Raw genomic sequence first — 41,290 nt, 5'->3', positions numbered from 1 at the left:
AAGCCGACCGACGTCGGCCGCCCGTGGACATGCCGTGCGTCCTCCGCGGCATCAATCGCGGCCAGGTGCTCGTTCAGCTCAACGCATGCGTATGTCCACGGATGCTCGGCGTCACGGATGCTCAGGGGAACAGCGTGCGTCACAGCCTGAATCCCAATAGCTCCGTGTTGCGGTCACGGGCACGGCCCGCCCAGCCCTCCTGGACGCCGGCCGCCATGCCCTCGGCCAGGCCGGGCGCGTTGTACGCCAGCTCCCGGTACAGGGAGGCGAGACCCACCGCCGACAGGTCGTCGAAGTCGGGGGCGGTGCGGTGCGGGGCGGCCGACTCGATGAGGGTGGTGAAGAGGGAGAGCGTGCCGTCCCCGTTGTCGGCGAGTTCGAACAGGCGGGCGTGGTGCGGATAGTCCACGTGGGAGGCGGTGTTGACCTCCCAGAAGGAGCGGGCGGGCGTCGCGTGCGCGTGCGGGGTGATCCGGTTGACGTGGCTGTGGCCGTTGATCCACGCGACCACGTTCGGGAACCGGCTCAGCAGGGCGATGATCTCCGCTCCGTCGTGACGCGGCTCGTCCGTGCGGGCCGCGTCGGGACGTCGGGTCATGCTCGGACTGTGGTGGTGGCTGAACACCAGGAGATGGGCGTCGTGGGCACCGGGATTGCGCACGAGGCGGCCGTCCGCGTCGTAGGACCGGGAACTGTGCGCGGCCAGCGTCCGTTCCAGCCAGCGGAGTTGGTCGGTGTCGAGCGAACCCTCGTAGTGGCCGCTGCGGTACGTCGTGTCGATGCTGATGCCGATGACGTTCTCGGCGACCTGGAAGGTGTAGTACATCCGCTCGCCGTCCAGATGATTCTGCGTGTAGCCGTGTCCGACCGGGCCGGCCCCGGCATGGGCGGGGTCGAGATGCGCGGCCAGATAGTCGTGCGGGGTGCACAGCCGGCGTCGCTCGTCGGCCGTCACGGTCCGGGCCGAGGCGGCGTGCCTGCTCAGGATCGCCTTGAGCACCTCGCTCTTGGGGTCGTCGCCCGTGCGCATCGCGTTCGCGTAGGCGGCGGCGTCCGCGCCCGGGACCGACAGCAGCTTGCGGGAGCCGGCGGCGACGTCGTTCAGCGCGGGTGAGAGACAACCGCCGGGCAGCGCGTCGTGGTTGCCGACCGTGGAGTACCACGGGATGCCGAGCCCCGGGCTGGTCACCGGCCGGGTCGCGGCGTCGAGGAAGCCGGGGATCAGGGGCAGCCCGCGCCGCTTGTCCAGGTCGCGCAGGGCCGCGTCGTCCGGGTGCCAGTACAGGGGCAGCCCGGAGTTCTGGACCCCCTCGTACGCCGTTGGGTCACCGGTGTCGGGTGTGATCCGGCCGCCGCTCATCAGCGTGAGGAACCACTCCAGCTCGATCACGGAGTTGTTGTCGAAGTTGTCGCCCGTCGTCATCACGAACGCGGGCGGCAGACCGGTGTGCGGGCCCCCGCCGAGCGCGTTCACCTGCTCCACCAGCGCGACCGCGCCCGCCACGGTCAGCGCCTCCTGCGGACGCCACGCGGTGGCCGTGCGCGACCGCAGGAACTCCGTACGCAGCGGGTTCTGTACGTCGGTGAGGTGCAGGTCGGTGAACTGGACGAAGCAGGCCAGCGGGGTACGCCGGTCGTCGCGGCCGCTGCGAGGAGGGGCGAGTTCTCCCCGTACGGTCAGGGGCCAGCCGGGCCCCGAGACCAGTCGCCGGAAGGCGCCGGGGTGCGCGGCACCGCCGAGGCGGGCGGTCGTCTCCAGGGTGGTCGTCGCGTACGGTGCCGGCCGCCTGATGGTGCGGGCCGGCTGTCGGGCGACATCCCGTACGGCGGGGGACCGGCGCTGACGCGGCAGGAACGCCCCCGCCGTCCCGGATGCCCCGGCTGCCACGGCGGCGCCGGAGGTCAGCAGAAATCGACGGCGGTTGATGGTGGACGCTGGTTCGGTCCCGGCCATGGGGCAGCCCTCCGGTGCCTCCGAGTGACTCACTGAGCGGAACCACTCATTCAGGGCTCGGGGGCCCATGCGTGGCGCTGCCATGAACGCCGCGTGATGGCTTGCCGAAGCCAGTCGAACCCATGTACGTGGCCCCCTCTGTGAGGCCATGGACGCGGGTCAGGGAATCCGGTGCGAATCCGGAGCTGACGCGCAGCGGTGAGGGTGACGGGCGGGCATCGGCCACTGGACCCATGGAGTCCGGGAAGGCGCTTCGTCCGGGTGACCCCGAGTCCGAGACCTGCCGGCGGCTTCCATGGTCGTACGACGGCGGGGAAGCACCGTACGACCGGGCTCCGCGCTTGAGCCCTCGACGACTGGGGAACTCTCCGTGCCGTTCGCACCCCTGGCCCGCCATGCCGCCCTGCTCACCTCGGGCGCGCTGCTCCTGACCGGCTGCGGATCCGGCCCGTCCGCCGCGAGGTGCTCACCGAGGAGCTGATCGCGAAGGTGTACGGGGTATGGGCCGCCCTCACGCCTTCCGGGCCCGAAGACGGCCCGTACGTACGGTACTTGGGGACGGTGGGCTGAGCCTGCCGTAGGCAGATCCGCGCGGTCGCCGTGTCCTCCCCGGGTGCGGGTCCAGGGACCGATCCGCAGATCTTGAAACACGTACACATGTCCGGAATGGGCCCCACCTCCCTGCGCCCGGCCTCCGGCCCGCCTACGCTCACCTCGTGCTCCGTATCATCGACGCCCGAACGGGCGAGCCCACCGACGTCGCCCGCGCCCGCCGCAGCCTGGTCCGCGTCCACGCACGCGCGTCCGGGTTCGACACCACGAGCCTGCGGGTGCTCCTCGTCGCCGACCTCCTCGTACGGGCCCTGGAACTCGGCGGCACACCCGTCTGGGCGACCTTGAGTGCCGCGGCGGACCCGGCGGAACTCCGGGCGGGTGCCGCGGCGCTCGGAATCCGGCCGTTCGAGGACCACCGCGACGCCGCGACGGGCCCGGGCGAGGCGCAGACCATCGACGTACTCACCCAGGAGGCGGAGGGTGCGGCGACGGGCGGAGTGTGCGTCGCGGTCGCGCCGGTGGAACCCGCAAGCGGTCCCGTGGACGCCATCGTCCTGCGGCTGGCCCTGCTGGCGCACCGCAGGGACGAGCCGCTGCGGCTCGACGCGGGCACCCTGGGGGACGCCGACGACACACTCACGCGCTGGCGCGCCGCGGTCGCGGCCTGGGCGACCCAGCCGTCCCGGCCCGTCCCCGAGGACGTACGCCAACGGCTGCGCGCCGCCTGGGAGGACGACCTGGACGTACCTGGCGTCCTGCGCGTCCTGCGCTGGGTGGAGACCTCCGACGTGCCGGACGGCGCCCGCTTCGAGACGTACGCCTACGCGGACCGTCTCCTCGGGCTCGAACTCACCCGAGAGATCGGGGCGTCGCTGTGATGGCGCGCGCCGGAGCCGGCCCGCTGCGCAGACTGGTCGTCCTGAGGCACGCCAAGTCCGCCTGGCCCGACGGCGTGGCCGACCACGAGCGGCCCCTCGCGCCGCGCGGCCGCCGCGACGCCCCGGCGGCCGGGCGCGCGCTCGCCGGGGCCGACTGCCTGCCCGACCTGGCGCTGTGCTCCACCGCGGTACGCGCCCGGCAGACCTGGGAGCTGGCCGCGGCCCAGTGGGGCACCCCGCCGCCCGTACGGCTCGACCGGCGGCTGTACGGCGCGGACGTACCGGAGTTGCTGGAGGCGGTGCGCGAAGTCCCGGACCAGGTACGGACGTTGCTGCTGATCGGGCACAATCCGGGCCTGGAGGAGCTGGTCCTCGAACTGGCCGGGGACGGCCTGGACGACGCGCTGGAGGACGTACGGACGAAGTTCCCGACCTCGGCCGTCGCGATCCTCGCCTGGCACGGCACCAGCTGGCGGGAACTCGCCCCCGGCACGGCCCTGTTGACGGACATGATCGTGCCGAGGGGCAAGAAGTCCTGACCTACCGAGCCGAGCGGAAGGAAGCCCCGGCCCTCAGCCGACGTGGACCCGGGGCCTGCGCTCCGGGTCGGGCTCGGCGCGGCGGAGCACCTCGCGGGTGACCGGGGCGACCTCGCCGTCACCGAAGACGAGGAAGCGGACGAGGTGGCTCAGCGGGTTGCCCTCGGTCCAGTTGAAGTAGGCGTTCGGGACCTGGCCGGTGCGCTCGCGCAGCTGCATGAGCACGGCGGCGATGGTGTTGGGCACGGTCGCGCCCTGCACCCGCAGCCTGCGCACCCCGTGTTTCTCGTCGCCGTGCACCGCCAGGTCGGCCGTGAAGTCCGAGGAGTCGGTCACGAAGACCTCCAGGAACAGCACGGGACGGCCGTCGGGGATGTGGGTGCGCTCGCGCTGGCTGTACTCCTTGGCGCGGTACTCTCGGGTGCTGTGCTCCTGCGGCTCGTTGGCGATCAGCTGCAGGGGCCCGCTCGCCGCGGCTTCGTCGATGAACCGTGCCGCCGCCTCGTCGAACGTGACCTCGGCGGCGCGCAGTTCGAAGGCGCGGCGCACCCGCGACGCGAACGAGGTGCACAGGATGGCGACGATGAAGATCAATGCGATCTTGAGACCGTCGGGTCGCTCGATGACATTCGTGACCAGCGTGTACGCGAACACCGCGCTGATCGTGCCGAAGCCGATCGCGGCGCCCCGCCGGCCCCGCTGGTGCACGGCGACCGTCGAGGCGAAGGACGCGGAGAGCATCAGGACCAGCACACCGGTCGCGTACGCGCCGCTCTGGTCGTCGACGTTCGCGTTGAACCACAGCGTGATGAAGACCGCGGCCGCCATGAAGACCAGGACCAGCGGGCGCACGGCGCGGGTCCACTCCGGGGCCATGCCGTAGCGCGGCAGATAGCGCGGTACGAGGTTGAGCAGCCCGGCGAGCGCGGAGGCGCCCGCGAACCAGAGGATCGCGATGGTCGAGAGGTCGTAGACCGTGCCGAAGGCCTCGCCCAGGTGCTCGTGCGCGAGAAACGCGAGAGCGCGCCCGTTCGCCGAGCCGCCGCTCTTGAACTCGTCCTGGGGGATCAGGATCGTCGTCGCCAGGCTGGACAGCAGCAGGAAGCCGCTCATGATCACGGCGGCCGTGGTGAGCAGCTTGCGGGTGTCACGGATCCGGCCCGTCGGCTTCGCGTACGTGTCCGTCGGATCGCCCTTGACCTGCGGCATCACCGCCACACCCGTCTCGAAGCCGGACATGCCGAGCGCCAGCTTGGGGAAGACGAGGAGCGCCACACCGATCATCGCGAGCGGCGAGGAGTGCTCGGCCGTCATCGCGTCGGTCCAGTCGCCGATCTTGACCGGATGGCTCAGCACCTCCCAGGCGGAGACGGCCAGAACGACGACATTGAGGGTGAGATAGGTCGCCACGAGCGCCACGGCGATGCCGATGGCCTCCTTGAAGCCCTTCAGGAAGACCGCACCCAGGGCGGCGACCAGCAGGAGGGTGATCCAGACGTTCCCGCCGTGCATCCAGTGCGGAGCGAAAGGATTCTCCACCACGTGCGCGGAGGCGTCCGCAGCCGACAGGGTGATCGTGATCAGGAAGTCGGTGGCGGCGAAGCCGAGCAGTACGAGAACGAAGATCTTCCCCGCCCACCAGGGCAGCAGCCGCTCCAGCATCGCGATCGAGCCCTCGCCGTGCGGGCTCTCGTGCGCGACCCGGCGGTAGACCGGCAGCGCGCCGAGCAGGGTCAGCGCGATCAGCACGAGCGTCGCGAGAGGGGACAGCAGTCCTGCCGCGAGTGCGGCGATGCCCGGCTGATAGCCGAGCGTGGAGAAGTAGTCCACGCCGGTGAGGCACATGACCCGCCACCACTTGTGGCCCTGGTGTTCGGCGTCCGGGGTGGCGTGCGGACCCGGGTGACGGGCCGACCGCTCGTTCAGGCCCTCCAGGAGCCACGCCCGCCAGCGGGACGTGGATACGGAGGGCCCCGGTTCGTCGGGCTCCGCGGCGTCCTTACTCTCCACCTGGGTGCCGGTCATGCTGCGATCTCCCTGCGATCGGTAGGGCCCCACAGGGCCGGTCGTCTGATCCGGCCTGGGGCCTTTGGGCAACGAGGAGCGAGTATCCACCACACCCTCACCGGCACCCTCGCCGGGGCGACCGCTTGATCGTCACGCGCACCCTTCGCCGGGGGCGACCGCGCGATCGGCACACCCACCATCGCGCGGGGCGACCGCGTGACCGTCATCCGCATCGCCGTCTGCGCGACCGCGTGATCCGCCCGCCCACGCTCGCCGGGGCGGCTGCCCGACCCCTGCCGCACCCTCGCCCGGGCCACCGCATGGGGATCCGCCGTCCTCCACGCGCGCGTGGAGCACATAGGCTGACGTGATGCAGGACGAGTACCGCACAGTGGCCCGCGAGGGCGTGCACGAGACCGAGGTCAACCGCTCCCGCTTCCTGTGCGCCCTCGCCCCGGCCGCCACCGAGCAGGAGGCGCAGGACTTCATCGCCGGCGTCCGCAAGAAGCACGCGGACGCCACGCACAACTGCTACGCGTACGTCATCGGCGCCGACGCCGCCGTCCAGAAGGCGAGCGACGACGGCGAACCGGGCGGCACCGCGGGCGTCCCCATGCTCCAGATGCTGCTGCGCCGCGACATGCGCTACGTCGTCGCCGTCGTCACCCGCTACTACGGCGGGGTCAAACTGGGCGCGGGCGGACTGATCAGGGCGTACGGCGGCTCAGTGGGCGAGGCGCTCGACGCGCTCGGCACGATCACGCGTAAACGCTTTCGCCTGGCCACGGTGACGGTGGACCACCAGCGGGCCGGCAAGGTGCAGAACGACCTGCGGTCCACCGGGCGCGAGGTGCGTGACGTTCGTTACGACGAGGCGGTCACCATCGAGATCGGGCTGCCCGACGCCGACGTCGACGGCTTCCGGGCGTGGCTCGCCGATGCCACCGCAGGGACGGCCGGGTTCGAACTGGGTGGAGAGGCATACGGGGACGCGTAGGCGGGGCAGCACGGGCCGATACGGGAGTAGCCGCCCGTGATGTCCGACCCGCCCGTTAGTCTCGGGGATCATGAGGCTTCTGCACACTTCCGACTGGCATCTCGGCCGGGCGTTCCACCGGGTGAACATGCTCGGCGCCCAGGCCGAGTTCATCGGCCACCTCGTCACGACCGCGCGCGAGCGCGCGGTGGACGCGGTGGTCGTGTCGGGGGACGTGTACGACCGGGCGGTGCCCCCGCTCGCCGCCGTCGAGCTCTTCGACGACGCCCTGCACCGGCTGGCCGACCTCGGTGTGCCCACGGTGATGATCTCCGGGAACCACGACTCGGCCCGCCGTCTCGGTGTCGGTGCGGGCCTCATCGGGCGCGCGGGCATCCACCTGCGCACCGCGGCCTCGGCGTGCGGCACACCCGTGGTGCTCCCCGACACCCACGGCGACGTGGCCTTCTACGGCCTGCCGTATCTCGAACCGGCCCTGGTGAAGGACGAGTTCGGGGTGGAGAAGGCCGGACACGAAGCCGTGCTCGCCGCCGCCATGGACCGGGTCCGCGCCGACCTCGCCACGCGCGCGCCGGGCACGCGTTCCGTCGTGCTCGCCCACGCCTTCGTCACCGGCGGCGCGGCCAGCGACAGCGAGCGGGACATCACCGTCGGCGGAGTCGCCTCCGTGCCCGCCGGGGTCTTCGACGGCGTCGACTACACCGCGCTCGGGCATCTGCACGGCAGCCAGACCATCACCGAGCGCGTGCGCTACTCGGGCTCCCCGCTGCCGTACTCCTTCTCGGAGGCCGACCACCGCAAGAGCATGTGGCTCGTGGACCTGGGCCCCGACGGTTCCGTGAGCGCGGAGCGGATCGACTGCCCCGTCCCCCGGGCGCTCGCCCGTATCCGGGGGCACCTGGAAGACCTGCTCGCCGATCCGCTGCTGGAGCGCCACGAGGAGGCGTGGGTCGAGGCGACGCTCACCGACCCGGTGCGCCCCGCCGACCCGATGGCGCGGCTGAGCGAGCGCTTCCCGCACACGCTCAGCCTGGTCTTCGACCCGGAGCGGGCTCCCGAGGACCCGGACATCTCCTACGCCCGGCGTCTGGCGGGCCGCAGCGAACAGCAGATCGCGGAGGACTTCGTGGCCCATGTGCGCGGTGCGGGCCCCGACGCACACGAACAGGCCGTGCTGCGGGACGCGTTCGACACCGTCCGCGCCGACGAGGCGGTACGGGAGGTCGCCCGGTGACGCGACAGCTGCCGAACGGTGCGGTGGCGGCTGCCGGGCACGGAGGTCGCCCGGTGACATCACGCGCACTGGACTCCAAGAAGCCCCGATGCCTTCCGCACTCGCAGAAGGCCCGACCTCTGCTGGACTTCGAGGGGATCCGATGAGACTGCACCGCCTGGACATCACCGCCTTCGGGCCCTTCGGCGGCGCCCAGAAGGTCGACTTCGACGACCTGTCCGCCGCCGGGCTCTTCCTGCTGCACGGGCCGACGGGAGCGGGCAAGACCTCCGTCCTGGACGCCGTCTGCTACGCGCTGTACGGGGCGGTCCCCGGCGCCCGCCAGAGCGGCCAGGGCCTGGGCCTGCGCAGCGACCACGCCGCACCTGCCAAGCGCACCGAGATCCGCCTCGAACTCACCGTTGCCGGACGCCGGTTGGAGATCACCCGGCAGCCGCCCTGGGAGCGTCCCAAGAAACGCGGTGCCGGCACGACGACCGAGAAGGCGCAGAGCTGGCTGCGCGAGTACGAGGCGTCGGCGGGCTCCTGGAAGGACCTCAGCCGCTCCCACCAGGAGATCGGCGAGGAGATCACCCAGCTGCTCGGCATGAGCCGGGAGCAGTTCTGCCAGGTCGTGCTGTTGCCCCAGGGCGACTTCGCGCGCTTCCTGCGGGCCGACGCCGAGGCGCGCGGGAAGCTCCTGGGCCGCCTCTTCGACACGCACCGGTTCGCCGAGGTCGAGAAGCGCCTCGCCGAGCGACGCCGGGCGGCCGAGGCCGAAGTGCGCGCCGGGGACGCGGCGTTGCTGGCCGACGCGCACCGGATGCAGCAGGAGGCCGGGACCAGCGTCGAGGTGCCGCTGCCCGACCTGGCACCCGGCGATCCGGGCCTCGCCGAGTCCGTCCTGACCTGGGCCGCCGTCGCCCGCAGCACTGCCCGTGAACGGCTCACGATCGCCCACTGCGCCCGTATGGCCGCCGAATCCGCGCAGGCCGCCGCGGACCGCGTACTCGACGACGTACGCGAAGTGGCCCGGCTGCAGCGCCGGTTCGCGGAGGCGCGGGAGAGCGCCGCGCGCCTGGAGGAGCGGGCCGACGCCCATCGGGAAGCCCAGGCGCGGATGGAGCGTGCCCGCAAGGCCGAGGCGGTGGCCCCCGCGCTCGACCTTCGTGAATCCGCCGAGGCCGAGCACCTGCGCGCGGCGGACGGCGAGGCACACGCGCGTGCTGCCCTCCCGGAGACCTTCGACGACTCCGGCGCGCCCGGACTCGCGGCGGCGGCGCGCAAGGCGGCCGAGGAGCTGGGCGGCCTGGAGTCGGCGCGCCGCGCCGAGCGGCGGCTGGCCGAACTCTCCAAGGAACGCGCCGACTTGGACCGCCAGGAGCGCGCCGACGACGACGTCCTCCAGGAGGCCGAGAGCTGGCTGGCCACCTGGGAAGCGAACCGCGCCGGTATCGAGGCGCGGATCGAGTCCGCGCAGGAGGCCGCGACGCGGGCCGAGCAGCTTTCCGTCCAGCGCGAACCGGCGCTCAAGCGGCTCAACGCGGCCCGCCAGCGTGACCAGTTCGCCCAGGACACGGACGACGCCCACGCGCGGGCCCTCGCCTCGCGCGAACGCGCCACGGAGGCGCGCGCCCACTGGCTCGACCTGAAGGAACAGCGCCTCAAGGGCATCGCCGCCGAACTCGCCGAGGGCCTCGTCGACGGCGCGCCCTGCGCCGTCTGCGGCGCCACCGAACACCCCGTGCCCGCGCGGAAGGTCGCCGGACACGTCGACCAGGAGGCGGAGGAGCGGGCCCTCGACGCGTATCAGCGCGCCGACGAGCGGCGCACCGAGGACGAGCGGCGGCTCGGCGTCGTACGCGAGGCGCTGGCCGCCGCGACCGCTGAGGCGGGCGACACGCCCACCGCACAACTTGCCGAGCAGGTCGAGGAGTTGGAGCGGGCACACGCCGAGGCCCGCGCCACCGCTTCCGGGCTGCACGCCGCGCGTGAGGCGCGCGAACAGGCCGAGCGCGAGCACGAGCGACGGCTCGCCGCCCAACAGGAGGCCGCCCGCCGCGTCGCGTCGCGGGCCTCGCTCAGGGAGGCGCTGGACCGCGAGAAGGCGGGCCTGGAAGGGGAGTTGGAGCAGGCGCGGGGCGCCGCCGGAAGCGTATCCGCGCGGGCCGCGCAGCTGGAGCGGCAGGCCGCGCTGCTCACCGAGGCCGCCGAAGCCGTCCGCGCGGCCGAGGACACCGCCCAGCGCCTCAAGGACGCCGACGCGCGACTCGCCGACGCGGCCTTCCGCGCCGGGTTCGACACGCCGCAGGCGGCGGCCGCAGCGCTGCTCGACGGCGCGGCTCATCGGGAGCTCCAACGGCGGCTCGACGCCTGGCAGTCGGAGGAGGCGGCGGTGCGGGCGGTACTCGCCGAAGCCGACACGGCGGCCGCGGCCCAGCAGCCGCCCGCCGACCTGCGGGCCGCGGAACAGACTGCCGAGTCCGCCGCCCGGCGTCTGCGGGCCGCCGCCTCCGCGCAGGACGCGGCCGCCCGCCGCTGCGCCGAACTCGACGGGCTGTCCGCGCGCGCGACCAGGGGAGTACGCCGTCTGGCGCCGCTGCGCGAGGAGTACGACCGCGTGGCCCGCCTGGCCGGGCTCGCCGCGGGCACGTCGGCGGACAACGAGCGCAAGATGCGCCTGGAGTCGTACGTCCTCGCCGCCCGCCTGGAGCAGGTCGCCGCCGCCGCGACCGTACGGCTGCAGCGCATGTCCTCCGGGCGCTACACCCTCGTGCACTCCGACGACCGCGCGGGCCGTGGTCGCAGCGGGCTCGGACTGCATGTCGTCGACGCCTGGACCGGCCGGGAGCGCGACACGGCGACGCTCTCCGGGGGCGAGACGTTCTTCGCCTCCCTCGCGCTGGCCCTCGGCCTCGCCGACGTCGTCACGGACGAGGCCGGTGGCGTACGGCTCGACACGCTCTTCATCGACGAAGGTTTCGGCAGCCTCGACGACCAGACGCTCGACGAGGTCCTCGACGTCCTCGACTCACTGCGGGAGCGCGACCGCAGCGTCGGCATCGTCAGCCATGTCGCGGACCTGCGCCGGCGCATCCACGCCCAGCTGGAGGTGGTGAAGGGGAGAACGGGGTCGGTCGTACGACAGCGGGGCGTCTCGGACTGAACCGGCCATGAGCAGTCCGTGACCAGGTCGATTACCAGGCCCTGACCAGGCCCTGACCAGGCTCGACTCAGTGGCCCAGCGGGCGTCGGGGCAGCGGCGAGGAGTAGACGACGCTCGTCGTCACCGAGCCCAGGGCGCCGATCCTGCCCGAGACCTCCTCCAGGTGGCTCATCGAGCGCGCCGCGACCTTGATGACGAAGCAGTCGTCGCCCGTGACGTGGTGCGCCTCCAGGATCTCGGGCGTCGCCTCGACGAGATCGTGGAACGGCTTGTAGTTGCCGTTGGGGTACCTGAGCCGGACGAACGCGAGGATCGGCAGGCCCACGCTCTCCGGGGCGACGACGGCCGCGTACCCCTGGATGACGCCCGCCTCCTCCAGACGGCGCACCCGCTCGGTGACCGCACTCGCGGACATGGAGACAGCCCGGGCCAGCTCGGCGAAGCTGGACCGGCCCTCCCGCTGGAGGACATCGAGGATGCGCCAGTCGGTGGCGTCCGGGGAATACGCGGTCATGTGCGATGGATAGCAGGGAAATCCCCGGCCGATCAAGAGCGATGCCGTGGATCGTCACTTCAGGAAGGGGATCACCAGACGTAGATTTCTGGCCAGGACACCCCGTGCGGCCGGTGCGCAGAAGGCGTCGGTTCGGCGGGGCAGGGAGGGAAGGCCAGACCATGACTGTGACCGCTGACACCACTGTGACCAGCGACTCGGCCCGCGCCGCGACCGTGACGAACCCGGTGCTGCGCGTCGCCCCGGCATCCCCGGCCGCAGCCGCCGCCTACTTCGGCGCGAGCCTCGCCTTCCACGCCGACGTGTCCGATGTCGCCGCCGCCCTCGCCGCCGACGGCGACCCCGGCTTCGTCGTCCTCGACTCCCGCTCCACCGAGTCGTGGGACCAGGGGCACATCCCGGGCGCGATCCACCTGCCCACCGCGCTCATCCCCGAGCAGGCCGAGCAGCTCCTCGACAAGTCGGTGCCGGTCGTCACGTACTGCTGGGGCCCCGGCTGCAACGGCGCGACCCGCGCCGCCCTCGCCCTCGCCGAACTCGGCTTCCAGGTCAAGGAGATGCTCGGCGGCTTCGAGTACTGGGCGCGCGAGGGCTTCGCGTACGAGACCTGGGAGGGGCGTGAGCGGCGCGACGCGGACCCGCTGACGGCGCCGGTCGACGCGGAGGACTGCGGCTGCTGAGCCCGGCAGGCGGGCCCGGTCTCAGCCGCGTACGACCTCGGGTCTCGGATCCAGTCCCGGAGGTCCCGGAGATCCCGGAGGTCCTGGAGGTCCTGGAGGTCCTGGAGGTCCTGGAGGTCCTGGAAGTTCCGTGCGGCCTGGGTCTCGGATTCAGTCGCGTAAGTCCCGTACGGCCTGGAGCCTCGGATCCGCTCGCGTACGACCCCGTCCTCCGATTCAGTCGCGTACGACCTCGGACACCGAGCGCAGGAAGGCGCGGTCCGCCTCGGTGAACTCGGCGACCGGGCGGGCAGCGCGCAGCACCACGTCGAGGGCGGCGTCGGGATCGCAGGCGTAATGCCCGCTCGCCCAGGCGGCGTTGGCCTCGACGACGGCCCAGCGCGCGGTGTCGCCGGCCGGCAGGCCCACGTCCACCACGACGGCACTCGGCAGGCCCACCTCGGCGAGGCGCGCGGCGAAGGCCAGCACCTCGTCCCTGCGGGGGTCGTCGTCGAGCGGTGCGACGTCCAGCGCGCCCCGCTCGAAGTACCGGCTCCCGGTGCGGACTTCGCCGTCCAGGAGGAAGAGCCGGTACTCGACCGTGAACGTCACGATGTCGCTCACGAGGACGGGCGTGTCGTCGTCCACCGCGTCCGGTCCCGGCAACCGGCTGCCGTCCGGGTAGACCCGCGCCGGGAAGCTCTTGTCGTTGGGCGGCTTCACGAACGCCGGACGCCGCAGCTGCCGGGCCTCGGCGACGGTGCTGAACTCGATGTCCCTGCCGGTGAGTTCGTACGGCAGCCGGGCCAGCCAGTCCGGCGGCGCCTCAAGGAGACCGAGCCCCAGCTCCCCGGCGACGGCGTCCGCGAACAGCGGCCCGGCGTACAGCGTCGCTCCCCGCGTCCCCCGCCACTCGTCCGGCACCCGCCAGTCGCGCAGCGTCTCGACATGGATGCCACGTCGCCGCGCGGCGTCGGCCAGCGCGTGACCGGTCGCGGTGACGCGCGGGGAGAGGAAAAGGGTTCGGGTGCTCATGGGTGTCGAGGGTCGCGTATCGGACAGGGGTGGGGACACCGAATTTCCCGCGGATCCCCGCCGTGTAGCTTCTGCGCATGGCCAGATACGCGGACCCAGGTGCGGTCGAGTGGGTGGAGTCGGGCGGCGGTCCGCTCATAGCGATCCCGGAAGTCGTGCTGCCGTTCTGGGCGGGGGCGGACGGCGACGACCTGTCCTCCGACTATGACCGGGCCTGTGACGTGGACGGGTTCATCGGCCTCGTGCCCGTCGGCGACACCAGAGCCCTGGTTCTCGGGGACGAACCCGCCTCGACCTCCTACCTCCCCGAGCACGGCACCTTCGTACGGTGGTGTGCCGCCGAGTCAGAGGACGAACTGCTCTCCGGCGTCCCGGCGGCGCTCGAAGCCGCGGTGTGGGAGCCGGAGGTGCAGTGGAACGTGCCCGGTCCCGTGGTCCTCTTCGACGCGGCCTGGCTGGGCACTGATTTGGAGCGCACGGACCACCTGAGGGTCGACCTGGAGCCGGGGCGGTACGCGGTGCGCGCGGCCTACGTGGAGCCGGGGCCCGAGACGTGGATGGGCCTCGTACAGCTGCGCCGGCTGACGCGGTAAGCCGTAGCTGACGCGGTAAGCCACGGTTCAGCGACCCGAAGGGCGGCCGCCGCCGTCAGTGACGGCGGCGAGGGCCTCGACCAGCGGGCGGACGTCCGCACCGCGCGGCACGCCGCTCACCTGCCCATCACCCACCTCCACCACACGCCACTCCCCGTCCTCGCGCAGCGCGAGATCGGTCGTCACGAAGCGGCAGTCCAGCGCGGCGACGCACGCCCGCACGGCGTCGAGGCCCGGCACGGGACGGTCGTCCGGGGTGTCGGGGTGTGCGGTGACCAGGACCGCCGCACCGTCCACCCACCACACGCGCGCCTCACCGCCCCGTACGAACCGCTCGTACGCGCGCACCACCAGACCGCCCGCGAGCGAGTCCCCTTGGAGCGCGAAGAGCCGCTCGACCACGGCCGACAGGTGCCGGAGGTCGCTCAGGCGGGGCACGAAGCAGGCGTCGTCCCACTCGTACTTGCGGGACTTCACATAGTCCTTGACGATTCCGGCCACGGCGTCGAGGTCCGCCGTGAGCTCGGACAGCTCCATCCAGGTGGGCGGTTTGCCGGGTTCCGCGGCCCTCCACACGCTCGGCGGTGTCAGCGTCTCGAACACCCCGTACCAGCCGGGGAGTTCATGTGCGCGGCGATAGCGCGCGGCCGATGTGAACAGCGAGCAGCCACGCCGCCGGAGCGCGCGCTCCAACTCCTCGTAACGCTCTACGGGGATCATCCAGCCCCGGTACCAGTACGCACCCGACTCCCGGGGTACCCGCCGTACGGCCTCAACGGCGTCCCCGGCGAGCAGCGCGTCGTGATCGAGCAGCGCGAGGTCCGCGCCCACCGAGCGCAGGGCCGCGACGTCGTCGGCGAACGCCGGGTCGGGGCGAGTGGTGTGCAGCGGATCGCCACAGACGAGGAAACGTGTGGTCATGAGGGCATCAGCTCAGCGGGTGAGGGCAACTCAGGGGTGAGGGCATCGGCTCAAGGGCGAAGGCATCGGCCCAAGGGTGAGCGCATCGGCTCAAGCGTGAGCGCTTGGCGGGCCGGCGCAGGCCGCGCCGGGCCGTGTGTCGTTCGGCGGCCGGGCTCGGACGTGGACGCGCGTCGTGCGTCCGAGCCCGGCCGCCATCGCTGGTCGTCAGAGCTGGGACAGCTCGTCCACCAGGTCGTCCAGGCCCAGCGAGCCCTGTGAGAGGGCCGCCATGTGCCAGGCCTTCGCGTCGAAAGCGTCGCCGTGGCGCTTCTTCGCGTTCTCGCGGCCCAGCAGCCAGGCACGCTCGCCGAGCTTGTAGCCGATGGCCTGGCCGGGGATGGTGAGGTAGCGGGTCAGCTCGCTCTCCACGAAGTCGGCCGGACGGCTGCTGTGCGCGCCGAAGAACTCCTGTGCCAGCTCAGGGGTCCACCGCTCGCCCGGGTGGAAGGGCGAATCGGCCGGAATCTCCAGTTCCAGGTGCATGCCGATGTCGACGATGACCCGGGCGGCGCGCATCATCTGCGCGTCGAGGTAACCGAGCCGCTGCTCGGCGTCCGTGAGGAAGCCCAACTCGTCCATCAGGCGCTCCGCGTAGAGCGCCCAGCCCTCGCAGTTGGCGCTGACCCGGCCGACTGTGGCCTGGTAGCGGGAGAGGTCGTCGACGATGTACACCCACTGCGCGAGCTGCAGATGATGCCCGGGGACGCCCTCGTGATACCAGGTCGAGACGAGGTCGTAGACGGGGAAGCGGGTCTGCCCCATCGTGGGCAGCCACGTGCGGCCGGGCCGCGAGAAGTCCGCCGACGGCGCGGTGTAGTAGGGGGCCGCCGCGCCGCCCGGGGGCGCGATGCGGGACTCCACCTTCCGTACCGGTTCGGCGAGTTCGAAGTGTGTGCCGTCCAGGGCCTCGATCGCCTCGTCCATCAGGCCCTGGAGCCAGGCCTGGACCTCGTCGACGCCCTCGATGTGTTTGCCGTGCTCGTCGAGGTGGGCGAGGGCCACCCAGGGGGTCTCGGCACCGGGCAGGATCTTCTCGGCCTCGGTCTTCATCTCGGCGAGCAGCCGGTGGTACTCGGCCCAGCCGTACGCGTACGCCTCGTCGAGGTCCAGATCCGTACCGTTGAAGTACCGCGCCAATCGCGCGTACCGCTCGCGGCCCACCGTGTTCGGCGCGCCCTCGACGGTGGGCGCGTACACGGCGGTCATCCAGTCCCGCAGGGCCACGAGGGCCTCGGTGGCGGCGCGGGCGGCCGTGTCCAGCTCGTCGCGCAGCGCGTCGGGACCCGCCGACGCGAAGTCCTCGAACCAGCCGCGGCCCTGCCCGTCCGTGTCCGACCACTCGGTGAGCTGCTCGATGAAGGTCGCGGTCGGACGCGGGCCCGCGTACAGCTTGCGCTCCAGGCCGAGGGCGAGGGATGCGCGGTACCCCTCCAGCGCGGCCGGCACCGCGCGCAGCCGCTCGGCGATCGCGGCCCAGTCCTCGTCCGTCTCGGTCGGCGTGAGGGTGAAGACCTGGCGCACGCCGTGCGCCGCCGTGTGCAGGTTGCCGACCGAACGCAGTCCCTCACCGGCCTCGTGGACGGCGAGTTCGGCGGTGAGTCGCTCGCGCAGCAGCCGGGCGCAGCGGCGCTCTATGTCACGGTCCGCGCCGGGCTGCCGCTCCGCCTCGTCCAGCCGCGCGAGCGTCGCCCGCGCCAGCTCCGCGACGGCCTCCTGGCCGGCGGGCGAGGTGTCGGGGAGCTTGCTGTAACTCTCCTTCACACCGAGGTACGTACCGAGGACCGGGTCGAGGGCGATGAGGTCGTCGACATAGGCGTCGGCGACCTCGCGGGGCAGCGGGCTCTTCGTCTCTGACATGCACACATCCTCATACGGGGATGTGGTCGGCGTCAGCAGGATTCCGCTGAGGGCTTCGCCGGGAGCGGCTTGGCCGGGTGGGGGTCCCGTTGGGGCGGCAGCAGCGGGCCGCAGTCCCACTGCTGGAAGATCAACCGCGTCTCGACCCGCGCCACCTCACGCTGCGAGGTGAACTCGTCGAGCACCAGCCGCTGCAGATCCGCCATATCCGCGACCGCGACATGCACGAGGTAGTCGTCGGGTCCGGTGAGATGGAAGACGGTACGGGACTCCGGCAGCGCCCGGATCCGCTCCACAAAAGGCCCCACCAGCTCCCGCCGATGCGGCCTGACCTGCACGGACAGCAACGCCTCAAGACCCCGCCCCAGCTTCGCCGGGTCCAGCCGCAGCTGATGGCCGAGAATCACTCCCGCCCGCCGCAGCCTCGTCACCCGGTCCAGGCAGGTCGACGGCGCGACCCCGACCTGGGCCGCGAGATCGCGGTACGTCGTCCGTGCGTCGTTCTGCAACAGCCGCAACAGATGGAGATCCACCGGATCGAGTACGACGGAATCGGCCATGGCGCGAACGTAACACGGGATTCCGTCCTCCGGCCCCGGCCGGTGTTCAGGATCCTGGCCATGGAATCCGTGGTGTACGACTCATACGACGCACAGGACGACCTGAACGGAACCGGCCAGGTCCGCGCCGCGCTCGCGGCCCGGGCGCTCGCCACCGAGGCCGTGCACGCCGGGCGGGAGGATCTCGCCGCGCAGGGGCTGCACGCGGCACCGATCGATCTGTCCACGACCTATCCCTCGTACGACAGCCGTGGTGAGGCCGCCCGGATCGACGCGTTCGCGTCCGACGGCGCCGAACCGGAGGGTCCGCCCGTCTACGCGCGGCTCGGCAACCCGACCGTCGCCCGCTTCGAGACCGCCCTCGCGCGCCTCGAAGGCACCGAGAGCGCGGTCGCGTTCGCGAGCGGCATGGCCGCGCTGAGCGCCGTACTGCTGGTACGGAACGCCATGGGCCTGCGCCACGTCGTCGCTGTACGCCCCCTGTACGGCTGCAGCGACCACCTGCTCACGGCCGGGCTGCTCGGCTCGGAGGTGACCTGGGTCGACCCGGCGGGCATCGCGGACGCCATCCGCCCCGACACGGGCCTGGTGATGGTCGAGTCCCCGGCCAACCCGACGCTCGCCGAACTCGACCTGCGGGCCGTCGCGCACGCCTGCGGTTCCGTCCCGCTCCTCGCCGACAACACCTTCGCCACACCTGTGCTGCAACGCCCGGCCGAACACGGCGCCCGCCTGATCCTGCACAGTGCGACCAAGTACCTGGGCGGGCACGGCGACGTGATGGCCGGAGTGGTGGCCTGCGACGAGGAATTCGCCCGGCGGCTGCGCCAGGTGCGGTTCGCGACGGGGGGTGTCCTGCATCCGCTGGCCGGCTATCTGCTGCTGCGCGGCCTGTCGACCCTGCCCATACGGGTCCGGGCGGCGTCCTCTAACGCCGCGGAACTGGCCCGCCGTCTCACCGCCGACCCGCGCGTCGCCCGCGTCCACTATCCGCGCATCGGCGGCGCCATGATCGCCTTCGAGGTCCACGGCGACCCGCACGACGTCATCACCCGGGTCCGTCTGATCACCCCCGCCGTGAGCCTCGGCAGCGTCGACACCCTCATCCAGCACCCGGCCTCCATCAGCCACCGCATCGTGCCCGCACAGGACCGCCACGACGCGGGCGTCAGCGACCGGCTGCTCAGGCTCTCGGTGGGGCTGGAGGACGTGGAGGACCTTTGGGGCGACCTGGATGGGGCCTTGGGAGGTGTGGGGTAGCAAGCGGAGCGGGACCTGCTTGGGGGCGTGGGGTGGCGAGCGGAGCGGGACCTGCTTGGGGGCGTGGGGTGGCGAGCGGAGCGGGACCTGTCGGTGGTCGAGAGGGTGGGCCCCAGGCGGCGCGAGACCGACCGGGGCCCAGCCCCCTCCGAACTAGTCCCGCACCACGTGCTCTCCCCGCTGCCCGTCGTCATACGGCAGTCGCGAAGCCACCGGAGTCGCCTCCAGGCGGGCGGTGATGACCAGGGTGCCCTCCTCGATCTGGTAGTCGAGCGGGAGGCCGAGGCCCCTCATGGCGGCGACCATGCCGGTGTTGGAGGCCTGCGTGACGGCGTACACGCTGGCGCAGCCGGCCTCGACGGCCATCGTCACGAGGCGGCCGAGCAGTTCGCTGCCGATGCCGTGCCGCTGCCAGTCGTCCTCGACGAGGAGCGCGATCTCCGTCTCGTCGCCGTCCCAGAGAAGGTGGCCGAGCCCGACGATGCGCCCGGATGCCGTCTGCACGGCGAGGGTCCGGCCGAAACGGGGGCTGAGCAGGTGGTTGAGGTAGCGGTCCGCGTCGCCGACCGGGCCGTGGTAGCGCATGCTCAGCGTGCGGGACGAGCAGCGCTCGTGCATCGCCTTGGCGGCCTCGACGTCGGAGACATCGGCGCGCCGCACGGTGATGGCCTTGCCCTGAGGCAACGTCAACACATCCTGGCTGCGCGGGATCCGCGGACCGAGCCGCGCGTCCAGCTCCACCAGCGCCCGCGCCCGCGCGAACTCGGTCGGCGTGAACGGCAGATACGGCCGCTCCACCGTGATCACCCCACCCTCCGGCGCCCGCAGCCGCATCACCGTGTCCTCCAGCGCCCCCTCCACGGGAGCACCCTCCTCCGCCCGCCCGGAACCCGGGGACTTGGCGGGCAGCGAGCGGATGGTGCAGCGGCCGAGCAACTGCCGCAGCGCGAGCGGCAGTTCCGCGGCGTCCAGGGCGGTACGGGTGGCCAGGCCGAGCACCCGTGTCGGCGCGTCCACCAGGTCGTGGGCATCGGCCCGCTCGATCCAGGTCTCGGCGCCGCCCGCCTGCGACACCGCGCGGGTGACCTCGGAGGCGGCCAGCTCCGCGGGGGCGCGCAGCAGGAACTCGTCCACCGTGCCCTCCGCCAGCGGGTGCGTCTGCAGGCTCAGGATGTCGACCTGCCGCTGCGCCAGCGCCGTGCACAGCGCTGCCAGCGAACCCGGCGTGTCCTTCACCGTCGTCCGCATCCGCCACAGCACGGTCGACCCGTCGACGCTCTCCGGCGTCGCACCGGATTCCCCGGATCGCTCGGACTGCCCGGCCGATCGCCCGTCGGCGAGCGGCCGGGTGCCGGTATCGTCCGCCGGCGGTGCGTGACCGTGGCGTCGTGCCCACCATGTGTGGAAGCCGGCCGTGGCGATCAGGGTCACCGCCGAGATCACCAGCAGGGCGGGCCCGTCCGGGCCGTGCCCGATCAGGTTGGCGACGGCGTCCGCGACCGCAACGGCCGTGAACAGCGCGGCGAGTTCGACGACGTCCCGCCGCCAGTGGTGGACGGGGCGACCGTGCTTCGCACGCGTCACATCAGACATGTCTGGAGTCATGCAACCACTGTGAAGGAAGGGTGTTGCGTGATCACGAACGCTTTGTGACTGATCGGTTAAGTGTCATTCTGCCCCTTTTGTAGTTCTTTTTACGAGTCTTTTGCTTGGGTTGGACGGGTGGGGTGACGCCCCTGGTCAGGCCGCCGCCCCCTGCGTCAGCGCGGTCCGCAGCCGACGAGCCTGAGTCACCACCTTGGACGAGCCGCGCCGCCCAGCCGCCTGCGCGAGATGAGCGAGATCACCGCGCGCCCCGGACCGCTCGGCGCAGTCGGCCGCGACGGCCAGCAGATCCCCGAGCCCGCGCGCGGGCGTACCGGTCGCCGCGTCGGTCGCGAGGTCGGCCAGCAGGATCGGCAGCGCCTCGCGGAGCACCGACCAGACCGTCGCGTTCGCGCCCGTGGCCGCCGCCGTCCGTATGGAGTCGGCCAGCCGCAGCGGCTTCACGGCCCCTCGGCGCACCAACTGCCCGAGGTCGTCGCCGAGCCGCCCCGCGTCGAGTTGCCCGCGCGCGGCCAGGACCAGCAGGGCGTCCACGGCGCAGAGCCGGTCCTCCGTGTGCCGCGCGCCGAGCCCGTACGCCACGCACAGGTGCAGGGCCTCGCCCGCCGTACCGTCGGCTTCGGCGAGCACCGGCAGAATCGCGGCTCCCCGCCGGCTGTCGTCCACGGCGACCGAGGAGAGGTCGCCCAGCACGCGTGCCGCCACCAACTCCCGCCGTCCGGGCACCACGGCCGACCAGTGCTGCCGTTCCGCCGCGTCCCAGTGCGGGCAGTACCAGCGGTCCTTGAAGACGGACAGTGGACGCCCCAACCGGCGGAACTCCGGCGGGAACTGTCCCTGTATCTCTTCGAGTTCACCGAGTTCCAGCAGGATGCGGACGCCGGAGGTCCGCCGTCGGCTCATGGGGAGTTCCGGCCCCTCGGCGGTGAGCCACTGGGCCAGCCGGTACCCCTCAGGTGTGCCGAGGGCGCGGGCCCGCACCGCCGCTTCCGCCGCCGTCGCACGGTCGTCCCGCCGCACTCTCAGCAACGCCTGCGCGAAGTCGGCCGCCCCCGGCCGGGCATCGAGCCGCCGGTACGCCGTGAGGCGGGCGACCAGTTCCTCCGCCTCCAACAACCCCGTGTCCCAAGTGGGTGTGGCCAGCAGGAACGGAAGTGGTTCGGTACGGACCCGGTAGGCCGCCTCCCACAGGCGCGCGTCGAAGGCGCGCGACAGAGCGGTGTGCTGGCAGCCGCCTCTCGTCGTCCCCTGTTGGACCGCCGCGTGAAGGATGTCCGTACGCACATGGCCGAGCAGGGTCGCGAGGACGACCTCCAAGCCGTACGGCGCCTCGCGGAAGTAATCGTCCACGTTCTGGTAGTGCGGGTCGGCATTGATCCACCAGCGTCGGGTGACCACCGGGCGCAGGGCCTCGACCAGGCCGTCGCGATCGTCGTGCGCATGCCGGACCAGACCGTCCAAGGTGCGCTCGAAGGCCGCCACGTCGCCGCCCGACGCCAGCAGGGCGCCGACCTCCTCGGCCAGTTCGGCCGCCGACACCGGTGCCGGAGCCAGCCGTGTCCGCTCCGGCGCGGGCGGCAGTACCTCTTCGTGGGCCACCGGCGCGGAGCCCAGTGCCCCGGCGCCCAGCAACCGCTCCGCGTGGATCCGCACTCCGGGGCTCAACTGGGCGGCTGCCTCGGCGAGTTGATCGCGGTCTCCGCCCGAGACGTCGAGCCTGGCGAGGTAGCGCTCCACGAGCTTGAGCGCACGCTCCTGGACCTCCGTTTCCTCGTGCCCGAAGGCCTGTGCCACGGCGGGCAGCAGTTCGCCCGCTGTGGACGGATCGCGCTTGAGTACCTTGCCCAGGAGGATGAGCTGCGCCCGTACGAGCTTCTTCTCGGTGCGGAAGAGCACGCCGGACGACATCTCGGCGAGCTGTCGGGGCGTCAACTCGCCGTCCAGCGCGAGGGAGGCGAGGACCGACTGGGCGTGCCACGCCACCGTCGACATCGCCTCGGAGGCGAGCGCGATCCAGTCGGCGGAGCGCTCCCGCTCCTCGTCCCGTGTCAGCTCGAAGCAGGTCAGCAGCTTCAGGAACACCCGCTGGTCCGCAGGGGCACCGCCGCGCAGCAGCCGGGCGACACAGGCGTCGACCATCACCTTGCGGTCGAGGGTGCCCTCCCTGGTCAGCTGCGCGAGGGCGTTGTACCAACTGCCCGGCCCGTCGCCGAACAGCCAGGCCACCCGGCCGGTCACTTCCAGGGACTCGAAGAGCGCGGCGATCATCTGGGTCAAGTGCGGCTCCTGGCGCAGCCGCTTCACCACGGTGCCCCCGTGGTGCCACGTACCACCGATGTGTTCGAACCAGCCCTCCACATAGGCGTCGGTGGTGGGTACCTCACATCCGGCCAGCTGCACGAGCCCGGCCAGCAGTGCATACGGGATCCGGGACGTGGCCGGCCGCTCGGCGAGCCGGTGTGCCACATCGCCGAGCCATGCGGACTCGCGGTCGCCCAGCACATGGAGTAACACGCCCGGGGAGGCCGGGGACCAGCGCAAGTCGGCTGCCGCGATCCAGGTCGCCGCGCCCGCGGCGCCCGTGTGGCAGGCGGCTCCTGCCGCGTGCAGCGCGGGATAGGCCTTGCGGGACGATTCGCTCCACTGCGCGGTGCGCAACTCCTTTCGGAGTTCCTTCAACGCGGGCAGACAGGCCCGGCGTTCGGAGTCCGTCATCCCGTCCAGGAGACCAGCGGCCTCCACCGTCTGTCCTGCCCGTACCGCCTTCAACAGCGCTTCGCCGCTCATCGCACATCGCCCCCGTCGACCAGAACCTCTTCGTGTCTTGCCCGCGCTCCGCGCCGCACCATCCGCACCGCCAGCGCGTGCTTGCAGGGCCCACGCCCTCCGCGGTACTTCGCCCACCACAGGCAGGAGCAGCTCAGCGTGCCCGCCTCGTCGCGGACCCGGTGCACATGTCCGTCGTCCGCGGTCACCGTGCCGAGCGCGCCGTCCAGGGCGACCGCTCCCGCGGCGACCAGTGCGCGGGCCGAACGCAGCCGCGGGTTGTGGCGCTCCACGCGCTCGGCGTCGTAGGGCAGTTCGCGGTGGAAGTACGCCGCCTCCGCCGTGTCGTACCCCACGCGCCCCGACGTGCCCAGCCGGACCAGGGCGGCCCGCACCCGCTCGGCCGGCAGGCCGGATGCGGCGGCCAGCTCGCCGACGTCGATGCGCGGCTCCCACGCCAGGAGCACGGCGATCAACTCCGCGTCCTCGGCGGCCTCGTCGGTGGCGAGGGCGTCCAGTACGCCGCCCTCCCCGGAGAACCCGCGTGAGGCGTCCGGCGACAAGGTGAGCGTGAGCCGCATGCCGGGCAGGACGGCCTCCCAGGCGCCTGCCATGGTGGCTTCACCGGCGACCGGAGGTCCGTACACCCGCAGGGCCGTCGCATGGCGCAGCACCCGCTGCAGGGCGATCAGCCGCTCCGGACCGGGCAGGCACACCGCCCCGGGCACCGGCCGGGTCGTCGGTCGCAGGCCGCGCCCGGCGGGCACCACCCACTGCGCGCCCCGCGAGGCCCCCCGCGCGGTGCCGCGCGGAAGCGAGCGCAGGAACCGCACGGCCTCGGTCGCCGGCAGCTCGGCCCGCAGGTCGAACCCGGCCGCTATCACCTGCGCCTCGGCGAAACCGCGCAGCCAGCGGTCGGGCAAAGGCACCTTCTTCTCCACCACAGGGCCATCCACCGTGGTCACGGCCATCTCGTCGGGGCCGACCCGAAGGTGCAGCGGATCGTCCGTGCCGATGCGCGAAAGCGCCTCGCGCAGTGGGTTGTTGACGTCGACGTTGGTCGTCCCGTGCCCCACCTCGCCGCCGTCGAGGCCCGCCGTCAGCACGTCCAGGCGCGCGTACACCCCGCCGCAGCCGGAGAAGGACTCGAAGCGGAGCCGGTCGCCGTTGCCCGTGACCACCGGGTCCAGTGAGGCGCGCAGCTGCCGCTGGTAGTAGCGGGCCGCCGCGGCGTCGGCGACGGCGAGCAGCCCGGCGGCGGCCACCTGAGGTGACGTCAAAAAGCCCGCGAAAAACCGCGGATGGTCCTCGAACCCCGTGGGTGTGGCACCCCGCGAGGTCTCAAGTCCCAGGCGCCGTCCGCCCGGTGCGGATTCCAGCGCGGAGGATCGGGTGTAGGCCACGGCCTGCAGAGATCGCGTCATGGAAAAACCGTAGAGGCGGCCACTGACAATCGGCTCTGACCTGCGGGAACCAGCTTGCGAGCAGATTTTCGAGACAAGCGAACGGGACCGCGCACCGGGGGATGACTCCGGTGCGCGGCCCAACGGTTCGAGGGTACGGGAGCCGGACCGGGTTACTGTCCCACGCGCCCCGGCTGCAGCACCTGCGTGAACAGAACGGTCCCGTCCTGCTCGCGCAGCCGCACCGTCAGCTCGCCGCTGTCGCCATCGATGTCGACCTCGCCGAAGAACTGGTAGCCGCCGGCGGGCGAGACGTTCGCGACGGTCGGCGCCTTCACGAACACCCGCTCCGGACCGAACGTGTTGTCCAGCGCGTTCGCCGGGAAGGCACCTGCGTTGAGCGGGCCGGAGACGAACTCCCAGAACGGCTCGAAGTCGGTGAAGGCGGCCCGCGACGGCTGGTAGTGCTGCGCCGAGGTGTGGTGCACGTCGGCGGTCAGCCAGACGGTGCCGGTGATCTTCCGGTACTTGATGAACCGCAGCAGCTCGGCGATCTGCAGCTCGCGCCCGAGCGGCGCGCCCGGGTCGCCCTGCGCCACGGCCTCGATGTTCGGCTTCCCCTCGGTCGTGTCGGGCACGACCAGGCCGAGCGGCATGTCCGCGGCGATCACCTTCCACACCGCACGCGACCGCGCCAGTTCCCGCTTGAGCCACTCCAGCTGCTCGGCGCCGAGGATGCCCTGCGGGTCGGTGGTCTGGTTGTCGGGCGAGTTGGCGTTGCGGTACGTCCGCATGTCGAGCACGAAGACGTCCAGCAGCGGGCCGTGGCGCATGACCCGGTACACGCGGCCGTCCTCGTCACCCGGCCGCAGCGTCGAGATGGGGAAGTACTCGCTGAACGCGCGACGGGCCCGGGAGGCCAGCACGTCGACGCTCTTCTCGGTGTACCGCGTGTCCGTGGCCGCGATCACCTCGCCCGGGTACCAGTTGTTGCGCACCTCGTGGTCGTCCCACTGGATGATCGACGGCACCTGGGCGTTGAAGCGCTTCAGGTTCTCGTCCAGCAGGTTGTAACGGAAGTTGCCGCGGAACTCGGCCAGCGTCTCGGCGACCTTGGACTTCTCCTCGGTCGTGATGTTCCGCCAGGTGCTGCCGTCGGGGAGCGCGGCGGTCGCCGCGATCGGTCCGTCGGCGTAGACGTTGTCACCGCTGCACAGGAAGAAGTCCGGGTCGAGCTTGGCCATGGCGTCGTAGATCCGGTAGCCGCCGATGTCCGGGTTGATGCCCCAGCCCTGCCCCGCCAGGTCGCCCGACCACAGGAAGCGCACCCCGCCGCGTCGCCCCTCCGGCGTCGTACGGAAAGTGCCGGTCACCGGTTCGCCGGTGCGCCGGGGATCGTCGGGGTCGGCGAGCAGCACGCGGTAGTGGATCTGCTCGCCCGCGGGCAGCCCCCGCAGCCGTGTCGTCCCCGTGAAGTCCGTGTCCGCGCCGAGCAGCGGGCCGTGCCATCTGCGGGGGTTGCGGAAGGACTCGGTCGCCGACGTCTCGACGATCATCCGGGCCGGGCGGTCGGAACGGACCCACACCAGGCCGGAGTCGGCGGTCACGTCTCCTGCCTGGACGCCCCACCCCGCCTTCGGCCGCCCGGAGAGGGCGAGCGCCGGCGCCGCGCCGAGGGCGGTGGGCAGGGCCAGCGCCGCGGATGCGACGAGGGGGCCGCGCAGAATGCTGCGGCGACCGGGGAAGGGGCTTTGCGGACGATGTGACATGAATGCGCCTCCGGGGACGGATTCGGCCAGTGTGCAATGCCACAACTACTGGTGCGCCGCAGCGCACGCGGAAACCACAAGTGAACAACTGACCGCAGGGACAAGGGAACCGGTGTACGACTGGTGTGCGGCCGCGGGACGGCTCAGCCGCGGACCGCGTCCGCCCTCGGCTCCTGGATGGTTCAGCCGCGGACCGCGTCCGTCCTCGACACCTGGGTCGGGTGGTTCAGTCGCGCACCGCTTCCCGTCGTCGGTGTGGGCGCCGTCCCTCGATTCCCGGGCGATTCAGTCGCGCACCGCGTCCGCCATCAGCCGCACCCCCTCGCGGATCCGCGCGGGAGACAGGTGCGCGTACCCCAGCACCAGCCGTATCCCCTCCCCGACCGCCTCCCCGTAGTGGGCCAGCGGACGCACCGCCACCCCGGCCGCGGCGGCCCGTTCCAGGAAGTGGTCCGGTGGCCCGTACCGGTCGGGCAACGCGGCGATGACGTGCAGACCCGCCGCGATTCCGGACACCTCCGTCCCCGGAAAGTGCTCCTCCAGGGCGGACACGAGAGAGTCGCGCCGTTCCCGGTAGTGGCGCTGGCAGCGGCGCAGCTTCCGGTCGTAGTCGCCCTGTTCCACGAAGCGGGCGAGGAGCGCCTGGTCGACGACCGGGTTCCCGAGGTCCATCGTGCGCTTGCGCTCGACGACCTCCTCGGACAGAGCCGCGGGCACGAGCAGCCAACCGAGCCGCAACCCCGGCGCGAGCGACTTGCTGACCGACCCCGTGTAGGCGACATGTTCGGGGTCGAGCCCCTGAAGGGCGCCCACCGGGGCTCGGTCGTAGCGGAAGTCCCCGTCGTAGTCGTCCTCGATCACCAGACCGTCCACCGAGCGGGCCCAGTCGAGGAGTTCCGCGCGGCGCCGCGCCGAGTACGCGATCCCGGACGGGAACTGGTGGGCCGGCGTCGTCACCACCGCGCGGACGCCCGACGCCTCCAGCGGACCGGTGGCCAGCCCTTCCTCGTCCAGGGGCAGCGGTACGGTGCCGATGCCGGCCGAGGCGTACAGCGCACCGTGCTCGGGACTCCCCGGATCCTCGACGCCGACATCGCGCACCCCGCGCGCGTGGAGCACGAATCCGAGCAGTGCCATCGCCTGCGCGACGCCGGAGACCACGAGGATCCGCTCCGGGTCAGCGACCACGCCCCGGCGCCGGGCGAGCAGTTCGGCGAGGGCGGTACGCAGCCGCGGCAGCCCGCGCGGATCCGGGTAGCCCAGCGCGTGGTGCGGAAGTTCGGCCAGCACACCGCGCTGTGCGGCGGCCCACGCGGCGCGCGGGAACAGCGACAGGTCCGGCGTCCCGGGAACGAAGTCGGCCCGTGCTCCGGCAGGGCGTGGGGCGAGGTCTCGTGCGCGGGGGCGAGCTGCCCGGACGGCGCCGCCGACCCAGGTCCCGGCACCCCGGTCACTGCGCAGGTACCCCTCGGCCGTCAACTGCTCGTACGCCTCGGTGATCAGCCCCCGCGACACCCCGAGATCGGCGGCGAGCTCACGGCTGGACGGCAGCCGGGTGCCCGGAGCGAGCCGGCCGGAACGGACCGCCTCGCGCAGCGCCGCCTGCAGCGTGCGGCCACGCGCGCGTGCCGGTGCCGAAGCCGCCGGCAGGAGCAGCTCCCAGGCGGCGGCCCAGGGCGAGGGCTCCGATGACGGGCCGAGCGGATTGGTCCCCGATGACGTCATGGAAGTGGACCTTAAACCGGACCACGCCCGTTCATAGCGTCACCGTCATGAACGCCACCACCACCCGCGGCGCGCTGCTCGCCGCCCTCGCCTGCGTCCTCGTCGGAGGCTCCTTCACCGCCAACAGTCTCCTGGGCCACTACCCGTACGCGGGCGGCCAGTTCCTGCGCTACGGCCTCGCCTGTGTGCTGCTTCTGCCCCTGGTCGGCCGCGGTGGTGCGGCGCCGCTGCGGCGGCTCGCGGCGCGCCAGTGGGGCCGCCTCGCGCTGCTCGCGGCCGTCGGCATGGTCGGCTTCAACCTCGCGGTGATCGCTGCCGAACGCACGGCGGAACCGGCGGTTCCTGGCGTTTTCGTGGGCTGCGCCCCGGTGGTCGTGGCCGTTGTCGTGCCCCTTCAGGACGGCCGTCGTCCACAACGCCGCGTCCTGTACGGGGCGTTGCTCGTCGCGCTGGGCGCTTTCACCGTCCAGGGGTGGGGTCGTACGGACGCCGCCGGGCTCGCGTACTCCGTGTGCGCGCTGGCCGGAGAGGTCGGCTTCGCGGTCCTGGCCGTGCCCGTCCTGCGGCCGCTCGGGCCGCGGCTGCTGTCGGCCACGGTCTGTGGGATCGCCGCGGTCGAGTCGGCGGTGACCGGGGTGCTCACCGGTGGTGCGGCATGGCTGCGGATGCCGGACGCCACCGAGGCCGCCGCGCTGCTCTGGCAGGCGGCGGTCGTCACGGTCGTCGGCTTCGTGTGCTGGTACATGGGCATGCAGCGCATCGGCGCGGAGCGCGCCACGCTCTTCTCCGGGCTCATCCCCGTCGCGGCCGCCTGCACCGCGCCGCTCGTCGGCACGGGCGCGTACGGCGCCGCGCAGGCCGTGGGGAGTGCCCTGGTCGGCACGGGAGTCGCCCTTGGATCCGGTGCGTTGGGCCTCGTGGCGCGCCGCTCAGCGGCTGCCGTCGAGGATGACGCGGGCGACGAGCGCCGGATCGTCGTTCATCGGGACGTGCCCACAGCCGGGCAGCCGCACCAGCCGCGCCTGGGGAATGATGTGCTTGGCGCGGATCCCCTGGCGGCGCACCAGCAGCCGGTCGCGGGTGCCCCAGGCCACGGTGACGGGAAGCCCGGGGAGGTCGTCCGTGAACTGGACGGTGGTGCCCGCCCGGAGGGTCTCGGTGAATGCCTCGGCGTGGGCCAGCGCAAGGGTCTCGGCGACGACGGCCTCGGGTGAACGGCGGGCCGGGCGTGCGTAGATGGTGCTCGTCAGCACTGTCCGCCCGGCTGCCGAGCGCGAGAGCCGCTCGACCACCGGGAGTGGCAGTTGCCGCGCGGCCTGCCGCATGGCGATCAGCACTCCGAAGGCGTACCGCCGCTCGACCGGCGACCAGAAACCGGCCGGGGAGAGCGCCGTGACGGACCGTACGAGCTTCTCGCGGCCCAGCTCCAGGGCGAGCAGCCCGCCCAGGGAGTTGCCCGCCACGTGCGGCCGTTCGATCTCCAGCGCCTCGCACAGCGCGCCGAGCGCGGGCACCACCGTTGACAGGTCGTGCCGGAGTCCGTCGGGCAGCGCCGGTGACTCGCCGAACCCGGGGAGGTCGACGGCGATGACGTCGCGCTCGGCCGCCAGGATGTGGATGACCGGGTCCCAGGCCTGCCGATGGTGACCGATGCCGTGCAGCAGGAGCAGCGGTTCACCGGTGCCCACGCGCGCGTAGGACATGGTCACGGTCCTCGGGCCGCGCGAAGAGGGGAGGCTGAAGGAGACCGTGGCGGACATGGGGCTGCTCCTCGTCTGGGACACGCTGACGGACAGTCTTGTAGACAGCTTGTCAGCAACTGCTACCGACGGGTAGCCCCCGGCGGAAGACGGGGGCTTTCGGCTTCGGGATCCACGCGCGCGTGCGGGTTACATGCCGCCGTGCTCCACGCGCGTGTGCGTCCCTCAACGCGCCCTGCGCACCTCCACATTGAATTCCGGGTGCCCGATGCCCTGGAACAGAGTCAGCCACAGGGGCAGATACATCTCCGTGGCCCGCGCCGTCCGGATGCCGCCCAGATCGATCACGCGGTGCGGAGGCCAGCCGAACTCGCCGAGGAGCGCCGTCACCTGTTCCTTGGCGCTCTGGTCCTCCCCGGAGACGAAGATCTGGTGCTCGCCCGGCACCAACGAGGGGTCGACCATCAGATGGCAGTTGACGGTGTTGAGGCTCTTCACCACGCGCGCGTGCGGGAAGGAGCGCTGAATCTGCTCGCCCACGCTGTCCGACTCGACGGGGGACAGGCGCACCTGACCCTCCTCGAACGCGATGGGATTGGAGACGTCGAGGACGACCTTGCCGTTCAGATTGTCCTCCCCAGCCGTCTGCAGCACGGTGAGGGCCACCCGCCCGCCCACCGCGTTCACGACCACCTCACCGAACGCGGCCGCCTCCGCGAACGTGCCATGGCCCGCCCCCGGCCCCGCGCTGTCGGCCCACTCCACAGCGGCCGGGTTGTCCTTCGTGCGCGAACCCAACGACACCTCGTGACCCAGTTCGACCAGCTTGCCGCCGAGGGTGCGCCCCACTTCGCCCGTGCCCAGAACCGCGTACCGCATCGTCACTCCTCCAGTGTCGAGGCCGCGGGCCACCGGTGGCCCGCGGTCATTCTGCTCCGGTGGGCACCGATTCCGCCTGGACACGACGAGATGTGTCGGGTGGGATGGAACGGTGGCAATCGACACCGCGACCGATGTCTTCCAAGAACACCGGCCCGTCCTGATGGGCGTCGCCTACCGCATGCTGGGTCGGGTGGCCGACGCGGAGGACGTGGTTCAGGAGGCGTGGCTGCGCTGGTCCGGCGCCGACCGGACCGAGGTGCGCGAGCCGCGTGGCTACCTGGTCCGCGTCACCACCCGCCTCGCCATCGACCGGCTCCGCCAGGTGCAGTCGCGCAACGAGGCGTACGTCGGACCGTGGCTCCCCGAGCCTTATGTCACTGACTTCGGAGACACCGTCCCCGACACGGCGGAGCGGGCCGTGCTGGCCGACTCCGTCTCGCTCGCCGTCCTCGTCGTCCTGGAGTCGCTGTCGCCCCTGGAGCGCGCGGTGTTCGTCCTCAGGGAGGCGTTCGGCTACCCGTACGCGGACATCGCCGCCATCCTCGACCGCGGCGAGTCCGCGGTGCGCCAACTCGCCGGACGGGCGCGCAAGCACGTCGACGAACGGCGGCCGCGCTACGAGGTCGACCTGGTCGAACGCCGGGATCTGACCGAGCGGTTCCTCGCCGCGGCGGCCGGGGGCGATCTGGAAGGGCTCATGGCCATGCTGGCCCCGGACGTCCGTCTGGTGGGCGACAGCGGAGGACTCTCCCAGGCTCCTCTGCGGGTCATCGAGTCCGCCGAGAAGGTGGGGCGCTTCCTCCAGGGGGCGGCCCGCAAGGGTGTCCCGGATCTGTCGTTCCGCTTCCTGGAGATCAACGGCGGCGCCGCACTCCTGCTGCTGTCCGGCGACAAGCCCGACAGCGTCTTCCAACTGGACGTCGTGGACGGCCGGATCCAGTGCATCTACATCGTGCGCAACCCGGAGAAATTGCTGTCCCTCGCCACCGAATAGCCGCGTCGACCCGCAGCGACCACGCCGGCCGCTCCGGTCCCCGTACGACGCCGAAAGCCCCCGTCTTCTGGACGGGGGCTTTCGGCGTCGTGACACGAACATCGCCCAGCACGAACGCCCTGTGAACGCTCTGCGGCAACGCGCCTGTGCAATCCGTAAGGGATCGAGGATTGGTCTTGACCAAGGGTAGGGGCGGCCCTATGGTCGCAGGGATAGTGCAAGAACCTTTAATAAACAAGGGCGCTAAAACGCCGTTGGGCCACGGCGATTGCGGAGGACAGGGTGGGGACCACGCAGCTGGAATCGGTGCCGGAGCCTAAGTACTGGCATCTCAAGACCGTGCTCAGTGAGGCACTGGACTCCGAGTTCTCCGTGGGCGAGATCCTGCCCAACGAGCGCGACCTGGCGGCCCGGTTCGGCGTCGCCCGAGCCACGCTGCGCCAGGCTCTCGAACAGCTCGAACTGGAAGGACGGCTGCAGCGCCGCCGTGGAGTGGGCACCACCGTCGCTCCGCCGCGCGTGGGCGTGGCCGTCGGATCCGAGCAGCACGTGTGGCCGGGCGCGGTCGGCGACGCCTGGCAGCCCACGGACTGCACGGCGGCGGTCCCGCCCGCGTCGGTGGCCGACATCCTGGACAGCGTCCACGGCGAGCAGGTGCACACCGTGCGCCGCTCCCGCGTGACCCATGGCCAGCCGGTCGCCGCCGAGCTGCTCTACATCCCGGCGTCCTCGGTGCCCGACCTCTCCGCGATCGACGCGCCTTCGGGTGCGGCACGCGCGCGTGCCGTGCTGCGCGAGCTGCAGCGCCTGGAGCTGGAGGGCCAGGACCGTGCCGTGGAGCTCGGCTCGGCCCGCGCGGACGACGCCAAGGAACTCGACCGGCTTCCCGGAGCGCCCGTCCTCGTCGTCACGACCCGCTTCTTCGCCGAGGGGCGCACCGCGGCGGTCTCCGTGGCCACGTACCGAGCCGACACCTGCCGGCTGACCTTCGGCGACTCCGGCGGCGTGGAGATCCACCACGACCCAGAGCGTCGCGCTTCCTGAGCCGTACGCTCGCTGAAGCCGTACAGGAGACGCTCGCTGACGTCGTACGCGAGACGCCTGCTGAAGCTGCACGCGTGACGCCCGCTGACGTCGTACGCGACGCGCTCGCCGAGGCCGTACGTGAGACGCTCGCGAAGCTGTGGGCCACGCCTTCCGTCGAACCGCATCCGTCGCGCCCCGGCAAGCTCCGGGGCGCGACGTTTCTTCTCGTCGCGGTCCGTCCCGCTCAGCGGCGCGCCGTGACGGTCCCCTCCACCGCGAACAGCTGCCCCTCCACGTGATCGAGAGCCAGCCGCAGCGCTCCGGTCGCCACCGCCGCCTCGCCCAGAAGCGAGAGGGTCACCTTGGGCGGCCGCAGACAGTAGCGCGCCAACTCGCGCCGCAGCGGCTCCAGTACGCCGTCCAGGCCGGCCGCCCAGCCGCCGATGACGACCAGCTCGGGGTCGAGGGCGAGGACGAGCGCCGCGACATCGTGCACGAGGCGCTGGATGAAGCGGTCGACCGCCGCACGAGCCCGTTGGTCGCCGTTCCGGGCGAGCGCGAACACCTCGGCGACCGCCTGCTCGTCCAGCGGGTGCAGCGGCTCGTCCGTGGTGGAGAGCAGCGTCTCGGGAGTGACCTCGCGGCCCAGCAGATGCAGCGCGCCGATCTCCCCGGCCGCGCCCCCGAACCCCCGGTGCAGCCGCCCGCCGATCAGCGAACCGGCGCCCGGGCTCAGCCCCGCCAGCACGAACACGACGTCGTCGGACTCCGTGGCCGCGCCCTTCCAGTGCTCGGCGACCGCCGCCGCGTTGGCGTCGTTCTCGACCAGCACCGGGCACTTGAAGGAACGACTCAGCCGCTCACCGAGGCGCAGGCCCGTCCACTCCGGCAGCGCCGTGCCCAGCCGCACGGTGCCGTCCGCCTCCACGATCCCGGGGCTGCCCACGCCGACCGCCCGCAGGGAGCTGCGCGCGACACCCGCGCGGCGCAGCAGCTCGGCGACCGCCACCCGCAGCCGCTCGAGCCGCTCGTCCGCCGAAGCGCTCTCGTCCACGTCCTTGGCCATCGCGCCCAGCACGCGGCCATCCAGATCCGCGAGCAGCGCGGCGACGCGGTGCGGGCCGATCTCCAGGCCCAGCAGATGGCCCGCCTCGGCCCGGAACCGGAACCTGCGTGCCGGCCGCCCCTGCCGCCGGGCAGCGCCCTCCTCGGCGGCTTTCTCGACGACGAGCCCGTTCTCGATCAGCCCCTCGACGACGCCCTCGACCGTGGGCCGGGACAGGCCCGTCACCCGGGTGATCTCGGTGAGGGTCGCGCAGTCCGTAGCACGCAGCGCGTGCAGCACCACCGCGGAATTGATCCTTCGCAGCAGAGAGGGGTCCCCGCCGGTCAACCGCCCCAACGTCCGTCCTCCCAGCTCGCGCGTGTTGGCCGGATCGTACTCGGCGCGGCGGACCCCGGCGAGGGCAGGGACCCTCTTCGCTACCGACGAGTCGGAATCAGCCGGGCGCCACGAACCCCGACTCGTACGCCGCGATGACCGCTTGCGTACGATCCCTGGCCCCCAGCTTCGCCAGTACGGCGCTGACGTGGGACTTCACCGTCTCGGTCCCGACGATCAGCCGCGCGGCGATCTCCGCGTTCGACAGTCCCCGCGCCATCAGCCGCAGCACCTCCGCCTCCCGCTCGGTCAGCGCGGCCCGCTCCATGGCCGCCCGCGCCGCCGGATTCCCGCCGCCGTCCCCGTACTCGGCGGCCAACTGCCGCACGGAGGCCGGAAACAGCAGCGACTCTCCCTCGGCGACCAGCCGGACCGCGTGCACGATCTCGGCGGGCCGCGCCCGCTTCAGCAGAAAGCCGTCGGCACCCGCGCGCAGCGCCTCGTAGACGTACTCGTCGTTCTCGAACGTCGTCACCACGAGGATCTTCGGCGGGTCACTCACGGTGCGCAGCACCGCGCGCGTGGCCTCGATTCCGTCCAGGAGGGGCATGCGGACGTCCATGGCGACCACGTCGGGCCGCAGCTGCCGCACCAGCGGGATCACCGCGGCTCCGTCGGCCGCCTCCCCGACGACTTCGATGTCGGGCTGGGCCTCCAGGACGGCGCGCAGACCCGCGCGTACGAGGGGTTCGTCGTCGACGAGGAGAACGGTGACCGGCATCCGGCCAGCGTAGATCAGCGCAACGGCAGCTCTACATGCACCTGCCAGTCACCCTCGACCGGGCCCGTCCGCGCGCGGCCGCCGAGCAGCGCGGCACGCTCCCGTATGCCGCGCAGACCGCTGCCCCGGCCGGGTCCCGATATGTCGGCCGTCAGCGGATTGCGGACCTCCAGACCGAGCGTGCCGTCCGCGACCTCGATGCGGACCCGGACGGGGACGCTCCCGGCGTGCCGCAGCACATTGGTGAGGGACTCCTGGAGGATGCGGTAGCCCTCGCGGGACACCGGCCCCGGCACGGTCTCCACCGGGCCCGTCACCTCGGCGTCGACCTTGGCTCCGGAGGTGCGCGCCGACTCCAGGAGCCGGTCGGCCTCGGTCAGCGTCGGGCGGCTGCTCGCGGGGCGCTCCGCCTCGCGCAGCACGCCCAGCACCCGCTCCAGGTCCTCCAGCGCGGCCCGACCGGTGTCCTCGATGGCGCTCAGAGCGCGGTCGGTGAACGCCGGGTCCGCGGCCGCCCGCGCAGCGCCCGCCTGCACCACCGCGACGGTCAGCGCGTGGCCGATGGAGTCGTGGAGCTCCCGGGCGATGCGGTTGCGCTCCAGGAGCTGTTCGGTGCGCTCCTCCAGGGCGGCGAGCCGCTCGGTGGGGGAGGGACCGAGGAGACGGCGCGCGAGTGCCGTGATCAGCTCGCCGAGGCCGACCACCGAGCCGTACAGGGCGAGCAGCGGCAGCGGAACGAGCAGCGCGTAGACCCACTGCGGAAGCGCCACCGTGATGACCGGCGTGTGGATCGGTTCCGCGTCGGACGCGGCCTTGACCAGGAGGACGGCTGCCGCGGGCAACCAGATGGTGATCGGGCCCGCCACCCAGCCCAAGGCCATCCGTACTTCCAGCCACAGCACGGTCCGCCAGCGGTCCCGCCATGTGGTCGAAGGCGAGATCGAGAACGCCGCGTCCCCGTCGCCCCGCGCCAGCATGAACCGTGCCTGCACACCTTCGCCCCGGCGCACGGCCGGGACCAGCCCCAGCGGAACCAGCAGCACCGCGGGCACCCACGGCTTCGACATGTCGACGAACAGCCACACACTTTCGAACAGCATCGGCACCCACAGGTGCAGCCAGCGTGTGTACGTCGTCCCCCGGACCAGCGGGTGCAGAAAGCGGGCCATTGCGTCATCGTGCCAGGCGGCACTGACAACGGGCCTCCCCCGAGCGGGGGAGACGATCTCCACCGGCGGGGGAGGTGACGACCGGTCAGCAGCGGCCACGCTGGGGCCATGACCAGCATCGACGTCCAAGACCTGACCAAGGAGTACGGCAGCAAGCGCGCCGTGGACCACCTCACCTTCAGCATCCTCCCCGGCCGCGTCACCGGATTCCTCGGCCCCAACGGCGCCGGAAAGTCCACCACCATGCGGCTCGTGCTGGGCCTGGACCGGCCCACGTCCGGCACCGCCACCGTCGGCGGCCGCGCCTACGCCACCCTCCACGAGCCTCTTCGCCAGGTGGGCGCCCTGCTCGACGCGGGGGCCGCGCACGGTTCGCGGACCGCCCGCGATCATCTGCGGGCGCTCGCCGCGAGCAATCGCCTCCCCGAACGGCGCGTGGACGAGGTACTGGAGGAGGCGGGGCTCGCGTCCGTCGCACGGCGCCGGGTGAAGACGTACTCCTTGGGCATGCGCCAGCGCCTGGGCATCGCGGCCGCGCTCCTCGGCGACCCGCCCGTGGTGCTGCTCGACGAACCGTCGAACGGCCTGGATCCCGAAGGGATCATCTGGATCCGGGAGTTGCTGCGCCGACTGGCCCGCGAGGGACGCACCGTCCTCGTCTCCAGCCACCTCATGAACGAGACCGCGTCCTTCGCCGACCACCTCGTCGTCCTCGGCCGGGGCCGGCTCCTTGCCGACATGCCCATGCGGGAGTTCATCCACGCGCGCGTGCAGCCCCGCGTACGGGTGCGTACCACCGACGGCGGCGCGCTGAGCGCCCTGCTCGCGCGACACGGTATCGAGGCCGTGGAGGGCGAGGACGGACGCTGGACAGCCCTCGACGCGCGCGTGGAGGACATCGGGCGCCTCACATCCGACGCGGGTCTGCCGATCCTCGAACTCGCGGCGGAGGAAGGCACGTTGGAACAGGCCTACCTGGATCTGACCGCAACCGAGACCGAGTTCGCCGCCACACCGACCCCGACGCAGCCTCAGGAGGCCTGACCATGACAGGCACAGCCTCAAGTCGCCCACCCAAGACGGCCGCAGCCTCGACGGGCCCAGCCATGACAGACGCAGCCTCGACGGGCCCAGCCAAGGCGGACGCAGCCTCAAGAGGCCTGACCAGGACGGACGCAGCCCAAGGGGGGCCCACGGTGACCTTCGGACCCGTACTCCGCGCGGAGTGGATCAAGATCCGTACGCTGCGGTCGCTCGTCTGGGGGCTGCTCGCCGTCCTCCTCGCCACCACGGCCTTCTCCGCGCTCGCCGGGCTCGACGACTCCGCGGACCCGGACTTCGACCCGCTGTTCTCGGCGTTCTTCGGTGTCAGCTTCGGACAGATCGCGGCGATCACCTTCGGCGCACAGGCGGTCTCGGCCGAGTTCCAGAGCGGTGCCCTGCGCGTCTCGCTCGCCGCGGTCCCCGACCGCGTGCGGTGGTTCCTGGCCAAGGCGGTGGCCATCGGCGGACCGGCACTGGTGGTCGGCCTGGTCACCGGAGGCGTCAGCCTGGTCGTGGGCAAGGCGGTGCTCGGGACCAGGGCGAGCGGGCTGACCTGGGGTGAGGAGCTGAGTGCCGTGGTCGGCTGCGGGATCTATCTGATGCTGATGGCCCTGCTCGCGGCGGGACTCGCGGCCGTCCTGCGCAGCGGAGTCGCCACCTTGAGCATGCTGATCCCGTTCCTGCTGATCGTCTCCTTCGTCGTCGGGTCGGCAGCGGGCACCGTGGCCGACTTCCTGCCGGACAAGGCCGGTCAGGTGGTGCTCCACCAGACATGGGACGGCACCCTCGGGCCGTGGACGGGTCTCGCCGTGACCGCTGCCTGGGCGGCGGCAGCCCTGACGGCCGGCGCCTGGAGCCTGCGGCGTCGCGACGCCTGACGCCCTGACGCTCCCTGACGGCACACCAATTGTCAGTGGCAGCCGCTTTACTGGATCTCATGACCAGCGCGCTGCACCTCGCCACGATCGTGCGGCTGTGCACCGAGGACTTCCCCACGGAGCACAGCCGCTCTGACGCCGGCCCCGGGGGACCCGGTTACCACATCGCCGAGTTAGCGACGAGCGAGGAATTCTGGGAGGACGACGGCACGGCCCGAGAGGAGACGGAGGAGCAGTACGAGGCCGATCGGGACGGTCTCTCGGAGCTGCTCACCCACCGCTGGGGGCGCCCCCAGATCTTCAGTCTGGCGAGCGTGTTCGACCGGTCGATGGACGGCGAGGACATACCCGAACCGTGGGGCATCCTCAGCTCTCATGTGCCGGACGTGCACCTCTGGAAGGCGGACGGGCACGACCGCTGGGTCGCCCTCGGTGTCTCGCAGTGGGACAAGGAACTGCCGTTCCAGCTGCTGGCCGTGGTCACGGAGATAGACCCGCCGTGACCCGCTGACCCTCGGCGGCAGCCGCCCGCAGCCGCGCGTACTCCTCGGCCATCGTCGCCGCCGTCCAATGGGCGTTGAGCCCACTGGGGTTGGGCAGCGCCCACACTCGGCTGGCCCCGATCATCCGCTCCTGCGGACCGACTTGGGCCTTGCGGTCGCCGAACGCCGCCCGGTATGCGGTCACGCCCACCACCGCCAGCCAGCCCGGCCGCAGCCGCTCCACCTTCTCGCCGAGCAGCCGCCCTCCCTCGCGGTACTCCTCGGCGCTGAGCTCGTCGGCCCGAGCGGTCGCGCGCGCCACCACGTTCGTGATGCCGAGCCCGTACGAGAGCAACTCGTCCTGCTCGGACGGCTTCATGAGCCGGGGGGTGAACCCGGAGAGATGCAGCACCGGCCAGAAGCGGTTGCCGGGGCGGGCGAAGTGGTGGCCCGTCGCGGCCGTCATCAAACCTGGGTTGATGCCGCAGAAAAGCACCGAGAGGCCGTCCGCGACGACATCCGGCACGAGCCGGTCGCGGGCGGCCTCCAGGTCCGCGGGAGTGAGCCGCGTCAGAGGATCGCCCCCGGCGTGTAGCCCGCGGCCTCCGGGTGCTGCTTCACGATCTCCTCGATGCGGCCCACGACGACGGCGACCTGGTCGGCGGCAGCACCCGTGAAGGACAGCTTGTCGGCCATCAGCTCGCCGAGCTGGGCGCGGTTCAGCGGGATGCGCTCGTCCGCGGCGAGCTTGTCGAGCAGCTCGTTGCGCTCGGCACCCTGCTCGCGCATGGCGAGCGCGGAGGAGACGGCGTTCTCCTTGATGGCCTCGTGCGCGACCTCGCGGCCGACACCCGCGCGCACCGCGCCCATCAGGACCTTCGTCGTCGCGAGGAACGGCAGGTACCGATCCAGCTCGCGCGCGACGACGGCCGGGAAGGCACCGAACTCGTCGAGCACGGTCAGGAACGTCTCCAGCAGGCCGTCGAGCGCGAAGAACGCGTCGGGCAGCGCGACCCGGCGCACCACCGAGCAGGACACGTCGCCCTCGTTCCACTGGTCGCCCGCCAGCTCGCCGGTCATCGACGCGTAGCCGCGCAGGATGACCATCAGGCCGTTGACACGCTCGCAAGAGCGGGTGTTCATCTTGTGCGGCATCGCGGAGGAGCCGACCTGGCCCGGCTTGAAGCCCTCGGTCACCAGCTCGTGCCCGGCCATCAGCCGGATCGTCTTGGCCAGCGAGGACGGGGCGGCCGCCAGCTGCACCAGCGACGTCACGACCTCGTAGTCGAGCGAGCGCGGGTAGACCTGGCCGACGGAGGTGAAGGCCTGCGAGAAGCCGAGGTGCTGCGCGATCCGCTGCTCCAGCTCCGCGAGCTTCGCCGCGTCCCCGCCGAGCAGGTCCAGCATGTCCTGCGCCGTGCCCACCGGGCCCTTGATGCCGCGCAGCGGGTAGCGGCCGAGCAGCTCCTCGACCCGGCCGTACGCGACGAGTAGCTCGTCGGCGGCGGTCGCGAAGCGCTTGCCGAGGGTGGTGGCCTGGGCGGCCACGTTGTGCGAGCGGCCGGCCATGACCAGCTCGGCGTACTCGCCCGCGAGCTTGCCGAGGCGCGCCAGGACGGCGACCGTACGGTCGCGCATCAGTTCCAGCGAGAGCCGGATCTGCAGCTGCTCGACGTTCTCGGTGAGGTCCCGGGACGTCATGCCCTTGTGCACGTGCTCGTGCCCGGCGAGGTCGTTGAACTCCTCGATCCGTGCCTTCACGTCGTGACGCGTGATCTTCTCGCGCTCGGCGATCGAGGCGAGGTCGACCTGGTCGAGGACGCGCTCGTAGTCGGCGATGGCGGCGTCCGGCACCTCGATCCCGAGGTCCTTCTGGGCCCGCAGCACGGCGAGCCAGAGCTGACGCTCCAGCTTCACCTTCTGCTCGGGGGACCAGAGCGTGGCGAGCTCGGTGGAGGCGTAGCGTCCGGCGAGGACGTTGGGGATACGGGGCTTTGCGGGCGCGGCAGTCACGTGTAGGGAGTTTACCCGGCGTCCGGTGGGGCTCCGGTACGTCCCTACAGTTCAGAGGCCCCAGGCCAGTCTGGTGAACCTCTAAGGACGGATGCCGTCGCAGGCGATCGGCAGATGGCGCGGGCCGCGAAGCACCGCGTTCTGCCGGTAGGGCGGCGGGTCCTCCAGCAGTCGCGGGTTCTCCAGCCGGCGGGCCAGCTCGCTCAGTGCGAGTTGCGCCTCCAGCCGGGCCAGCGGGGCGCCGAAGCAGCCGTGGATGCCGCTGCCGAAGCCGAGGTGCTGGATGTCCCCGCGGTCCGGGTCGAAGCGATCCGGGTGCGCGAAGCGGTCGGGGTCGCGGTTGCCCGATGCCAGCACCAGCCACAGCGACGCGCCCTTGGGGATGGTGACGCCGCGGACCTCGATGTCGGCGAGGGTGCTGCGCTGCGGCACCACCTGCACCGGTGGCTCGAAGCGCAGCAACTCCTCGACGATGGGGACGGACAGCTTCGGGTCCTCGCGCAGCCGTTGGAGGATGTCGGGGTTGCGCAGCAGGGTCAGCATGCCGTTGGTGATGAGGTTGACCGTTGTCTCGTGACCGGCGATCAACAGGAGCGCCGCGGTGCTCAGGAGTTCCATCGTCGTCATCGCACCGTCCGGCCCGTGCGAGGTGGCCAGCTCCGACAACATGTCGTCGCCGGGCTTCTTGCGGCGTTCCTCGATGAGCCCGGCCAGATACATGCCCAGCTCCGTGCGGGCATTGTGGATGACCTTGTTGCGCTCCTCGGGATCGGCGTCCGGGGCGGGGTCCAGGCCGGCGGCGATGGTGTCCGCCCAGGTGTGGAAGCGCGCCTCGTCCTCGCGCGGCACTCCCAGCAGTCGGCAGATCACGGTCACCGGGAAGGGATAGGAGAACTGGTCGACCAGATCGATCCGATCCGGG

34 protein-coding genes, 1 pseudogene and 1 riboswitch (1 of these 36 cut by a window edge) are annotated in these 41,290 nt (G+C 72.1%); of the genes and pseudogenes, 15 read left to right on the top strand and 20 right to left on the bottom strand.

Going from position 1 to position 41,290, the window contains the following annotated elements; translation table 11 throughout:
- Window positions 1–139 precede the first annotated feature (139 nt).
- On the bottom strand, window positions 140–1,954 hold the full coding sequence (locus ACFY0T_RS22135) for a TIGR03767 family metallophosphoesterase (RefSeq protein WP_388873071.1): 1,815 nt from the start codon (window positions 1,952–1,954) through the stop codon (window positions 140–142).
- A 112-nt stretch (window positions 1,955–2,066) separates the two neighbouring features.
- Window positions 2,067–2,258, top strand: a riboswitch (cobalamin riboswitch).
- A gap of 412 nt (window positions 2,259–2,670) precedes the next feature.
- Between ACFY0T_RS22135 and ACFY0T_RS22130 the strand changes: the two genes are divergently transcribed.
- Both ACFY0T_RS22130 and ACFY0T_RS22125 read left to right on the top strand, forming a co-directional pair.
- Window positions 2,671–3,387, top strand: coding sequence for a hypothetical protein (locus ACFY0T_RS22130; protein ID WP_388873068.1), 717 nt, complete (start codon window positions 2,671–2,673; stop codon window positions 3,385–3,387).
- Window positions 3,384–3,926 carry a SixA phosphatase family protein gene (locus tag ACFY0T_RS22125; RefSeq protein WP_388873065.1) on the top strand — a complete coding sequence of 181 codons (543 nt, stop codon included), beginning with the start codon at window positions 3,384–3,386 and terminating at the stop codon, window positions 3,924–3,926. Before ACFY0T_RS22130 ends, ACFY0T_RS22125 begins: the two co-directional genes overlap by 4 nt.
- A 33-nt stretch (window positions 3,927–3,959) precedes the next feature.
- Here ACFY0T_RS22125 and ACFY0T_RS22120 read toward each other — a convergent pair whose 3' ends face one another.
- Window positions 3,960–5,951: an amino acid transporter gene (locus ACFY0T_RS22120; protein ID WP_388873062.1), complete on the bottom strand. Its 1,992-nt coding sequence runs from the start codon at window positions 5,949–5,951 to the stop codon at window positions 3,960–3,962.
- Between the two features lie 352 nt (window positions 5,952–6,303).
- Between ACFY0T_RS22120 and ACFY0T_RS22115 the strand changes: the two genes are divergently transcribed.
- The 3 genes from ACFY0T_RS22115 (at window position 6,304) to ACFY0T_RS22105 (ending at window position 11,309) form a co-directional block, all read left to right on the top strand.
- Window positions 6,304–6,930, top strand: coding sequence for a YigZ family protein (locus tag ACFY0T_RS22115; RefSeq protein ID WP_388873059.1), 627 nt, complete (start codon window positions 6,304–6,306; stop codon window positions 6,928–6,930).
- 70 nt (window positions 6,931–7,000) lie between these two features.
- Window positions 7,001–8,164, top strand: coding sequence for an exonuclease SbcCD subunit D (locus tag ACFY0T_RS22110; RefSeq protein ID WP_388873056.1), 1,164 nt, complete (start codon window positions 7,001–7,003; stop codon window positions 8,162–8,164).
- Between the two features lie 142 nt (window positions 8,165–8,306).
- Entirely contained in the window at window positions 8,307–11,309 is a 3,003-nt protein-coding gene (locus ACFY0T_RS22105; protein WP_388873053.1) for an AAA family ATPase, read from the top strand.
- A gap of 67 nt (window positions 11,310–11,376) precedes the next feature.
- On the opposite strand, the gene ACFY0T_RS22100 is transcribed toward ACFY0T_RS22105, so the two are convergent.
- The gene (locus ACFY0T_RS22100; protein ID WP_388873050.1) at window positions 11,377–11,823 is read right to left on the bottom strand and encodes an Lrp/AsnC family transcriptional regulator; all 447 of its coding nucleotides are present in this window, start codon (window positions 11,821–11,823) and stop codon (window positions 11,377–11,379) included.
- 161 nt (window positions 11,824–11,984) lie between these two features.
- On the opposite strand from ACFY0T_RS22100, the gene ACFY0T_RS22095 reads away from it, so the two are divergent.
- Window positions 11,985–12,503: a rhodanese-like domain-containing protein gene (locus tag ACFY0T_RS22095; RefSeq protein WP_388873047.1), complete on the top strand. Its 519-nt coding sequence runs from the start codon at window positions 11,985–11,987 to the stop codon at window positions 12,501–12,503.
- Between the two features lie 216 nt (window positions 12,504–12,719).
- Here ACFY0T_RS22095 and ACFY0T_RS22090 read toward each other — a convergent pair whose 3' ends face one another.
- Entirely contained in the window at window positions 12,720–13,517 is a 798-nt protein-coding gene (locus tag ACFY0T_RS22090) for an ATP-grasp domain-containing protein (RefSeq protein ID WP_388873044.1), read from the bottom strand.
- A gap of 77 nt (window positions 13,518–13,594) precedes the next feature.
- Between ACFY0T_RS22090 and ACFY0T_RS22085 the strand changes: the two genes are divergently transcribed.
- Complete coding sequence (locus ACFY0T_RS22085) at window positions 13,595–14,110, top strand: immunity 21 family protein (protein ID WP_388873041.1); 516 nt, start codon at window positions 13,595–13,597, stop codon at window positions 14,108–14,110.
- Window positions 14,111–14,137: 27 nt separating this feature from the next.
- On the opposite strand, the gene ACFY0T_RS22080 is transcribed toward ACFY0T_RS22085, so the two are convergent.
- The 3 genes from ACFY0T_RS22080 to ACFY0T_RS22070 all read right to left on the bottom strand — a co-directional run bounded on the left by ACFY0T_RS22080 (window position 14,138) and on the right by ACFY0T_RS22070 (window position 17,490).
- Window positions 14,138–15,031, bottom strand: coding sequence for an ATP-grasp domain-containing protein (locus ACFY0T_RS22080; RefSeq protein ID WP_388873038.1), 894 nt, complete (start codon window positions 15,029–15,031; stop codon window positions 14,138–14,140).
- A gap of 207 nt (window positions 15,032–15,238) precedes the next feature.
- Window positions 15,239–16,930 carry a DUF885 domain-containing protein gene (locus ACFY0T_RS22075; protein WP_388873034.1) on the bottom strand — a complete coding sequence of 564 codons (1,692 nt, stop codon included), beginning with the start codon at window positions 16,928–16,930 and terminating at the stop codon, window positions 15,239–15,241.
- 32 nt (window positions 16,931–16,962) lie between these two features.
- Complete coding sequence (locus ACFY0T_RS22070; protein ID WP_388873031.1) at window positions 16,963–17,490, bottom strand: Lrp/AsnC family transcriptional regulator; 528 nt, start codon at window positions 17,488–17,490, stop codon at window positions 16,963–16,965.
- Between the two features lie 60 nt (window positions 17,491–17,550).
- On the opposite strand from ACFY0T_RS22070, the gene ACFY0T_RS22065 reads away from it, so the two are divergent.
- Window positions 17,551–18,750, top strand: a complete 1,200-nt coding sequence (locus ACFY0T_RS22065; RefSeq protein WP_388873028.1) for a trans-sulfuration enzyme family protein — start codon at window positions 17,551–17,553, stop codon at window positions 18,748–18,750.
- Window positions 18,751–18,903: 153 nt separating this feature from the next.
- Here the strand turns inward: ACFY0T_RS22065 and ACFY0T_RS22060 are convergent, their stop codons facing one another.
- The 5 genes from ACFY0T_RS22060 to ACFY0T_RS22040 all read right to left on the bottom strand — a co-directional run bounded on the left by ACFY0T_RS22060 (window position 18,904) and on the right by ACFY0T_RS22040 (window position 28,018).
- Window positions 18,904–20,355 carry a GNAT family N-acetyltransferase gene (locus tag ACFY0T_RS22060; RefSeq protein ID WP_388873025.1) on the bottom strand — a complete coding sequence of 484 codons (1,452 nt, stop codon included), beginning with the start codon at window positions 20,353–20,355 and terminating at the stop codon, window positions 18,904–18,906.
- 135 nt (window positions 20,356–20,490) lie between these two features.
- Window positions 20,491–23,142 (bottom strand): DUF6493 family protein, encoded by a 2,652-nt coding sequence (locus ACFY0T_RS22055; protein ID WP_388873022.1) that lies wholly within the window; start codon window positions 23,140–23,142, stop codon window positions 20,491–20,493.
- Entirely contained in the window at window positions 23,139–24,545 is a 1,407-nt protein-coding gene (locus ACFY0T_RS22050) for an SWIM zinc finger family protein (RefSeq protein WP_388873019.1), read from the bottom strand. The genes ACFY0T_RS22055 and ACFY0T_RS22050 overlap by 4 nt, the downstream gene beginning before the upstream one ends.
- A gap of 152 nt (window positions 24,546–24,697) precedes the next feature.
- Entirely contained in the window at window positions 24,698–26,293 is a 1,596-nt protein-coding gene (locus tag ACFY0T_RS22045; protein ID WP_388873016.1) for an alkaline phosphatase D family protein, read from the bottom strand.
- Window positions 26,294–26,578: 285 nt separating this feature from the next.
- Window positions 26,579–28,018, bottom strand: coding sequence for a PLP-dependent aminotransferase family protein (locus ACFY0T_RS22040; RefSeq protein WP_388873013.1), 1,440 nt, complete (start codon window positions 28,016–28,018; stop codon window positions 26,579–26,581).
- Between ACFY0T_RS22040 and ACFY0T_RS22035 the strand changes: the two are divergent.
- Window positions 27,982–28,854: pseudogene (locus ACFY0T_RS22035) on the top strand (DMT family transporter); the annotation flags it as partial. The gene ACFY0T_RS22040 and the pseudogene ACFY0T_RS22035 overlap by 37 nt on opposite strands.
- Window positions 28,855–28,947: 93 nt before the next feature.
- Here ACFY0T_RS22035 and ACFY0T_RS22030 read toward each other — a convergent pair.
- Window positions 28,948–29,778 (bottom strand): alpha/beta fold hydrolase, encoded by an 831-nt coding sequence (locus ACFY0T_RS22030; RefSeq protein WP_388873010.1) that lies wholly within the window; start codon window positions 29,776–29,778, stop codon window positions 28,948–28,950.
- Window positions 29,779–29,943: 165 nt separating this feature from the next.
- Window positions 29,944–30,597 (bottom strand): NADPH-dependent F420 reductase, encoded by a 654-nt coding sequence (locus tag ACFY0T_RS22025; protein ID WP_388873007.1) that lies wholly within the window; start codon window positions 30,595–30,597, stop codon window positions 29,944–29,946.
- 112 nt (window positions 30,598–30,709) lie between these two features.
- Between ACFY0T_RS22025 and ACFY0T_RS22020 the strand changes: the two genes are divergently transcribed.
- The 3 genes from ACFY0T_RS22020 to ACFY0T_RS22010 all read left to right on the top strand — a co-directional run bounded on the left by ACFY0T_RS22020 (window position 30,710) and on the right by ACFY0T_RS22010 (window position 32,919).
- Entirely contained in the window at window positions 30,710–31,594 is an 885-nt protein-coding gene (locus ACFY0T_RS22020; RefSeq protein WP_388873004.1) for an RNA polymerase sigma-70 factor, read from the top strand.
- Between the two features lie 282 nt (window positions 31,595–31,876).
- Window positions 31,877–32,638 (top strand): GntR family transcriptional regulator, encoded by a 762-nt coding sequence (locus ACFY0T_RS22015; RefSeq protein WP_388873001.1) that lies wholly within the window; start codon window positions 31,877–31,879, stop codon window positions 32,636–32,638.
- 74 nt (window positions 32,639–32,712) lie between these two features.
- Window positions 32,713–32,919, top strand: coding sequence for a hypothetical protein (locus ACFY0T_RS22010; protein WP_388872998.1), 207 nt, complete (start codon window positions 32,713–32,715; stop codon window positions 32,917–32,919).
- Here the strand turns inward: ACFY0T_RS22010 and ACFY0T_RS22005 are convergent.
- From ACFY0T_RS22005 to ACFY0T_RS21995, 3 genes are all read right to left on the bottom strand, one after another.
- Entirely contained in the window at window positions 32,865–34,022 is a 1,158-nt protein-coding gene (locus ACFY0T_RS22005) for an ROK family transcriptional regulator (RefSeq protein WP_388872995.1), read from the bottom strand. The two genes, ACFY0T_RS22010 and ACFY0T_RS22005, sit on opposite strands and share 55 nt — an antisense overlap.
- Before the next feature lie 97 nt (window positions 34,023–34,119).
- Entirely contained in the window at window positions 34,120–34,782 is a 663-nt protein-coding gene (locus ACFY0T_RS22000) for a response regulator (RefSeq protein WP_388872992.1), read from the bottom strand.
- Window positions 34,783–34,796: 14 nt separating this feature from the next.
- Window positions 34,797–35,951 carry a sensor histidine kinase gene (locus ACFY0T_RS21995; RefSeq protein WP_388872989.1) on the bottom strand — a complete coding sequence of 385 codons (1,155 nt, stop codon included), beginning with the start codon at window positions 35,949–35,951 and terminating at the stop codon, window positions 34,797–34,799.
- Window positions 35,952–36,059: 108 nt separating this feature from the next.
- Here ACFY0T_RS21995 and ACFY0T_RS21990 point away from each other — a divergent pair, with 108 nt between their 5' ends.
- From ACFY0T_RS21990 to ACFY0T_RS21980, 3 genes are all read left to right on the top strand, one after another.
- Window positions 36,060–36,995 carry an ABC transporter ATP-binding protein gene (locus ACFY0T_RS21990; RefSeq protein WP_388872987.1) on the top strand — a complete coding sequence of 312 codons (936 nt, stop codon included), beginning with the start codon at window positions 36,060–36,062 and terminating at the stop codon, window positions 36,993–36,995.
- A gap of 152 nt (window positions 36,996–37,147) precedes the next feature.
- Window positions 37,148–37,873 (top strand): ABC transporter permease, encoded by a 726-nt coding sequence (locus tag ACFY0T_RS21985; protein ID WP_388872984.1) that lies wholly within the window; start codon window positions 37,148–37,150, stop codon window positions 37,871–37,873.
- Window positions 37,874–37,932: 59 nt separating this feature from the next.
- Entirely contained in the window at window positions 37,933–38,376 is a 444-nt protein-coding gene (locus tag ACFY0T_RS21980) for a hypothetical protein (protein ID WP_388872981.1), read from the top strand.
- Here the strand turns inward: ACFY0T_RS21980 and mug are convergent.
- The 3 genes from mug to ACFY0T_RS21965 all read right to left on the bottom strand — a co-directional run.
- Entirely contained in the window at window positions 38,354–38,929 is a 576-nt protein-coding gene (gene mug / locus ACFY0T_RS21975; RefSeq protein WP_388873434.1) for a G/U mismatch-specific DNA glycosylase, read from the bottom strand. The two genes, ACFY0T_RS21980 and mug, sit on opposite strands and share 23 nt — an antisense overlap.
- Complete coding sequence (gene purB / locus ACFY0T_RS21970) at window positions 38,926–40,368, bottom strand: adenylosuccinate lyase (protein WP_388872978.1); 1,443 nt, start codon at window positions 40,366–40,368, stop codon at window positions 38,926–38,928. Before purB ends, mug begins: the two co-directional genes overlap by 4 nt.
- An 81-nt stretch (window positions 40,369–40,449) precedes the next feature.
- Window positions 40,450–41,290, bottom strand: partial view of a cytochrome P450 gene (locus tag ACFY0T_RS21965; RefSeq protein ID WP_388872975.1) — the 3' portion only. The gene runs 395 nt beyond the window's last position; the window shows 841 of its 1,236 coding nt (coding positions 396–1,236); its start codon lies off the right edge, out of view; its stop codon occupies window positions 40,450–40,452.

The sequence above is a fragment of the Streptomyces sp. NPDC001530 genome, from assembly GCF_042894545.1.
Lineage (GTDB): Bacteria > Actinomycetota > Actinomycetes > Streptomycetales > Streptomycetaceae > Streptomyces.
This window is presented reverse-complemented; position numbering and strand designations above follow the sequence as displayed.

Coding starts and splice junctions, on each gene's coding strand:
- ACFY0T_RS22085 (WP_388873041.1), top strand. CDS start 13,595: ATGGCCAGATACGCGGACCCAGGTGCGGTCGAGTGGGTGGAGTCGGGC.
- ACFY0T_RS22115 (WP_388873059.1), top strand. CDS start 6,304: ATGCAGGACGAGTACCGCACAGTGGCCCGCGAGGGCGTGCACGAGACC.
- ACFY0T_RS22090 (WP_388873044.1), bottom strand. CDS start 13,517: ATGAGCACCCGAACCCTTTTCCTCTCCCCGCGCGTCACCGCGACCGGT.
- ACFY0T_RS22095 (WP_388873047.1), top strand. CDS start 11,985: ATGACTGTGACCGCTGACACCACTGTGACCAGCGACTCGGCCCGCGCC.
- ACFY0T_RS22070 (WP_388873031.1), bottom strand. CDS start 17,490: ATGGCCGATTCCGTCGTACTCGATCCGGTGGATCTCCATCTGTTGCGG.
- ACFY0T_RS22120 (WP_388873062.1), bottom strand. CDS start 5,951: ATGACCGGCACCCAGGTGGAGAGTAAGGACGCCGCGGAGCCCGACGAA.
- ACFY0T_RS22100 (WP_388873050.1), bottom strand. CDS start 11,823: ATGACCGCGTATTCCCCGGACGCCACCGACTGGCGCATCCTCGATGTC.
- ACFY0T_RS22030 (WP_388873010.1), bottom strand. CDS start 29,778: ATGTCCGCCACGGTCTCCTTCAGCCTCCCCTCTTCGCGCGGCCCGAGG.
- ACFY0T_RS22065 (WP_388873028.1), top strand. CDS start 17,551: ATGGAATCCGTGGTGTACGACTCATACGACGCACAGGACGACCTGAAC.
- ACFY0T_RS22075 (WP_388873034.1), bottom strand. CDS start 16,930: ATGTCAGAGACGAAGAGCCCGCTGCCCCGCGAGGTCGCCGACGCCTAT.
- ACFY0T_RS22045 (WP_388873016.1), bottom strand. CDS start 26,293: ATGTCACATCGTCCGCAAAGCCCCTTCCCCGGTCGCCGCAGCATTCTG.
- ACFY0T_RS21990 (WP_388872987.1), top strand. CDS start 36,060: ATGACCAGCATCGACGTCCAAGACCTGACCAAGGAGTACGGCAGCAAG.
- ACFY0T_RS21980 (WP_388872981.1), top strand. CDS start 37,933: ATGACCAGCGCGCTGCACCTCGCCACGATCGTGCGGCTGTGCACCGAG.
- ACFY0T_RS22080 (WP_388873038.1), bottom strand. CDS start 15,031: ATGACCACACGTTTCCTCGTCTGTGGCGATCCGCTGCACACCACTCGC.
- ACFY0T_RS22055 (WP_388873022.1), bottom strand. CDS start 23,142: ATGAGCGGCGAAGCGCTGTTGAAGGCGGTACGGGCAGGACAGACGGTG.
- ACFY0T_RS22000 (WP_388872992.1), bottom strand. CDS start 34,782: ATGCCGGTCACCGTTCTCCTCGTCGACGACGAACCCCTCGTACGCGCG.
- ACFY0T_RS22060 (WP_388873025.1), bottom strand. CDS start 20,355: ATGACTCCAGACATGTCTGATGTGACGCGTGCGAAGCACGGTCGCCCC.
- ACFY0T_RS22105 (WP_388873053.1), top strand. CDS start 8,307: ATGAGACTGCACCGCCTGGACATCACCGCCTTCGGGCCCTTCGGCGGC.
- ACFY0T_RS22050 (WP_388873019.1), bottom strand. CDS start 24,545: ATGACGCGATCTCTGCAGGCCGTGGCCTACACCCGATCCTCCGCGCTG.
- ACFY0T_RS22135 (WP_388873071.1), bottom strand. CDS start 1,954: ATGGCCGGGACCGAACCAGCGTCCACCATCAACCGCCGTCGATTTCTG.
- ACFY0T_RS22025 (WP_388873007.1), bottom strand. CDS start 30,597: ATGCGGTACGCGGTTCTGGGCACGGGCGAAGTGGGGCGCACCCTCGGC.
- ACFY0T_RS22110 (WP_388873056.1), top strand. CDS start 7,001: ATGAGGCTTCTGCACACTTCCGACTGGCATCTCGGCCGGGCGTTCCAC.
- ACFY0T_RS21995 (WP_388872989.1), bottom strand. CDS start 35,951: ATGGCCCGCTTTCTGCACCCGCTGGTCCGGGGGACGACGTACACACGC.
- ACFY0T_RS22040 (WP_388873013.1), bottom strand. CDS start 28,018: ATGACGTCATCGGGGACCAATCCGCTCGGCCCGTCATCGGAGCCCTCG.